General features: G+C 60.1%; 48 protein-coding genes and 3 tRNA genes (2 of these 51 cut by a window edge). 42 read left to right on the top strand and 9 right to left on the bottom strand.

All coding sequences use genetic code 11. From position 1 onward, the window contains the following. Positions 1-1,265, bottom strand: partial view of an AMP-binding protein gene (locus G439_RS0107415; protein WP_022868551.1) — the 5' portion only. It extends 55 nt beyond the left edge of the window; 1,265 of the gene's 1,320 nt are visible here — the first part of the coding sequence; its start codon is at positions 1,263-1,265; the stop codon falls past the left edge of the window. Positions 1,266-1,465: 200 nt separating this feature from the next. Here G439_RS0107415 and G439_RS0107410 point away from each other — a divergent pair, with 200 nt between their 5' ends. Then, positions 1,466-2,908 carry a L,D-transpeptidase gene (locus G439_RS0107410; protein WP_022868550.1) on the top strand — a complete coding sequence of 481 codons (1,443 nt, stop codon included), beginning with the start codon at positions 1,466-1,468 and terminating at the stop codon, positions 2,906-2,908. Positions 2,909-2,988: 80 nt separating this feature from the next. Beyond that, positions 2,989-4,587 carry a L,D-transpeptidase family protein gene (locus G439_RS0107405; protein WP_022868549.1) on the top strand — a complete coding sequence of 533 codons (1,599 nt, stop codon included), beginning with the start codon at positions 2,989-2,991 and terminating at the stop codon, positions 4,585-4,587. A gap of 211 nt (positions 4,588-4,798) precedes the next feature. Here G439_RS0107405 and G439_RS0107400 read toward each other — a convergent pair whose 3' ends face one another. Then, positions 4,799-5,779, bottom strand: coding sequence for a 1,4-dihydroxy-2-naphthoyl-CoA synthase (locus G439_RS0107400; RefSeq protein WP_022868548.1), 981 nt, complete (start codon positions 5,777-5,779; stop codon positions 4,799-4,801). A 277-nt stretch (positions 5,780-6,056) separates the two neighbouring features. Between G439_RS0107400 and G439_RS11525 the strand changes: the two genes are divergently transcribed. The 4 genes from G439_RS11525 (at position 6,057) to G439_RS11515 (ending at position 12,306) form a co-directional block, all read left to right on the top strand. Continuing rightward, complete coding sequence (locus tag G439_RS11525) at positions 6,057-7,607, top strand: beta-galactosidase trimerization domain-containing protein (RefSeq protein WP_022868547.1); 1,551 nt, start codon at positions 6,057-6,059, stop codon at positions 7,605-7,607. Then, on the top strand, positions 7,604-8,659 hold the full coding sequence (locus G439_RS0107390) for an o-succinylbenzoate synthase (protein WP_022868546.1): 1,056 nt from the start codon (positions 7,604-7,606) through the stop codon (positions 8,657-8,659). The genes G439_RS11525 and G439_RS0107390 overlap by 4 nt, the downstream gene beginning before the upstream one ends. Then, positions 8,656-10,491, top strand: a complete 1,836-nt coding sequence (menD, locus tag G439_RS11520; protein WP_131333578.1) for a 2-succinyl-5-enolpyruvyl-6-hydroxy-3-cyclohexene-1-carboxylate synthase — start codon at positions 8,656-8,658, stop codon at positions 10,489-10,491. Before G439_RS0107390 ends, menD begins: the two co-directional genes overlap by 4 nt. Positions 10,492-10,554: 63 nt before the next feature. Continuing rightward, positions 10,555-12,306 (top strand): S1C family serine protease, encoded by a 1,752-nt coding sequence (locus G439_RS11515; RefSeq protein ID WP_243442565.1) that lies wholly within the window; start codon positions 10,555-10,557, stop codon positions 12,304-12,306. Positions 12,307-12,442: 136 nt separating this feature from the next. Here G439_RS11515 and G439_RS0107370 read toward each other — a convergent pair whose 3' ends face one another. Further along, on the bottom strand, positions 12,443-13,696 hold the full coding sequence (locus G439_RS0107370) for an isochorismate synthase (protein ID WP_022868543.1): 1,254 nt from the start codon (positions 13,694-13,696) through the stop codon (positions 12,443-12,445). Positions 13,697-13,753: 57 nt separating this feature from the next. Here G439_RS0107370 and G439_RS0107365 point away from each other — a divergent pair, with 57 nt between their 5' ends. From G439_RS0107365 to G439_RS0107285, 17 genes are all read left to right on the top strand, one after another. Continuing rightward, positions 13,754-14,473 (top strand): class I SAM-dependent methyltransferase, encoded by a 720-nt coding sequence (locus G439_RS0107365; RefSeq protein ID WP_022868542.1) that lies wholly within the window; start codon positions 13,754-13,756, stop codon positions 14,471-14,473. Between the two features lie 248 nt (positions 14,474-14,721). Continuing rightward, entirely contained in the window at positions 14,722-15,978 is a 1,257-nt protein-coding gene (locus G439_RS0107360) for a geranylgeranyl reductase family protein (RefSeq protein WP_022868541.1), read from the top strand. A gap of 37 nt (positions 15,979-16,015) precedes the next feature. Continuing rightward, positions 16,016-16,375 (top strand): NADH-quinone oxidoreductase subunit A, encoded by a 360-nt coding sequence (locus G439_RS0107355; RefSeq protein ID WP_022868540.1) that lies wholly within the window; start codon positions 16,016-16,018, stop codon positions 16,373-16,375. 18 nt (positions 16,376-16,393) lie between these two features. Next, on the top strand, positions 16,394-16,948 hold the full coding sequence (locus G439_RS0107350; protein WP_022868539.1) for an NADH-quinone oxidoreductase subunit B: 555 nt from the start codon (positions 16,394-16,396) through the stop codon (positions 16,946-16,948). Further along, on the top strand, positions 16,945-17,679 hold the full coding sequence (locus tag G439_RS0107345; protein ID WP_022868538.1) for an NADH-quinone oxidoreductase subunit C: 735 nt from the start codon (positions 16,945-16,947) through the stop codon (positions 17,677-17,679). The genes G439_RS0107350 and G439_RS0107345 overlap by 4 nt, the downstream gene beginning before the upstream one ends. Next, entirely contained in the window at positions 17,679-19,028 is a 1,350-nt protein-coding gene (locus tag G439_RS0107340; protein ID WP_022868537.1) for an NADH-quinone oxidoreductase subunit D, read from the top strand. The genes G439_RS0107345 and G439_RS0107340 overlap by 1 nt, the downstream gene beginning before the upstream one ends. Next, a complete protein-coding gene (gene nuoE / locus G439_RS0107335) occupies positions 19,025-19,732 on the top strand; it encodes an NADH-quinone oxidoreductase subunit NuoE (protein ID WP_022868536.1) in 708 nt (235 codons plus the stop codon). Before G439_RS0107340 ends, nuoE begins: the two co-directional genes overlap by 4 nt. After that, a complete protein-coding gene (gene nuoF, locus G439_RS0107330) occupies positions 19,729-21,030 on the top strand; it encodes an NADH-quinone oxidoreductase subunit NuoF (protein ID WP_022868535.1) in 1,302 nt (433 codons plus the stop codon). Before nuoE ends, nuoF begins: the two co-directional genes overlap by 4 nt. Then, positions 21,027-23,594, top strand: coding sequence for an NADH-quinone oxidoreductase subunit G (locus G439_RS0107325; RefSeq protein ID WP_022868534.1), 2,568 nt, complete (start codon positions 21,027-21,029; stop codon positions 23,592-23,594). Before nuoF ends, G439_RS0107325 begins: the two co-directional genes overlap by 4 nt. Continuing rightward, positions 23,591-24,898: an NADH-quinone oxidoreductase subunit NuoH gene (gene nuoH, locus G439_RS0107320; protein ID WP_022868533.1), complete on the top strand. Its 1,308-nt coding sequence runs from the start codon at positions 23,591-23,593 to the stop codon at positions 24,896-24,898. Before G439_RS0107325 ends, nuoH begins: the two co-directional genes overlap by 4 nt. Next, on the top strand, positions 24,891-25,547 hold the full coding sequence (gene nuoI / locus G439_RS0107315; RefSeq protein WP_022868532.1) for an NADH-quinone oxidoreductase subunit NuoI: 657 nt from the start codon (positions 24,891-24,893) through the stop codon (positions 25,545-25,547). The genes nuoH and nuoI overlap by 8 nt, the downstream gene beginning before the upstream one ends. Beyond that, on the top strand, positions 25,544-26,521 hold the full coding sequence (locus G439_RS0107310) for an NADH-quinone oxidoreductase subunit J (RefSeq protein WP_022868531.1): 978 nt from the start codon (positions 25,544-25,546) through the stop codon (positions 26,519-26,521). The genes nuoI and G439_RS0107310 overlap by 4 nt, the downstream gene beginning before the upstream one ends. After that, positions 26,518-26,817 (top strand): NADH-quinone oxidoreductase subunit NuoK, encoded by a 300-nt coding sequence (nuoK, locus tag G439_RS0107305; protein ID WP_022868530.1) that lies wholly within the window; start codon positions 26,518-26,520, stop codon positions 26,815-26,817. Before G439_RS0107310 ends, nuoK begins: the two co-directional genes overlap by 4 nt. 13 nt (positions 26,818-26,830) lie before the next feature. After that, entirely contained in the window at positions 26,831-28,816 is a 1,986-nt protein-coding gene (nuoL, locus tag G439_RS0107300; RefSeq protein ID WP_022868529.1) for an NADH-quinone oxidoreductase subunit L, read from the top strand. A gap of 26 nt (positions 28,817-28,842) precedes the next feature. Beyond that, positions 28,843-30,390 carry an NADH-quinone oxidoreductase subunit M gene (locus tag G439_RS0107295; protein WP_022868528.1) on the top strand — a complete coding sequence of 516 codons (1,548 nt, stop codon included), beginning with the start codon at positions 28,843-28,845 and terminating at the stop codon, positions 30,388-30,390. After that, positions 30,387-31,955 carry an NADH-quinone oxidoreductase subunit NuoN gene (gene nuoN, locus G439_RS0107290; protein ID WP_022868527.1) on the top strand — a complete coding sequence of 523 codons (1,569 nt, stop codon included), beginning with the start codon at positions 30,387-30,389 and terminating at the stop codon, positions 31,953-31,955. The genes G439_RS0107295 and nuoN overlap by 4 nt, the downstream gene beginning before the upstream one ends. Further along, positions 31,952-32,965, top strand: a complete 1,014-nt coding sequence (locus tag G439_RS0107285) for a polyprenyl synthetase family protein (protein WP_022868526.1) — start codon at positions 31,952-31,954, stop codon at positions 32,963-32,965. The genes nuoN and G439_RS0107285 overlap by 4 nt, the downstream gene beginning before the upstream one ends. Before the next feature lie 309 nt (positions 32,966-33,274). On the opposite strand, the gene G439_RS0107280 is transcribed toward G439_RS0107285, so the two are convergent. The 4 genes from G439_RS0107280 to aztB all read right to left on the bottom strand — a co-directional run bounded on the left by G439_RS0107280 (position 33,275) and on the right by aztB (position 37,914). Next, positions 33,275-34,507: a hypothetical protein gene (locus tag G439_RS0107280; protein WP_022868525.1), complete on the bottom strand. Its 1,233-nt coding sequence runs from the start codon at positions 34,505-34,507 to the stop codon at positions 33,275-33,277. A 205-nt stretch (positions 34,508-34,712) separates the two neighbouring features. Beyond that, a complete protein-coding gene (gene aztC / locus G439_RS0107275; RefSeq protein ID WP_022868524.1) occupies positions 34,713-35,699 on the bottom strand; it encodes a zinc ABC transporter substrate-binding protein AztC in 987 nt (328 codons plus the stop codon). Continuing rightward, the gene (locus tag G439_RS0107270; protein WP_022868523.1) at positions 35,696-37,048 is read right to left on the bottom strand and encodes a hypothetical protein; all 1,353 of its coding nucleotides are present in this window, start codon (positions 37,046-37,048) and stop codon (positions 35,696-35,698) included. The genes aztC and G439_RS0107270 overlap by 4 nt, the downstream gene beginning before the upstream one ends. A gap of 20 nt (positions 37,049-37,068) precedes the next feature. Next, complete coding sequence (aztB, locus tag G439_RS0107265; RefSeq protein ID WP_022868522.1) at positions 37,069-37,914, bottom strand: zinc ABC transporter permease AztB; 846 nt, start codon at positions 37,912-37,914, stop codon at positions 37,069-37,071. Between the two features lie 54 nt (positions 37,915-37,968). Here aztB and G439_RS0107260 point away from each other — a divergent pair, with 54 nt between their 5' ends. The 4 genes from G439_RS0107260 to htpX all read left to right on the top strand — a co-directional run bounded on the left by G439_RS0107260 (position 37,969) and on the right by htpX (position 42,888). Next, positions 37,969-38,613, top strand: a complete 645-nt coding sequence (locus tag G439_RS0107260) for a metal ABC transporter ATP-binding protein (protein ID WP_040434849.1) — start codon at positions 37,969-37,971, stop codon at positions 38,611-38,613. A 426-nt stretch (positions 38,614-39,039) separates the two neighbouring features. Then, the gene (locus tag G439_RS0107255; RefSeq protein ID WP_022868520.1) at positions 39,040-40,629 is read left to right on the top strand and encodes an FAD-dependent oxidoreductase; all 1,590 of its coding nucleotides are present in this window, start codon (positions 39,040-39,042) and stop codon (positions 40,627-40,629) included. Positions 40,630-40,821: 192 nt separating this feature from the next. Then, positions 40,822-41,940 (top strand): alanine dehydrogenase, encoded by a 1,119-nt coding sequence (gene ald, locus G439_RS0107250; protein ID WP_022868519.1) that lies wholly within the window; start codon positions 40,822-40,824, stop codon positions 41,938-41,940. Positions 41,941-42,012: 72 nt separating this feature from the next. Then, entirely contained in the window at positions 42,013-42,888 is an 876-nt protein-coding gene (gene htpX / locus G439_RS0107245) for a zinc metalloprotease HtpX (protein WP_022868518.1), read from the top strand. 146 nt (positions 42,889-43,034) lie between these two features. Here htpX and G439_RS0107240 read toward each other — a convergent pair whose 3' ends face one another. Continuing rightward, positions 43,035-43,538, bottom strand: coding sequence for a YajQ family cyclic di-GMP-binding protein (locus G439_RS0107240; RefSeq protein WP_022868517.1), 504 nt, complete (start codon positions 43,536-43,538; stop codon positions 43,035-43,037). 199 nt (positions 43,539-43,737) lie between these two features. Here G439_RS0107240 and G439_RS0107235 point away from each other — a divergent pair. The 7 genes from G439_RS0107235 (at position 43,738) to G439_RS0107210 (ending at position 48,509) form a co-directional block, all read left to right on the top strand. Then, positions 43,738-43,819 (top strand) — tRNA-Tyr (locus tag G439_RS0107235). A 90-nt stretch (positions 43,820-43,909) separates the two neighbouring features. Continuing rightward, positions 43,910-43,982, top strand: a tRNA-Thr gene (locus tag G439_RS0107230). A gap of 29 nt (positions 43,983-44,011) precedes the next feature. Next, positions 44,012-44,085: transfer RNA gene (locus tag G439_RS0107225), tRNA-Met, on the top strand. A 54-nt stretch (positions 44,086-44,139) separates the two neighbouring features. After that, a complete protein-coding gene (gene rpmG, locus G439_RS12400; protein WP_040434847.1) occupies positions 44,140-44,310 on the top strand; it encodes a 50S ribosomal protein L33 in 171 nt (56 codons plus the stop codon). Positions 44,311-44,473: 163 nt separating this feature from the next. Beyond that, on the top strand, positions 44,474-45,229 hold the full coding sequence (locus G439_RS0107220) for a GntR family transcriptional regulator (RefSeq protein WP_022868516.1): 756 nt from the start codon (positions 44,474-44,476) through the stop codon (positions 45,227-45,229). Positions 45,230-45,354: 125 nt separating this feature from the next. Then, positions 45,355-47,085, top strand: a complete 1,731-nt coding sequence (locus G439_RS11505; RefSeq protein ID WP_022868515.1) for an alpha/beta fold hydrolase — start codon at positions 45,355-45,357, stop codon at positions 47,083-47,085. Positions 47,086-47,099: 14 nt separating this feature from the next. Continuing rightward, the gene (locus tag G439_RS0107210) at positions 47,100-48,509 is read left to right on the top strand and encodes a sugar porter family MFS transporter (RefSeq protein WP_022868514.1); all 1,410 of its coding nucleotides are present in this window, start codon (positions 47,100-47,102) and stop codon (positions 48,507-48,509) included. Positions 48,510-48,595: 86 nt separating this feature from the next. Here G439_RS0107210 and G439_RS11500 read toward each other — a convergent pair whose 3' ends face one another. Further along, positions 48,596-49,303, bottom strand: a complete 708-nt coding sequence (locus G439_RS11500) for a FadR/GntR family transcriptional regulator (RefSeq protein WP_341532750.1) — start codon at positions 49,301-49,303, stop codon at positions 48,596-48,598. A 117-nt stretch (positions 49,304-49,420) separates the two neighbouring features. Here G439_RS11500 and G439_RS0107200 point away from each other — a divergent pair, with 117 nt between their 5' ends. The 8 genes from G439_RS0107200 to nagB all read left to right on the top strand — a co-directional run. Further along, positions 49,421-51,001 (top strand): ABC transporter substrate-binding protein, encoded by a 1,581-nt coding sequence (locus G439_RS0107200; RefSeq protein ID WP_026459496.1) that lies wholly within the window; start codon positions 49,421-49,423, stop codon positions 50,999-51,001. Between the two features lie 112 nt (positions 51,002-51,113). Further along, positions 51,114-52,067, top strand: coding sequence for an ABC transporter permease (locus tag G439_RS0107195; RefSeq protein ID WP_022868511.1), 954 nt, complete (start codon positions 51,114-51,116; stop codon positions 52,065-52,067). A 3-nt stretch (positions 52,068-52,070) separates the two neighbouring features. Beyond that, the gene (locus G439_RS0107190; protein ID WP_022868510.1) at positions 52,071-54,119 is read left to right on the top strand and encodes a dipeptide/oligopeptide/nickel ABC transporter permease/ATP-binding protein; all 2,049 of its coding nucleotides are present in this window, start codon (positions 52,071-52,073) and stop codon (positions 54,117-54,119) included. After that, a complete protein-coding gene (locus tag G439_RS0107185) occupies positions 54,116-54,934 on the top strand; it encodes an ABC transporter ATP-binding protein (protein ID WP_022868509.1) in 819 nt (272 codons plus the stop codon). Before G439_RS0107190 ends, G439_RS0107185 begins: the two co-directional genes overlap by 4 nt. Further along, complete coding sequence (locus G439_RS0107180) at positions 54,934-55,848, top strand: dihydrodipicolinate synthase family protein (RefSeq protein WP_022868508.1); 915 nt, start codon at positions 54,934-54,936, stop codon at positions 55,846-55,848. Before G439_RS0107185 ends, G439_RS0107180 begins: the two co-directional genes overlap by 1 nt. Before the next feature lie 58 nt (positions 55,849-55,906). Further along, the gene (locus G439_RS0107175; protein ID WP_022868507.1) at positions 55,907-56,863 is read left to right on the top strand and encodes an ROK family protein; all 957 of its coding nucleotides are present in this window, start codon (positions 55,907-55,909) and stop codon (positions 56,861-56,863) included. A gap of 36 nt (positions 56,864-56,899) precedes the next feature. Next, positions 56,900-57,580, top strand: coding sequence for an N-acetylmannosamine-6-phosphate 2-epimerase (locus tag G439_RS0107170; protein ID WP_022868506.1), 681 nt, complete (start codon positions 56,900-56,902; stop codon positions 57,578-57,580). Between the two features lie 34 nt (positions 57,581-57,614). Then, on the top strand, positions 57,615-57,671 hold the beginning of the coding sequence (gene nagB / locus G439_RS0107165) for a glucosamine-6-phosphate deaminase (RefSeq protein ID WP_022868505.1). 717 nt of this gene lie beyond the right edge of the window; 57 of the gene's 774 nt are visible here — the first part of the coding sequence; its start codon is at positions 57,615-57,617; the stop codon falls past the right edge of the window.

The following is a 57,671-nucleotide window of genomic DNA, read 5'->3' as shown; positions in this document are numbered from 1 at the left end:
GCTGCGCGCTCAACCTTGCCAAGGTCAGTCATAGGCAAGGCGTCAACAACGACAACTCGCCGTGGAGCCTGCACGCGGCCAACAACGCTAGCTGCGGCCTCGCGAACGCGTGTTCCCAAAGCGTCCATTTCGTCGGCGTTGGTCGGAGGCGTGGTGACAACGACGGCAGTGACAACCTGGCCCCACTTCTCGTCCGGCGTCCCAATGACCCAGGCATCGGTTACCTCGCCAGAAGCAACGATGGGGGCGCGAACTTGCTGCGGAGAGATCGATAAACCTCCAGAAACGATGACATCGTCTGCCCGCCCTTCAACAACCAGCTGGCCGGAAGCGCGGATGGAACCGACGTCGCCGGTGAGGAGCCAGCGCCGCCCGTCCTCGTCAAAAGTGGGAGATTCGCCTTCCAAGTAGCGGGTCATGAGTGTCGGCCCAGAGATTGCGATACGTGAGCGGCCATCACGATCCACCGCGCGCACAGTCACACCGGGCAGAGCGAAACCGTCATAGACGCAGCCGCCGCAGGTTTCCGTCATCCCATAGGTGGTCACCACGTTGATACCGCGCTCGCGGGCCGAAGTCAGCAGGTCAGCGTCGATTGCTGATCCGCCAACGAGGACTGCGGACAGCCTCGTCAATGCCGCCACGACCTCGTCGCCAGCATCCAAACAGGCAGCGAGCTGGGTCGGCACCAAAGATGTGTACGAGGGCGTGTCCACGTCCTGGGTTGCGCCGTTGATGGCAGGAAGCATGTCCGCTGGGTTGAAGCCGTTGGAGGTGTCAACGAATTGGGGGTTGGTTCCCGCCACAGCTGCGCGCAACAGCACCATGACGCCCGCAATGTGATGGGTCGGTAGCGCCAAGATCCAGCGGCCAGGACCGTCGAGGGCGGCCTCGCTCGCTCTGGCTGAGGCGATGAGAGCGTCGATCGAGAGGCCGACGAGGCGGGGGACTCCTGCCGAAGAGCCCGACGTGGGGACGATGAGATCGATCCCGTCGAAGAAATGCGGGTCCGCGAGTCTCTCTTGGAGTTCAGGGTATTTGTCGGCGGGGAAAGCCTCCTGGGGCGTGGCCTGGGAATTGCGCAGAGTATTGACGGCCGCTTCATTGGGGTCGCGTAGGACTGTGATGGTGTGGGGCGCCGGATGATCGGGTTCTTCTTGTCGTTCTTCCCACAGCTCCACGATTTTGTGGATGGAGGCGTTGGCCAGGGCGACGGCTCCGATGGAAGTTCCTCCGGGAACAACCAACATTCGGGGCGTGGACATGACCGACCTCCTGGGGTTTCGGGCGCGTCAAACGCCCTCGAACAGCAGTAACAAGGCATAGGGTACGGCGGCTTGGCGTCGAAAGTGACATCGGGGTAAAGATTTTTAACGCCCTGGGCCGGTGGATGTGTCTGATTGCGCACCCCCAGGACACGTGCTTGCCTAGAAAGCACCCGAGGCCCCCAGTAGCATGTCCACTGATGTTGAAAACACTGTCATCCAAGGTGAAATGGGCGATCGGTGCCGCTGTGGCACTGGTCCTGCTCGTCGTCGGTTCTATGGCGGCCTACGCCGTGAACTACAAGGACAAAGCTCTGCCTGGCGTGTCCGTTGCCGGCACATCGGTTCAGGGGATGACGCGTGACCAGGTCGAGGCGCATATCAACGACCGTGTCGCCCAAACCGTAGTCACCGTGTCTTTGAACGAACAGTCGGTTGAAACAACTCTGGCCGAGGGCGGCGTTTCCGTGGATGCGGATGCCACTGCGGATGAGGTTTTCAAAGCAAATAAGTCCTTCGGTTCTCAGATTTCTGCGATCTTTTCTAAGAACTCGGTTGAGCCCGTGCTCCTTCACGACAACGAAGCGCTCGAGGCGTTCACAGACAAGGTCAACGAGGCCGCAGGTTCAGACGTCAAAGATGCTGCAGTGTCTCCGTCTGAAGATGGCGCATCTTTCGTAGCAACGCAGGCTGTGACAGGCTCAGGTGCATCCCGAGAGGCTGTGGCCAAGGTCTTGCAGGGTGCTGCCCAGTCTCTGGCTTCGGCGGCTGTCACCATCGAGGCTGAAGAGATTTCACCTACCGTCACAACCGAGAATGCGAAAGCGGTTGCCGACCGCGCAAATGCTTTGGTTGCTTTAGATGTGGTCATTTCTGACGGCATTGAAGAGTTCACAGCAAGCGCTGCAGATAAAGCATCGTGGGTGTCTATCTCGCAAGCCGATGATGGAACGCTGGCTGACCCCTCATTCGATTCGACAAAGATCACTGAATGGGTGAAAAAGACTGCCGCAGCCAGCAATGTTGAGGCCACTAAGGGCATTAACAACGTCAATTCCGAAGGCAAAGTTTTGTCTGTTGCCAAGGAAGGCGTGTCGGGTTGGAGCGTGAATAACGCGGACAAGGTTGCCGAGGCAGTTGTGGCAGCTTTGACTTCAGGCCAATCCTTCACTGGGGATTTCGACTACGACGAGGTCAAACCCGAGTATGAGGAACGCCGTGTGGCCGAAGGTTCGGAGAACCTGGTTTACCAGGCGGGCGAAGGCGAAAAATGGATCGACCTCAACCTTTCTAGCAACACTGTGACCGCATACGAGGGCGGCAAGGCAGTGGGTGGCCCCTTCTATATGGTCCCGGGAGCGCCCGAGACTCCTACCGTGACGGGCACCTACCACGTCTACCTGAAGTACCAGAAGCAGACGATGCGCGGACTGAACGTAGACGGCTCCAAGTATGTGACGCCGGATGTGCCGTGGGTTTCCTACTTCACCGGCTCCTATGCTTTCCACGGTGCCCCGTGGAGGTCGTCCTTCGGTTGGTCGGGGCCAGGTGGATCTCACGGCTGTGTCAATATGCAGGTGGATGCCGCCAAGTTCATTTATGACTGGTCGGAGATGGGCACAGTCGTCGTTTCTCACTACTAAGAGGGGAATAAGCGGCGCATCTCACGTCAATAGGGCTCCCTCGGGTTCCCGAGGGAGCCCTGTTTATTTAGGATCTAACTATGCCCATTGATGGATCTTTGAAACTGTGGATCGGCGGCGCAGCAGCCGTCGTCACCCTCGGCCTCGTCGGAGGCGGAACGGCCTACGCACTGCACTACGACGACGTGGCCTTGCCTCGCACGAGCGTTGCAGGCGAATCCGTGTCAGGCCTGACGCGCGCCGAGGTTGAAGCCCAGATTGCTCAACGTGCCAAAGACACCCTAGTCACCGTTGATGTGGCCGGGGTTGACACGCAGTTTTCTCTGACCGACTTGGGTGTCAAAGTTGATGAAGTCCAAACGGCTGACGCAGTCTTTGCCGCAAACTCGTCGGTTTTGAAGCGTTTTACTGCGCTGGTTTCGGCCACGCAGACTCCCGTTGTTGTGTCAGTTGATGACGCGACCATCGCTGAGCGGGCCGAGGAATTGGCGCGCCACGCGGGGCCTGCAGTAGTTCAGGCTCAGCCTGTTCTTTCCTCTGATGGAGTGTCTTTCACAGTGTCGCCAGGGGTTCCTGGCAAGGGTATTGATGCTGGCGAATTGAAGAAGATCGCGGTGGATGCTGGCGCACAGTTGGTGGCGTCAACCCATGAGCTTGATGCGCAGGATGTGCAGCCAACTGTCACTGATGAGCAAGCAAAGGCTTTGGCTGCTGAAGCGAACAAATTGGTTGCTTCCGCTGTGACTGTTACGGATGGCATTGATACCTTCGAGGCCGATGCGGCGACGAAAGCCGGCTGGATCGTGTTCCCCAAGCCGGTGATCGATGATCCAGCTGGTCAGGAAAGTAGGCAGTCCTCTGATGCGAATCAGTCCGGTGGTGAGGATCAGTCAGCGGACAAGGCACAGTCTGGGGATGTAGACAAAGCAGGTGCGGGTTCTGCACAGGCCCAGCCTGTTGCTGTCCAGACCGTAGTCTCTGGCAACGCTTCTACAGTGGCGTCGGTCGCGGTTGATCCTCAGAAGGTGAGCGAGTGGGTTGAGGCAACGGCCGAGTCAACGAATGTGCCCGCCAAACCCGGTGTTCGCAATGTCAATGCCGCGGGTGAAGTTTTGGTCGAGTCCATCCCGGGAACCAAAGGCCTGCGGGTGATAAACGCTGAGGAGGTTCGCGATGAGATCGTGGCCGCGGTGTCGGCAGGCAAGCCTTATGAAGGAGACTTCGACTACGAGGATGTCGAACCGGAGTTTGAGGACAAGCCGGTGATGGCTGGGCATGAGGGATATGTCTATCCCATGCACGAGGGTGAGAAGTGGGTGGATATCAATCTGTCAGCTTCAACTCTGACCGCCTACGAGGGTCAGACTGTGGTACATGGACCGGTGGCGATGAATCACGGTGGACCGGGATACGAGACTGTGACTGGCACTTACCACGTGTACTTGAAGTACCAGAAACAGGATATGGGGTGCACCCCGGAGTGGCCATATTGCGCAAAGGATGTGCCGTGGGTTTCCTACTTCACGGGGTCTTACGCGATGCACGGCGCACCCTGGGTGTCTCAGTTTGGTATTGGTTCAGACCGGACATCGCACGGTTGTATCAACTTGCCTGTAGGTGAGGCGAAGTGGATGTACGACTGGAACGAGTTGGGCACCGCCGTCGTCACCCACCACTAACCGCTTCCTCCCTTCCCCTTCCCCTCTCCGTTCTCCGCGAGGGACGCCGAAGCTGCGGCGCGCCCTCGTCTTTGCGCACGAAGTACTACGCCAGACGACGTTTCCTTCCCGGCACACTCCTCTTACGCACCACTTCGTGTCAGGCCCAGATGGAGCCCGTGATGCTAGCCGACCGAACCCCTGGCCTACTCAGTAGGAGTACGGGTACTGCTCAGTAGTAGTACGGGTATGCATCCCACTTGGGTGCGCGGTGTTCCAAGAAAGCATCGCGGCCTTCCTGCGCCTCGGCCGTCATGTAGGCCATGCGAGTGGCCTCACCGGCGAACACCTGCTGACCTGCCATACCGTCATCGGCCAAGTTGAAAGCAAACTTGAGCATCCGGATTGCCTGGGGTGACTTCGTCGCAACCGTCGCCGCCCATTCCAAGGCAGTCTTTTCCAGATCAGCGTGGGGAACTGCCCGATTAACCACGCCCCAGCGCTCGGCAGTTTCTGCGTCGTAACGCTCCGCGAGGAAGAAGATCTCGCGCGCTCGCTTATCCCCAGCCTGCCTGGCCAACAGCGCTGACCCGTAACCGGCATCAAAGGACCCAACGTTGGCGTCAGTTTGCATAAAGACCGCGTGTTCCAGGGAGGCAACGGACAGATCAGCAACAACGTTCAGAGAATGGCCGCCTCCTGCGGCCCAGCCTGGAATAGCAGCAATGACAACCTTGCCCATGGTGCGGATGAGCCGCTGCACTTCGAGGATGTGCAGGCGCCCCGCGCGCGCTGGATCCACTTGTTCGCGGCGTTGCGCGGTTTCGGCTGACTCGTCTGCGCCCTCGACCTCGTACCTGTATCCGTCGTTACCGCGCACACGCTGGTCTCCCCCTGAGCAGAAGGAATAGCCGCCGTCTTTGGGGGAGGGGCCGTTTCCCGTCAGGATAATCGCGGCAACGTTGCTGGTCATGCGCGCGTGGTCGAGGCATCGGTACAGTTCGTCGACCGTGTGAGGCCGGAAGGCGTTGCGGATGTCGGGCCGGTCGAATGCGATGCGGACCACCGGCATGTCGGCTCCTTCTGGGCGTCCGTCGAGGGCGAGGCCGCGGCTGATTCCGCGGTGATAGGTCAGGTCTGTTAAGTCGAAGCCCCCGACTTCACGCCAGCGGGTTGGATCGAAGGTGTCGGATACGAAAGGCAGTGCACTCATGGGAGCTAGCCTACTTTCCCGGTTGCGGTGCAGCCCTCATCCGCGAGGGACGCCCATAAGTTTGGCGAGGGACGCCCAAAACTTCCGCGAGGGACGCCCAAGCGTGCTTTACAGAGCCCATACATTCCCAGGGGGCGATTTGCAGACGAGCCGGGCCGTCCTCGACCCAACTCACAACCCCGGCCTCGGCCCAACTCACAACTCTCCGAGGACTTGAGCACCAAAGCAACACCTTGCCAAGCCCAGCTTTGAAGCGACCCCGACTAGGCTAGAGGCCATGGCGCACACAGCACCGCAGGCTTTCTGGCCTCTGACAATCCACTCATGCCAAGGCAATGACGAGCTAAGGTTCGAAGACGATATTGTCCTCGAACCGACCTCACTCGACCTCGATTCGAGTCTGATCGTCGAGGCGCAGGTCGATCCGGCTGATCCTGCGACAGCTCACAGCCTGGCATGGATTGGCGACCGAACCCGCGGCCAGCGAGGCGGACTGCGTTGGCTCGTCAAGTTCCCTTCGCCCCCCGCCCGACCGGGGCAACGGCTGCTGTGGACTATGGCGCTGATCGCTCGTGGTACCGACGGAGTGCTCATCCCTCAAGTTGCGCAGAATGACGGTGCGGTCATCTTGGGTGGGGCCGAAGCTCATGCCGACTCCGCGAACCTCAGCGCAGCAGCTGGAACAGTCGCAAAGAGCGTTGCCTCAGAATCCGCGAGGACAGCAAGCCGACGGGTCCTAGGGATGATCCCCCCAGATTCGGTGTCCGAGGTCGGCCGAGTCTCGCGCTCTTGGCGAGAAACCGTGGACCTAGTTCGTGCGTTGGCACGGCTGGGCTCGGTTGAAGGCCAGACATACGAGGCCGACGTCGCCATTGTTGTCGACTCCGATTCTGCTCGCCACCAGGAGAGGGCCCAAGCGTGGCACCGGACCTTGTGGGAAGCGGGCTTCGCCACAGATATTGTGGCCCGTGATGCTGGTTTAGACGGCTACAAGCTGGTGATCGTTCCAGCAGTCGCGGTAGACGACCCAGTCTTCGCCCGAAATTTGGCTCGCGCCGTGGAGGCAGGGTCCCAGATACTCGTGGAAGGCCCAACCGGAACGGTCAGCCCGGAAGGAAAAACCGTCAGGGGCGGCTACCTTGGTTCGCTCAAGACGCTATTGGGCGTGCGTGTCGTCGGTTGCACAGCGAGCGCCGATCACCCAGCACGAAGTGCCTGGGCAGATGATGCGTCGGCCGTCCTCGTCAATCGGCTGACTCGAGCAGTGGGAACCCCCGCAGCGCAAACATGGATCGGCCTGACCTCGGACTCTTCGCCACTCCTGCGTGCCCTTGATGCAATCGCGACCCCCATGCCAGACTTGCGCGCCGGAACGTGGGTTGAGGACATCTTGCCCGTTGGCCACGGTATTGACCCGGACGACCCCAACCCCTTGTGGCCAGCGAACATCGACATAGTGGCCACCTACGATGGGCGAGGCGCGGGCGCTGACCTCGCCGGCCGACCTGCAGTTACACGACGCCGATCCGATACAGGAGGTGGCGCAGCGTGGTATGCAGCCTGTGACTTGAACGCTGTTTCGCGTGCTGCCCTCGTGCGGGTGTTAGCCGCCCACGCCCGACTCCAACCCGTCCTCGCCGAGTTGCCCGATGGAGTTGAAGCCCAACGTCGAGGAAACATCCTCTTCCTGCTCAATCACGGCGACAAAGCCCGCGAACTGTCCGGAATTAGCGGCACTGACTTAATGTCTGGAGCAGAGTGCACTGGACACGTCCTGCTGGCTCCCAGGTCGGCGCTCGTCGTCGCCCAGACGAGGACGGTCCAATGACCGCTCAACTCACTCGCATCAACCTCGACTCCCTGCCGACGCACGTGCGCCGAGCCCTCGACGGAATTGAGGCCCTGCTCGTCTATTCAATCCCCATGACCACGCGCTTCCGCCGCGTCACTAGCCGCGACGGACTGTTACTGCGCGGCTCAGCCGGCTGGGGAGAGGCCGCGCCATTTTGGGATTACGAGGCCGCCGAGTCCGCACTGTGGCTGCGCGCCGCCCTCGAAGAAGCACGCGAGGGCGTGCCCGCGCCGATCCGCGACCGTGTGCCCGTCAACGTGACGATCCCCGTGCAAAGCCCTGAAGCTGCTTACGAAAGGGTTGTAGCCTCGGGCGAGTGCGCTACCGCCAAAGTCAAGGTTGCAGACCCCGGATCCAGCCTCGCCCAAGACGTGGAGCGCATTGAAGCAGTGGCCGACGCCCTGTATTCAACCGTCGGCAGTACAGCGAGGCTCCGCGTCGATGCCAACGCCGCGTGGGATAAAGATGAGGCCGTTGCATCGATCAACGAACTCAATGCGGCTGCCGCCCAGGTCGGGGGATTGGAATACGTCGAACAGCCCTGCCCAACGGTTGAAGACCTTGCAGCTGTGCGGCGCCGAGTTGACGTGCCTATTGCCGCCGACGAGTCAATCCGACGCGCGGAAGATCCCATCGCCGTGGCCAGGGCCGAGGCCGCCGATATTGCGGTCATTAAAGTTGCGCCCTTGGCTGGCCCATCGCGAGCATTGCAGATTGCTGCAGACACCGGGTTGGATGTGGTGATCTCTTCAGCGTTGGAAACCAGCGTCGGCCTATCTATTGCCGCTCGCACTGCCGCCGCGCTACCAGGAGAACTGCGGGCCTGCGGATTGGCCACGGCTCAACTCTTGGCTGCCGACGTGGTGACCAGTCCGCTGATCCCCAAGGATGGTCAGATTGGCGTGGACCTGCTTGAACCCGACCTGGCTCTGGTCGACTCAACGCCGTGCGAACTCGATATTGTGGGCCGTTGGATCGGCCGTCTGGATGCGATGAGCATGCACCTATTGGCGCGGGAGGCAAAATGATGAGGCAGGACAGCCTTGGGGCGGGCAACCGGTCGGACGAGGCGGCAGCTGGTGAGAACCCCTCGATTCTGGCGGCTTCGATGATCTTGCAGGCCCTTGCAGCGGCCGGAGTGCGCGACGTTGTGTACTGCCCTGGATCTCGTAGCGCTCCCTTCGCTTACGCGTTGGATGCCCTCTTGGGCCGGGGGATCTTGCGCGCGCATGTGCGTCTTGATGAGCGTTCGGCGGCTTTTCTTGCCGTGGGGCTGTCACGTGGTTCGGCTTTCGTAGAGGCGCGCGCCTGCAGCGAATCTGGGATTCTCGAGGGCGTGCGTGCGGCCTCGCCTGTGGCGGTGGTGACCACCAGTGGTGGAGCTGTAGCCGAATTGCATGCGGGCATTGCTGAGGCCTACCATGCGCGTCTGCCAATCATCACTGTCACGGCCGATCGGCCTTTCGAGATGCGTGGAGTTGGGGCTTCGCAGACCACTGATCAGCCGGGAATGTTTGGGTCACATGTGCGTGGCGTGTGGGATGTTCCTGCTGGCGTCGAGGCCGATCATCGGTTGGCTGCAATCGTTTCGAGGGCTGTGGCTGCGGCCGTGGGAGCGCCGTCTGGGACTGCGGGGCCGGTCCAGATCAATGTGGGTTTGCGTGATCCGCTGACTCCTGCCGAGGGGGCCGCCCGGGTGGCCGATGAGCCTCGAATCCCCCTCATTTGGCGTAGTCAGCCGCAGCCTTGTCCGTGGGAGAGGGCGGTTGATGCCCAGTCTGAGACGGTCATTGTTGCTGGTGATGGCGCTGATCTTGAGGCTCGTGAGTGGGCGCGCCGGGCCCGTATCCCGATCCTTGCAGAGCCGACAAGTGGGCTCACTGGTGTTCCCGAAGCCGTTGCTTTCCAGCAGGCGCTGCTGTCGTCCTCGCAGTTAGTTCCCCAAATTCGCCAGGTGATTGTGACGGGGCGTCCGACTTTGTCTCGTCCAGTTTCGGCGCTTTTGGCTAGGCCGGATATTCGCATTGTCGTGGTCGATGGAGCGCCTGAGTGGGCCGATGTTGCTGGTCGCGCTGATGTGGTGGTGGCTGGCCTTGCTGCGCCTAGCTCGTCGTGGTCAGTGCCGGAGGGAGCGCAGGAATGGTTCGAGAAGTGGCAGCAGGAGGCTTCGCGTGTGTCCGAGGCGCTGGTCGGGTTGCCTGAGTTGGCGGAAGATGATGCTCCTTCGGTTGTGTCGATTGCTCGCATTGTTGCTTCGTACACCGACGGTCCGCTGGTTTTGGGGGCGTCTAACTCGGTGCGTGCTTTTGACCTGGGTGTTGAGGAGTGGGCGCTTCGTCCGGTGGTGTCCAACCGTGGGCTGGCGGGGATCGACGGCACAATTGCGACGGCCGTGGGGGTTGCTGTGGCTACTGGCAGGCCGACAACAGCAGTTATGGGGGATCTGACCTTCTTCCATGATGTGGGTGCGTTGTCGATTCCCGAGGACGAGGCCGCCCCCAACCTTGATGTGGTGGTTGTGGATGATCACGGCGGGGGAATCTTCGCCGGACTTGAACATGGTCAAGAGCAATATCGCGATGTTTTTGAAAGGTGGTTTGCCACACCTCAATCGACGTCGATTGAGGGGCTGGCGCGGGCCTATCACTGCGAATATGTGTCGGTAACGTCGAATGAAGCTTTAAGGGAAGTCTTAACCGCGCGTGCTTCAAGAGTGTTCAGTGGTGGGGATAACGGTGGTCGTGGCATTCGGGTGATTCACGTGGTGACACCTCGCCAACCTGATCTTTTCCGTGCAGTGAGGCAGGTCGCACACCCGCGGCCATCGTCACAGCAGACTCTCAGAAAACCTCCAGCGTGAGCTTATGGAACGGGTACACACTTGTTTCATCAAGCATGAATGTGCGTCCTGAAAGAGGCAGTGATGACTGAAGAGAATCCAATCGGACAAACTGGGCAACCGCAGTGGCCGGCGCCCTCGCCCGACCAGGTGTGGAATCCGCAAGGCGAAGGAAACTCGGCTATGACCGAGCCAGTCGAACCCCATGCGTTCGAACCTCGCGTGACCGAACCCCGCGCGTTTGAGCCTCATGCATCGCAGCATGAACCGCAGCCAGCGCCTTCTGCTGGACAATGCGAACAGTCAACCGGTGGCGCTCACGCTGAACAAGCGCTGGCTCGTTGGAGTCAGCCAAGCGCCTCGTTAGATCAGCCTGCAGGTGTAGCTGAGAGCTCAAAGGTCCAACCGGGCTCCACAGCTGATCAGTCGGCGGCGCAGTTGCAACAGGCTAGCCCCCAGAACCAGGCTGTCAGTTCGCAGCCTCAGCCGACCGCGGCGCAGAGCGAGCCCACCGCCCAATGGCACCAGCCCCTCGGACAGTGGCAGCCCGCCGCGGAGCGCTCGACTCAAACGCCTCCCGCTCCGCCCGCGGGACTATCTGCCCCCGTCGCCGTTGGAACCCGAAAATCCAAGAAGAAGTCGAGCCCCGGCTGGCTCGCCTTAACTTCCGCCATGGTCGTCACCGCCCTCGTTTCTGTTGGTGGATCGTGGGCTGTCTTCAACAACCGAGCCAGCACCGCGGGTTCGGCCTCGTCAACAACAACGACGGTTTCGTCTGCAACCCAAGCTCAAACGGTCCAGCCCGTGGAACAGACGGGTCAAAGCGCAGACTGGCAAGCAGTGTCGGCGGCTGTCTCGCCAGCAGTCGTGACGATTGCCGCGTCCTCGTCATCATCATCGGGTACCGGTTCAGGCGTCATTTATAACGCCGAGGGGCACATCGTCACCAACTACCACGTGATTTCCTCGGCGCTGACCGGCGATGGAGCCGTCCAAGTGACACTGGCTGATGGGCGCATTTACGACGCTCAGGTTATTGGCCATGACCAGACGACCGACCTTGCCGTTATTAAATTAATGGACGCGCCATCGGATCTGACGGTCGCCAACTTTGGGTCCTCTTCCGGTCTGGCTGTTGGCGAAGAAGTTATGGCGATCGGCGCACCGTTAGGTCTATCGAACACGGTGACGACGGGCATTATTTCGGCGCTGGATCGCCCCGTTGAGGTGTCAACGCAAGACAAGTCCGAGCAGACCAACCCGCAGGATCCTTTCGGCCAGCTGCCGGGTTTGCAAAGCCAACAGGCCACGACAACTTCGGATTCGGTGATTACCAATGCGATCCAGGTTGATGCGTCGATTAACCCGGGTAATTCCGGCGGGCCTTTGTTCGACGCAACGGGGGCGGTGATCGGCATTAATTCGTCGATTGCATCGATGTCGTCTTCGTCGGATTCGTCGACTTCTGCTGGATCAATTGGTTTGGGTTTTGCTATTCCCGTTGACCTGGTGCGCTCTGTGGCCGATCAGCTCATTGCCACCGGTTCGGTCGATCATGCGGTTTTGGGTGTTTCTGTTAGGACTGCTGGAGTGCAGGTTAACGGCGCGACCAAGGCCGGTGCTGAAATTGCGGAACTGGTCTCTGGTGGTTCGGCGCAGGAGGCTGGCCTTAAGGTCGGAGACACGATCATTGCGGTGAACGGATCGGCGGTCTCGTCGTCTAAGCAACTCACAGGCTACATTCGTCGCTATGTCGCAGGCGACGAAGTGACGATCACCTTCGTTCGTGAGGGCGAGCAGCAGGAAGTGGCCGCGGTACTGCAATCTCAGAGCTAGAAGTTCCCGAGGGGCGTCCCTCGTGGGAAGGATGGGCGTCCCTCGTGGGAAGGATGGGCGTCCTTCGGGAGAGTTTTGGGCGTCCCTCGGCGAAGTTATGGGCGTCCTTCGCGGGAGGGACGAGGGGGACGCAGGCTTAGAGGCCCAGGGCGTCCAGGAGGGGCTTCATTTTGGCTCGGGTTTCCGCCAACTCGGCTTCAGGATCAGAATCAGGCATGATGCCGCCGCCTGCAAAGAGGCGCAAAGTCCGCCCATCATCCTCAAGCTGGCCGCAGCGCAAAGCCAAGGCGAACTCGCCCTCGCCGCCAGCGTCGATCCACCCAACAGGACCCGAGTAGCGGCCCCTTTCTGTCCGCTCAAGCTCACCTAAAAGACGTAAAGCATCTATCCGAGGAGTCCCACACACCGCAGCAGTGGGATGCACCGCCTCGACCGTATCTAACAACCCAATCCCATTGAGCGAAGCAGAAATATCTGTGGCTAGGTGTGACACGTTCGGCAGATCTAAAACGAAAGGTGTGTCGGCGAAACACAGGTCGGAGACAAGGGGGGCCAGCGCATCGACCACTGAAGACACAGCTAGCTCATGCTCGCTGCGATCCTTGGCTGACTCCATAAGGGAATCCCCTGCACCCGGCGCAGCCGTACCGGCCAAGACCCGTGATTCCAAACGACCAGCGTGGGCAGCGCCCAGCATCTCTGGAGTTGCCCCCACTAATCCGTCGACACAAAATCGCCATGTGTCGGGATAAAGATCCGATAGCCGCGACAGCAAGAAACGCTCGTCAATTCGTGTATCCGCCAAAACTGGCAGGTCGCGAGTCATCACAGCTTTCGACGCTTCTCCCGCACGCAGCCGTTCGCTCATGGTCTGAACCGAGGCCGTCCATTCGTCCTGCGTCATCTTTCCCACATCTGTGCGCAATCCCGTCGGAGCTGCTGCAGGGCGGATATGTCCCCAGATATTGCCTAAGATCGAGAGCGGATCAGGCGCGGGCCCCGTCGAGGAAGCACTCACGGCCCATCGGCCGTCCTCGTCGTCAATGATGAGGATTTCTGGGACGGCCAGCACCGAGGGCGTGGAGGGCGAAAAGCCGAAGGAGGCAAACGCTACAGGTACGGCTGGAGCTGAATCTGGAGCCTCCACTGTCGAGGCCTCTGCGAGCTGGTTGAAAGCCCGTCCTGCATCCCCAATGGCATGATCTCCGCCAAATGTGAGGTGGGCTGCGCGTCCAAAACCGACCATCGAACGTTCTTTGGATAACCAGACGAGGGGGGCGGCAGATTCGGGCAGAAGGCTCAGGAGGGGAACATCAGCAAAAGGCAGGTCCGAAGGTACACGGAAGGCCCTGATGTGCAGGGGCGTAGCAGGATCGGACGCTTCAAGCATGCGTCCATCGTAGTCGCAGGTGCGCACCAATCCGGCTCGGCGTGGGATGATGGCGTTATGACTGATGGAGCCAAGGGCGCTTTGCGCGCAGATCTCAACAAGTCCACGACTGACATTGCTTCGATGTTTGACCACGTCGCGCAGCGTTATGACCTCATGGACACCTTGATGACGGGTGGCATGGATCGCGTGTGGATGACTGCTTTGCGCAAAGCGGTGGCACCCAGGCCAGGTGAACGCATCCTCGATGTGGCTGCTGGCACGGGTATTTCTTCAGCAGCTCTTGCAGCCGGAGGGGCTGAAGTCGTGGCCTGCGATATTTCTGAAGGCATGATCGAGGTCGGGCGCCAGCGTCACCCGGAAATCGAATTCGTCCAGGGCAATGCAATGGACTTGGACTTCGAGGAAGCCTCCTTTGATGCGGTGACAATTTCTTGGGGTCTGCGCAACATTCCTGATCCTGCCAAGGCTTTGCGTGAGATGGTCAGGGTTGTGCGTCCGCGGGGACGTCTGGTGGTGTGCGAGTTTTCCACTCCGCCGAACAAGTATTTCCGTTCGCTGTACACCGCTTATCAGTCGACGGTGATGCCAGTGTTGGCCAAGGTTGCCTCCTCTGACGACGTTGCTTATGACTACCTTGTTGAGTCCATTCGGGATTGGCCCGATCAGGTGGCCGTGGGGCAGATGATTCGCGACAACGGTTGGGCCGAGGTCGAATACCGCAATCTCACGGGTGGTATTGCCGCTTTGCATCGAGCCCGCAAGCCTTTGCCGTGACCAGCGTCATGGTCGCAAATTAGGGAACCTTAATCTTTCGGAATTAGGTCCCTCAATCACGTCTCTCATGCCGTTTTTTCCGCGGTAAATCAACGAGGGCGGGCTCGGTTCCTAGATGGCGGCTAAGTGAGGTTAGGGTTCCTAATTGGACCGCGGTGAAGTGCACACCGCGCCACCATGCACATTTGCGCAGCTTCTGGCTGCGTCTGAACCGGGAGGAAGCCTTGGTCCCCGACCTGGCAGGAGACATGTCCGCTGACGTCGTTGTCGTCGGAGCTGGCCCCGCTGGATCCTCCACCGCATATCACCTGGCCGCCCTTGGAATCGACGTCATTCTCCTGGAAAAGAACGCATTCCCTCGCGACAAGATCTGCGGAGATGGCCTGACGCCGGCAGCAGTTCACGAACTCATCCTCATGGGAGTCAACACCATCGGATGGATGAGAAACAAAGGCCTGACCGTCATTGGTGGTGGACACACCGTCACCATGGGTTGGCCCGATTCGAAGTCCCTGCCCGGATACGGAATGACTCGCGCCCGCATGGACCTCGACCATGCTTTGGCTCAACGGGCTGTTGAGGCCGGCGCTCGCCTTTACGAGGGAGTGACCGTAACCGGCGCTCTGACCGACGCATCGGGTCGAGTCATTGGCGTTGAAGCTAAAACGGGACGCGGCGCATCCGCTAAACAACTGACGATCCACGCCAAACTTGTTGCCGACTGTGGGGGAGTGGCTGCCCGCCTGTCAACCCGCCTCGGAATCGAAAAGAAGACGAACCGGCCGATGGGTGTGGCCGCGCGCGCTTACTTCAAGTCTCCTCGTGGCGACGAAGAATTCATGGAATCGCACCTGGAACTGTGGAGCGGCAAGCCACACGAATCTGACCTTCTTCCCGGATACGGCTGGATCTTCCCCATGGGAGACGGCATCGTCAACGTCGGTCTGGGATCGGTGGCTTCGAATGCTAACGCAACTACCCTGCCGTACAAGCAAGTCTTCGAACAGTGGACAGCTAACCTCCCGCAAGAATGGGGATTTACCCCCGAAAACCAGATCGGCACGCTGCGCTCAGCCGCTTTGCCTATGAGTTTTAACCGCAAACCCCACTACAGCTGCGGCCTGGTCCTAGTTGGGGATGCCGGCGGCATGGTGTCGCCCTATAACGGCGAAGGTATCGCACCGGCCATGAAGGCCGGACGCTACGCCGCCGACTGCATCAGCCAGGCCCTTGTCCGTACCTCGCGCGCCGGATTCGACCGAGCAATGAGCCAGTATCCCGAGATGTTGCGCGATGAATACGGCGGCTACTACCAGCTTGGACGCATCTTTGTGGCTCTCATTGAGAACCCGAAGATTATGCGGATGTGCACCTACTACGGTCTGCCCATCCCGCGTCTGATGAAACTTGTTCACAAGCTCTTGTCCGACGGCTATGAGCGTTCAGGCGGAGACTTCGATGACCGTCTGATCACCATGCTCTCCAAGATGGTGTCTGCCGCATGAACGTCAGCACCCGCACCGATCGATTCTGGGAGGAACGATGACGAATCCCTATTTCCCGCTGCTCATTGCGCTAGCAGCCTCCGCAGTGGTGGCCCTCGCCGGATTGGGGCTCTCCCACCTCTTGGGTCCTTCGAAGAAGTCGAAGGTCAAGTCCCAGAACTACGAGTGCGGCGTTGAGCCCACCAGCACCCACCTGCACGAGGGTCGATTCCCCATCAAGTACTACCTGGTGGCAATGCTATTCATCATCTTCGACATCGAAGTCGTCTTCATGTACCCGTGGGCTGTGGCCTTCAACCAGCTCGGCCTGTTCGGTTTGGTCACCATGTTGACCTTTATCACCCTCATCACCGTTCCCTACGCCTACGTGTGGCGCCGTGGCGGCCTGGATTACTGAGGTTAAGGAGAAGTAGCAATGGGTCTTGAAGAAAAGATTCCCGCAGGTATCGCGCTGACCAGCGTCGAGAAGATCCTCGGCCTCGGACGTAAATATAGCCAGTGGCCCGTCACCATGGGTCTGGCCTGCTGCGCCATCGAAATGATGGCCGCCGGTACCCCGCGCTTCGACATGGCACGCTTTGGCCTTGAGGTGTTCCGTGCTTCGCCGCGTCACTCCGACATGATGATCGTCTCGGGCCGTGTCTCCCACAAGATGGCTCCCGTGGTGCGTCGCGTTTACGACTCGATGCCCGAACCTAAGTGGGTCATCTCGATGGGGGCCTGCGCCTCCTCGGGCGGCATGTTCAACAACTACGCCGTCGTCCAGGGTTGTGACCACATTGTCCCCGTTGACGTCTACCTGCCCGGCTGTCCGCCTCGCCCCGAAGCTCTGATCCACGCCGTCCTCGTGCTGCGTGAACAAATCGGCAAGGAGCCGCTGGGTGCACACCGACGCGAGATCGCCCGCAAGGCTGAGCAGGCTGCGCTGGCTGCAACACCGACCCACCAGATGAAGGGACTCCTCGCATGAGCGACGACCTCCAGACTCCCGAAGATCAGAGATTCAGCGCTGACATTGTCCCGCCGGATCGCGCAAAGCCTGAACCCGAACTCGTCGGCACCCGCTCTGGCCTCTTTGGCACAGGATTTGGCACGGATACGACAGGCTTTGACGGTCTAGTCTCCGAATCCTTCCTGCCCGGAGAAGCCATGCGCCCCTACGGCGGCTGGTTCGACACTGTTGTCGACGTCCTCGAAGAACTCATTGCAGCCGACGGCTTGGCCGTTGCCGACGTCATTGAGAAGGTCGTTGTTGATCGCGGCGAACTGACAATTTTCATTGTTCGCGACCACATTGCCCGCGTCGCCAAGTACCTGCGTGACGACCCGGACCTGCGTTTCGAAATGTGCCTGGGCACTAACGGTGTGCACTACCCGGCCGACAAGGGGCGCGAACTGCATGCCATCTACCCGCTGATGTCCATCACTTATTCGCGCACCCTGCGTCTCGAGGTTGTCTGCCCCGACGCCGATCCGCACATCCCCTCTATCGTGGGGATCTATCCGGCCAACGACTGGCAGGAACGTGAAACCTGGGACCTCATTGGAATTGTCTTCGACGGACACCCGTCACTGACCCGCACCGCGATGCCCGACGACTGGGTTGGACACCCGCAACGCAAGGACTACCCGCTCGGCGGCATCCCCGTCGAGTTCAAGGGCGCCACGACCGCGCCCGCCGACACGCGGAGGTCGTACTGATGAGCACTCAAACCTTCCATGCGCCCATCTCTGGCGCAGGCATTAACATCGATGAAATCCCCGAGGTCATGGCCGCGGGCGGCGACTGGGACGACATTCTCAACGAGGTCAAGAAGATCTCCACTGAGCGCATCGTCGTCAACCTGGGTCCTACCCACCCGGCTACCCACGGTGTGCTTCGTCTGATCGTCGAACTCGAAGGCGAAACTGTTCACGAGGTGCGCGTCGACACCGGCTACCTGCACACCGGCATCGAAAAGACCATGGAGTACCGGACCTGGACCCAGGGCACCACACTGTGCACCCGCATGGACTACGTGGCTCCCTTCTTCCAAGAGGTCGCCTACTGCCTCGGTGTCGAAAAGCTCCTGGGGATCACCGATCTGGTTCCCGAGCGCGCCACTATCATCCGCGTGCTCATGATGGAACTGTGCCGCATTGCTTCTCACCTGGTGGCTATCGGTTCGACCGGTAACGAAATGGGCGCCACCACCTTCATGACGACGGCCTTCCGAGGACGCGAGCACATCCTACGGATCTTCGAACGCGTCACGGGCCTGCGCATGAACCACGCGTACATTCGCCCCGGCGGTGTCGCCCAGGATATCGGCGAAGGCACTACCGACTACATTCGCGAACGCCTGCGCATGACTCGCGACGACATTGGTGAACTTGAGGACCTGGGTAAGCAGAACCCGATCTTCAAGAAGCGCCTGTGCGACGTTGCTGTGATGCCGCTGTCAGCTTTGATGGCACTGGGCCACACGGGGCCCGGCGTACGCGCCGCGGGCTTGCCGCTGGATCTGCGCAAGACGGACCCGTACTGCGGTTACGAAACCTACGAGTTCGACGTTCCTGTACGCGACAAGTCCGACGTTTACAACCGTACGATGGTGCGTTTCGAGGAGTGCTACCAGTCGATGCGTATTGTCGACCAGTGCCTGGATCGTTTGGATGCGTGCGAGGGCGAGCCTGTCATGGTGGCTGACCCGACGATTGCGTGGCCGGCGCAGCTGTCCGTGGCCACCGACGGCCAGGGCAACTCCCTTGAGCACATTTCCAAGATCATGGGCAAGTCCATGGAGTCGCTGATCCACCACTTCAAGCTGGTGACTGAAGGCTTCCATGTTCCCGCTGGCCAGGTCTACCAGACCGTTGAGCATGCGAAGGGCATCTTGGGTGTCCACCTGGTATCTGACGGTGGTACGCGGCCGTTCCGCGCTCACTTCCGCGATCCTTCCTTCGCGAATCTGCAGTCCATGGCGATGATGTCCGAGGGCGGCCAGCTGGCCGACGTCATCGTGGCACTCGCCGCTATCGACCCGGTGCTGGGAGGCGTCGACCGATGAGCTACACACCTGAAGTTGAGGCCCGCCTGCGGGCCGAGTCCGCCGAGATCATCGGCCGCTACCCGACGGGCCACTCCCGTTCGGCCATGTTGCCGATGCTCCACCTGGTTCAGTCCGAGGATGGCTACGTGTCCCCCGACGGCATCGCCCTGATCTCAGACATTCTTGACGTGACCCGCGCCGAAGTCAGCGCCGTGGCTACTTTCTACACCCAGTACAAGCGCCACCCCAATGGCGACTATCTGGTGGGTGTGTGCACCAACGCCTTATGCGCGGTCATGGGCGGCGACGACATTTGGGAGGCCGTGTCCAAGCATGTGGGTGTCGGCTCCGATGAAACCAACGAGTCCGGCAAGATCACTCTGGAACGCATCGAATGTAATGCGGCCTGCGATTATGCGCCGGTTGTCATGGTTAACTGGGAGTTCTTCGACAACCAGACCCCTGAATCTGCGATCGCCCTCGTCGATGATCTGGAGAATGGCCGACCCGCACACCCCACTCGCGGCGCAAACGTAGTGCCGACCTTTAAGGAAGTGGAGCACACACTCGCTGGCTTCCTCGACGGACACGAGCACGAAGGCCCCTCGGCTGGCGAACCGACCCTTTTGGGCAAGCGCATTGCCGACGCGAACGGCTGGACCGAACCCGTCGCGGTTCCCGGCTCCGACAATGAGACGAAGGATGGAGGCGCACAGGCATGACCACCTACGCCGCTGCGGGCAAACTCACCCCGATCGTCACCCGCGGATGGGGAGAAGAACGCTCCTGGACCCTCGAGTCCTACCTGTCGCGCGGAGGCTACGAGGGCCTCAAGAAAGCCAACACTATGGAGGCCGCCGACATCGTCGAGGCCGTGAAGACTTCCGGTCTACGAGGCCGAGGAGGCGCTGGCTTCCCCACGGGCCTCAAGTGGTCTTTCCTTCCGCCAGACGATGGCCTGCCCCGCTACCTCGTGGTCAACGCCGACGAGTCCGAACCGGGCACCTGCAAAGACATCCCTACGATTATGGCTGACCCGCACGTCCTCATTGAGGGTGTGGCGATCACCAGCCGCGCGATCAACTGCAAGCACGCATTTATTTACTTGCGTGGCGAGGTCGTGCATGTCTACCGCCGCCTACTCAGTGCTATTAAAGAAGCCACCGAGGCCGGCGTTCTCGGCGATCTGAAGATCACCGCTCACGCAGGTGCGGGCGCTTACATCTGTGGTGAAGAGTCGGCCCTGCTTGACTCCCTGGAGGGACGTCGCGGACACCCGCGCATTAAGCCTCCGTTCCCGGCGGTTGCGGGTCTGTACGCACGCCCCACGGTGGTCAACAACGTTGAGTCCATCTGCCAGGTTGCCGGCATTTTCCGCAACTCGCCCGAGTGGTTCATGTCAATGGGTACCGAGCGTTCGCGCGGACACGGCATCTTCTCCGTGTCCGGCCACGTCAACAACCCCGGCCAGTTTGAGGCTCCTTTCGGCATCACCATGCGTGAACTCATCGAGATGGCCGGCGGCATCCGCGACGGTCACAAGCTCAAGTTCTGGACGCCGGGCGGTTCTTCAACCCCTCTGTTCACCGAGGACGAAATCGATATTCCTCTCGACTACGAGGCCGTCGTCGGGGCCGGCTCCATGCTGGCCACGCGCGCCCTGCAGGTCTTCGACGAAACAACGTCGGTGGTGCGTGTCATCACCCGTTGGTCGGAGTTCTACCAGCACGAATCCTGCGGTAAGTGCACGCCGTGTCGTGAGGGCACCTACTGGATCAAGCAGATCATGTTCCGTTTGGAGAAGGGCCAAGGCCTTCCCGGAGACGTCGACCTGCTTGACGAGATCGCCGGAAACATTGCTGGCCGCAGCTTCTGCCCCCTGGGTGATGCTGCTGCCACGCCCATCATCTCCGGTATTCACCGCTTCCGTGAAGAGTTCGAGGCGGGGCTGACCACGCCCGCCCGTGAACTTTTCCCCTATGAGGCATCCACCGTTTACGCGCGAGGAGGTGTCCGATGAGCGACGCTGCCCAGTTGGTGGACGTAATCATCGATGACGTCCAGGTCAGTGTTCCCCAGGGAACCCTCGTTATTCGGGCCGCAGAACAGGCTGGAATTCGCATTCCGCGTTTCTGTGACCACCCGCTGCTCGCACCGGTTGCCGCTTGCCGCCAGTGCCTCGTCGAGGTTGGTATGCCCGACCGCAACACCGGCGAGTTGCGCTTCATGCCTAAGCCGCAGCCCTCATGTGCTCAGATTGTCACCCCCGGCATGGTGGTCAAGACTCAGCACACCTCCGAGGTTGCTGAAAAGGCTCAGCGTGGTGTCATGGAGTTCCTCCTGATTAACCACCCGTTGGACTGCCCGATCTGCGACAAGGGCGGCGAATGCCCCCTGCAGAACCAGGCCATGACCGACGGACGTGGAGAGTCGCGCTTTGCCGACGCCAAGCGCACCTACCGTAAGCCGTTGCGCCTGACCAGCCAGATCCTGCTGGACCGCGACCGCTGCATTCTGTGTCAGCGTTGCGTGCGTTTTGGCAAGGAAATTTCTGGCGACGTGTTCATCGATCTGCAGGGCCGCGGCGGCGGTTCGGCTCCCACCGATGACCACTACTTCATGGCTGAGCAGATCGGCGGCTTTGACGCCTCGACCCTGGATTTCCACGATCCCAAGGGCAAGGGACTGGGCGATGCGGGAATCTCCGGTCCTTACGGTGATGCCGGCATTATTGGTTCCGTTAACGAGGGCGAGCTGACTGACGCCGACCGTGACGTGTCTGGCCGCGCTTTTGCCTCTTACTTCTCGGGCAACATCATTCAGATCTGCCCGGTGGGTGCGCTGACCGCGTCCTCGTACCGATTCCGTGCACGCCCCTTCGACCTGGTGTCTACCGCTTCGGTGACCGAACAGGACGCTTCAGGTTCAGCCATCCGCGTTGACATTCGTCGAGGAGAGGTCGTGCGCCGCATGGCCGGCAACGAACCGGAGGTCAACGAAGAGTGGATCACCGACAAGGATCGTTTCGCTTTCGAATGGATCAACGAGCAGCGCCTGCGTACCCCGCTGGTGCGCGAGAACGGCGAATTGGTCCCCACCTCCTGGTCTGACGCGCTTGACCGCGTTCGCCAGGGCTTGGAGTCACGCGTCGGCGAGGCAGGATTCCTGCCTGGTGGTCGCTTGACCTTTGAAGATGCGTGGGCTTGGTCAAAGTTTGCTCGCAGCATCATTCACTCTGATTCAATTGATGCGCGTTCACGTTCGCACTCTGAAGAGGAACGGTCCTTCCTCGCCTCCAAGATTGCAGGCTCTGGCCTGGGCGTGACCTACGCCGACCTTGAGAATGCGAACCGCGTGCTGCTGGTCGCTTTGGAACCCGAGGATGAATGCGGTGCGATCTTCTTGCGTCTGCGCAAGTCCATGCGTAAGGGCCTGCAGAAGATCGCAACGGTTGCTCCTTTCACTTCCAATGGTTCACGCAAGCTCAAGGCTGAGGTTTTGCGTGCGGCCCCGGGTACTGAAGTTGAAGTGCTTTCCTCGATTCACCTAGACGGTGAAAACTCCGAGCTTGCTGCCGACCTCTCGGGCGGCATCATCTTGGTGGGTGAGCGCGCCGCTCGCACGCCCGGCCTGCTGTCTGCCGCTGTCGAGTTGGCCGAACGCACGGGTGCTCGTCTCCAGTGGGTACCGCGTCGATCCGGCGAGCGCGCAGCCGTCGAGGCCGGCCTGCTTCCCGGCCTGCTGCCCTTCGGGCGCATGGGTTCGGATGGTTCTGCCCACGAATCCCTTGGCTGGGGTACCGCTCCGACAGCTCGAGGCTTGGACGCTGCTGGCATGCTTGCCGGCGCCGTTGATGGCACCGTCGGCGCCCTCGTCGTTGGTGGCGTTGACCTGCGCGACTTTGATGATCCCGCAGCTGCCCGCCAAGCCTTTGAAAAAGTTCCCTTCCTCGTCTCCCTGGAAGTGCGCGTCTCCGAGATCACCGAGCTTGCCGACGTGGTTCTGCCTGTCGCACCGCCGCTGGAAAAGAACGGCACGTTCATTAACTGGGAAGGCCGTCTGCGTCCCTTCGGCCAGGCTGTTTCTGCCCGTTCCCTGACCGACCGCGACGTACTGGTTCGCTTGGCCGCTGAGTTCGGCCAAGACCTGGGCATCGAAACCCTAACGGACCTGTACGACGAAGTGAACCCGCTGATGAGTTGGACGGGTCGGCGCGCCGACTTCGCCGCCAACGCCGCTGCCGCGCTGACACCGGTTGCTGCTGGTCAAGCAGTTCTGGCTACGCACAAGCCGATGATTGATGCGGGGCGCCTCCAAGACGGCGCCCCCTGGCTGGCCGGTTCTGCCCGCCGCCCGGTCGCCCTCGCCTCGGCCGCTACCTTGGCCGCCGCAGGTGTAGCCGAGGGCGCGCAGATTGCGCTGACCACGGATCGTGGCTCAATCGTCCTGCCTGCTGCTACGGCGGACCTTCCCGATAATGTCGTGTGGGTTCCCGAATGTTCTGCAGGCTCCCTCGTCCACCAGTCCCTCGGCGCAACCGGCGCCGTCGTGGCACTGCGCTCCACTGAGGAGGTGGCCCGATGAATCTGACGACCCTGGCGGTCCCTGACTACGCGCCCGCAGATTTCTCCGAAGAAACCTGGTGGCTGTCGCTCATCAAGGTGATCTTCGTTGTTGTCTACCTGATCCTCAGCGTCCTCATGGCGCTGTGGGTTGAGCGTCGAGGCCTGGGCCGCATGCAGTCGCGCCCCGGCCCCAACGTGGCTGGCCCCCTGGGCCTGCTGCAGGCTTTTGCCGACGCCCTCAAGATCTTCATGAAAGAAGAGATCTGGACGAACAAGGCCGATAAGTTCCTCTACTTCTTGGCACCCTGTATCGCCGTGTTCTCCGCTTTCTCGATCTACGCGGTCATCCCCTTCGGCCCGAATGTGCCAGTGTTTGGCCACTCCACACCGCTCCAAGTTGCCGACAGCCCCATCGCAGCCCTGTACATTCTGGCTGTGACAGCCGTTGGCCTGTACGGCATCGTTCTGGGCGGTTGGTCCACCAAATCGACCCTGCCGCTGTACGGTTCGGTTCGTTCTTCTGCCCAGGTGATCTCCTACGAACTGTCCATGGGCATGGCCCTGGTGTCCGTGTTCCTTATGTCCGGCACCATGTCGACCTCGCAGATCGTGGCCGCCCAAGGCCAGGTGTGGTGGGCGTTCGCGCTGATCCCCGCGTTTGTCGTCTACTGCATTTCGGCAATCGCTGAAGTCAACCGCCTGCCCTTCGACCTTCCCGAGGGTGAGGGTGAGATCGTCGCCGGACACATGGTTGAGTATTCGTCGATGAAGTTCGGCTGGTACTACCTGTCCGAATACATCAATATGCTCAACGTGTCCGCGGTTGCCGCCACCATGTTCATGGGCGGCTGGCACGCTCCGTGGCCGCTGTCCCACATCGACTTCCTCAACGACGGATGGTGGGGCATCCTGTGGCTGACCATCAAGATCTGGTTCTTCATGTTCCTGATGATCTGGACTCGAGCATCCCTGCTGCGCATCCGCTACGACCAGCTCATGAACTTCGGATGGAAGTGGCTCATGCCCATTGCCCTCGTGTGGCTGGTGGCCGTCGCCATTGTCCGAGGTGTCACCAACTGGGTTGACGTCTCCCTGCCCGTCATGGGCGGCGTCATCGCCGCGATCTTCGTGATCCTCATGATCATCTTGTGGGTGACTGACAAGGGCGAAGAAGAACCTACAAGCCCAGCGGATGAGGAGTACACCGGCTTTGCCGATGGCTTCCCAGTACCGCCACTGCCCGGCCAACAGCCGGTGAAATCCCCGCGCGCCGGTCGTGAACCGATCATGGCCACCGCCATCGAGGAGGGAAACGATGAGTAAGACCAACGAGTCCGAACACATGCGCTACTCGCAAGACCCCAAGGGCCCGATCGGGGAATTCTTCGCCCCCTTCGCTGGCTACGGCGTGACCCTCAAACACTTCTTCATGAAGACGGTCACCGAGCAGTATCCGAGCGAACCCGCGCGCGTCATGCCTCGCTTCCACGGACGCCACCAGCTCAACCGCTACGCGGACGGCCTCGAAAAGTGCATTGGATGCGAATTGTGCGCCTGGGCTTGCCCAGCAGATGCGATTTTTGTTGAAGCCGCTTCCAACACTCCGGAAGAACAGTATTCGCCGGGCGAACGCTACGGCCGTGTCTACCAGGTCAACTACCTGCGCTGCGTCTTCTGTGGAATGTGCATTGAGGCGTGCCCCACGCGCGCCCTGACCATGATCAACGACTTCGAGATCGCCAAGTACACGCGAGCTGACGACATCTACGAGAAGCAGGACATCCTGGCTCCTCTGGCCGACGGCATGCTGGCAGCCCCGCACCCCATGGTTGCTGGACTGAATGACGGCGACTACTACCGCGGCGAGGTTACTGGACCGACCCAAGCCCAGGTTGACTGGGTTAAGGAACACCGTCCCGACGATCCGTCGCTGGCCACCGCTAAACCTGTCACTGAGGAGGTCAGTCGATGAACGGCCTTGGTTCCTGGCCCACCATGGGCTCAGTGGGGGAGATGATCTTCTTCTGCTGTGTCGCAGTCGTCATGGTCTGCGGGGCGCTCGGAGTGCTCTTCTTCAAGAAAGCTGCTTACGCGGCCATCTCAATGGTGGTCGTCATGATCGGCCTTGCCATGCTTTACTTCGCGCTGCAGGCCCCTTTCCTGGGCATCGTTCAGGTGGTCGTCTACACCGGCGCGATCATGATGCTCTTCCTCTTCGTCATTATGATGATCGGCCTGGGAGCGTCCGACGACTATTCCATTCAGCGTCGCGGCAACATTGTTGCAGCCGTCCTGGGTGGTCTCGGTTTTACTCTGCTGATCTTCATTGTCATCAGCCACACCACCATGAATGGCCCCGGAGAAATCGCTGTCGACCCCTACTCGAATGAGCCGATCACCGGACTGGCAGCCACACTGTTCTCCAAGCACTGGCTGGCCATTGAAATTGCTGACGCTCTGCTCATTACTGCAGCCGTTGGCGCCATGTACCTTACTCACACGGATCGCCTGGCCCCCAAGCTCAGTCAGCTCGGCGTCGCCAAGGCCAAGATGCGTGCCTTCGCCGAATCCGGTGGCCGCATCGGCCAGCTGCCTTCGCCTGGCGTGTACGCCAAGTCCAACGCTGCTGACGTGCCGGCAATCTCGGGTGAAACCCTTGAACCCCTCGAAGAATCGGTGCCTCGCGTGATTCGCGTGCGCGGCCTGGAACGCACCCTGGGACAGGTTGACCCCGAGGTCGCTCAGTCCCTCATGCTGGCCCGCGCCGAAGAAACCATCGATTCGCCCTTCTCCCACGAAGCTTCGGCGGCTGTGCCGCTGTCGGGAGCGTGGGGTATGCCCGGACCCGGTGCTCCTACCGGCCTCGATCAGCCCATGGCCCCCTCCTTCGACGTCACAGACGTTGCCGAGGTCGAGGCCGCCTCGAACCAGGAGGAAGAGAAGTGACACTGGCCTGGTACCTGATCCTTGCGGGGATCATCTTCTCAATTGGCGCCACCATCGTCGTGGTGCGCCGCTCCGCGATCATCTCGCTGATGGGTGTCGAGCTCATGCTCAACGCTGCCAACCTCGCCTTCGCGACCTTTGGGCGCGTCCTGGGTGACGTCAGCGGTGAAATCATGGCGTTCTTCGTGATGATCGTCGCCGCAGCCGAGGTCGTGGTCGGCCTCGCCATCATCGTGTCCATCTTCCGTTCTCGTTCCACCACGAACGTGGACGACGTCAACCTGCTGAAGAACTGAGGGAGGAATGAATATGACACCGACCCTCGCACTGCTCGCCACCGAGCATTCGCAGGCAGTAACTCCCGTGGCTGCCACGGGCGCGGCCTCGTACGCGTGGCTGATGATCCTCATCCCGCTGGTCAGCGCCGCAATCCTGCTGCTGGCTGGACGCTCATCCGATAAGTGGGGCCACCTGCTGGCTACCTGCGCTTCCTGGTGCTCTTTCATTGTCGGAGCCGTCATCGTCGCCCAGTTGTTGGGAGTGGATGAGGCTGCCCGCCGTATGACTCAGACGCTGTTCACTTGGATTCCCGCCGGAGACTTCAGCGTTGACTTCGGCCTCATGGTTGATCCACTGTCGATGACCTTCGTGATCCTCGTGACCTTCGTTGGTTCACTCATCCACGTGTACGCCATCGCCTACATGGAGCACGATGCGGATCGCAGGCGCTTCTTCGCCTACCTCAACATCTTCATTGCAGCGATGCTGACCCTGGTGCTCGCCGACTCCTACGCCGTGCTTTTCGTCGGCTGGGAAGGCGTAGGCCTGGCGTCCTACCTGCTCATTGGCTTCTGGAACCACGTTCCTGCCAATGCCGTGGCTGCTAAGAAAGCCTTCGTCATGAATCGTGTCGGCGACATGGGCATGCTGCTGGCAATGATGGTCATGGTTACCAACTTCGGTTCCGTCCGCTTCGTTGACGTCAACGAGGGCGTGGCAGGGATCCCCGTTGCCCAAGCCACCCTGATCGGCATCTTCCTTCTGGTCGCTGCTTGCGGTAAGTCCGCTCAGTTCCCGCTCCAAGCCTGGCTGGGTGACGCCATGGCGGGTCCGACCCCCGTGTCGGCCCTCATCCACGCTGCCACCATGGTCACCGCAGGTGTCTACCTGGTGGTGCGTTCGGGTGCCGTCTACGAGGCAGCTCCTGTTGCGGCCACAGCAGTGGCCATCATTGGCGCTATCACCTTGCTGTTCGGAGCGATCGTTGGTTCAGCCAAGGACGACATGAAGAAGGTACTGGCCGCCTCAACCATGTCGCAGATCGGCTACATGATGCTTGGTGCTGGCCTGGGTCCCATTGGTTGGGCCTTTGCCATCTTCCACCTCTTCACTCACGGCTTCTTCAAAGCCCTCATGTTCCTGGGCGCAGGTTCCGTCATGCACGGCATGGCCGACCAGGTCAATATGCGTCGCTTTGGCGGCTTGCGCACCGCCATGAAAGTCACTTGGATTACCTTCATGATGGGTTGGCTTGCCATCCTCGGTGTGCCCCCGTTCTCGGGCTTTTGGTCCAAGGACAAGATCATCGAGGCCGCGTTCGCCGCTCACACCTTCGCCGACAGTGAAGCATCATGGATCGGCTGGGTCTACGGTCTGATCGCCCTCTTCGGTGCAGGCCTGACCGCTTTCTACATGTCGCGCCTGTTCTTCATGACCTTCCATGGCAAGGCCCGCTGGACCACTGAAGCTGAAGGCGCTGGCGTTCATCCGCACGAATCCGGCCCCCTCATGACCATCCCGATGATCATCCTGGCCGTCGGCGCAGTCCTTATCGGTGGTCTGATGTCCATCGGTGACTTCTTCACCAGCTGGCTGAGCCCGGCTATTGGCGGAGCCGTCCACGAAGAACCAGTGCTGCCCGTCGTCGTTATTCAGGTGGCAACCCTGGTGGTCGTCCTCGTCGGAGCCTTCATCGCTTGGCGCATGTACGGTGCCGCCGAGGTATCCAAGGCCGTGCCCGCCGGCAACGCCCTGACCGAGGCTGCCCGCGCTGACCTGCACCAAGACACCGTCAACGAAACCCTGTTCATGGCTCCTGGCCTGGCACTGACTGCCGCTGCAACCGCAGGCGACCGCCTCGTCATTGACGGGATCGCCAAGGGGGTGGGCGCTGGTTCGGCCCGAATCGGCAAGTTCCTTGGCTCCACCCAAACCGGCTTCGTGCGTAGCTACGCCGGATACATCCTCGGCGGAGTCGTCATCGCCTTGGCCATCGTCCTCGGATTCAGGATCTGAGGGGAGACAACATTATGGAGAATGCAATGGTTACAGCCGAATTTCCGTGGCTGACCCTGCTCGTCGCTATCCCGGTGCTCGGAGCCGTCATCCTGGGAGCCGTCCCCGGTCTGCGTCGCAGTTCCGGCAAGGCTTTCGCCCTGACGGTTGCCGTCATCGAAATGGTTGTCGCCGTGGCCGCAGCCGTGGTCGCTTTCGACTGGTCAAACCCGGCCACCCACCAGATCGTCGAGTCCTACTCGTGGATCCCCCAAATGGGTGTCTCGTGGGCCCTGGGCGTCAACGCCCTGTCCCTGGTGATGATCCTGCTGGCCGTCGTCCTCGTGCCGATCGTCTTCATCGCCGGATGGCATGAAGACAGCGACTCGGCCGACGCTAGGACCTACGGCGCCCTCGTCCTCGTCCTCGAAGCCTTCATGGTGATGATCTTCGCGGCCTTCGACGTCGTCGTCTTCTACATTGCCTTTGAAGCAATGCTCATCCCGCTGTACCTGATGATCGGACGCTTCGGCATCGGCGAAGCCCTTGAGCGCCGCGCCGCAGCCATGAAGTTCCTGCTTTACTCGCTGGCCGGCGGACTGGTTATGCTCGGCGGCCTCGTAGCCCTGTGGGCAGCGGCCCCCACCCACAGCGAAACCTTCTTCCGCTTCGACACTCTCTGGGATGTTGCCCCCGCTATGGGTGCGGCAATCCAAACTGGAGTGTTCGTGTCCTTCATGGTGGCCTTCGCCATCAAAGCCCCGATGGTTCCGGTCCACACCTGGTTGCCCGACACCGCGGCAGTAGCCCGCCCCGGCACCTCAGTGTTGCTGGTCGGCGTGCTCGACAAGATCGGCACCTTCGGCATGATTACGCTGTGCCTGCAGCTCTTCCCCGAAGCCGCTGCCTCCCTGCGTTGGCCGATTATCGTCCTGGCCGTCATCTCCATCCTGTGGGGTGGATTGGCTGCCAACGGGCAAAACGACATCATGCGCCTCGTGTCCTACACCTCCGTGTCGCACTTCGGCTTCATGGTGCTCGGCATCTTCATCGGATCTGAAATCGCTTTGGTCGGTGCCATGTTCTACATGGTCGCCCACGGTGTATCCATCGCCGCCATGTTCATCCTGTCCGGATGGTTGGCGCGGCACGGCGGCACTCAGGACATGAATGCCTACCGTGGCATGCAGCGCGTGACCCCGGTGCTCGCGGGCCTGTGGTTGGTCTCAGGCCTAGCCTCCATCGCCCTGCCCGGCCTGTCCGGATTCGTTCCCGAATACCTCGTCCTCATGGGTACATGGTCGGTTAATCCGCTGATCGCAGCTTGCGCCGTCCTCGGCGTCATCATTGCCGCCCTCTACGTGCTCATGCCTTATCAGCGAGTCTTCACCGGTGCCCCCAAAGCTGCCGCCGATGACATCGCAGACCTGAACGGACGTGAGAAGACGGTCATGGTTCCTCTGGTTGCCGGGATGCTCGTCCTGGGTATTTGGTCGGCGCCGCTGGTTGGTGCCCTGACCCCCATCGCAGCTGACGTCAACCTGGATCCCGCGGCTGGCGCCCAGTCGCAGACCATCGAAGGGAGCACGAAGTGAACCTCCTTCCTGCAGTTGAATTCGTTGAGCCCACGGTTCAATACGCCACGCTGGTGCCCGTCGGTATCATCCTGGCCGGAGCCGTCATCGCTCTGCTCATCGAAACCTTCGCCCCGGCGAAAGCTCGGCGCATGGGGTCGATCATCGTCGCCCTCGTTGCCACCCTCGCCTCAGCAGTGGTTCTGGTGTCGCGCTGGTTCCTCATGGCTGACCAGGCCTCATCCATCGGTGAATACATCGAAGATCACCTGACCATCGCAGCCCAACTGATCCTGGTGATCATCGGTTTCCTGGCCATCCTCGTGGTCGCTGATCGCACCCAGGTCGGTGACGGTGCTTTTGTCGGCCAGCCCGCTGATCGGCCCGGATCCTCGGACGAAGAACTCACCGATTCGAAGAACTACCAGCGTTCCGAAGTTTTCACGCTCATGCTCTTCAGCCTTGTGGGCATGATGCTCTTCCCCGCAGCCGACTCCTACATCGTGCTCTTCGTGGCCCTCGAGGTCATGTCGTTGCCGCTGTACATCATGGCCGCGACCGCACGCTACCGCAGGCAGCTGTCCCAAGAAGCCGGCATCAAGTACTTCATCCTGGGTGCTTTTGCTTCCGGATTCATGCTCATGGGCTCGGCCCTGTTGTACGGCTTCTCCGGATCGCTGATCATTTCGGACATGCACGCCGCAGTCGTGACACAGGGCGGTATGGACATGCTGGCCGTCGCCGGTGTCTTGCTGGTCATGGTGGGCTTGCTATTCAAAGTGGGCGCAGCCCCCTTCCACGCATGGACTCCCGACGTCTACACGGGCGCGCCAACGCCGATCACCGGCTTCATGGCCGCAGCCGTCAAGGTCGCAGCTTTTGGAGCAATGATCCGCTTCTACCAGGTTGTCGCTGCCGCGTTGCAGTGGGATCTGGTGCCCGTCCTCGTTGCCGTCGCCGTCATGACCATGGTGGTCGGTACCTTCGTTGGCGTGGTGCAAAAGGACGTCAAGCGCATGCTGGCCTTCTCGTCGATTGCCCACGCAGGCTTCATCCTCATCGGAGTGTTCTCGCTGGTTCAGGGCTCCACGGGACACGTCCTGCTCTACGTCCTGACCTACGGCCTGGCCACCATCGGAGCCTTCGGAGTGATCTCCCTGGTGCGCCGCAAGGATTCGCGTAACAACATTATGGGCGAGGCCACACACCTCGACCAGTGGGCAGGTTTGGGTAAGACCAGCCCACTGTTGGCCACCTCGATGCTGATCTTCCTGCTGTCCTTTGCGGGTATCCCGCTCACAGCCGGTTTCGTCGGCAAGTTCGTGGTGTTCTCCGATGGCTTCGCTGGCGGAATGGGATGGCTGGTTGCCCTGGCACTGCTGTGCTCGGCTGTCACCGCGTTCTTCTACTTCCGCCTTGTGCGTCAGATGTTCTTCGCTGAGCCAGCCGAAGGTGTTGTCGCAGTCAATTCTGAAGGCTTCGGTATTATCGCCATCGCCATCACCGCTGTGGCCACGGTTGTTCTAGGCGTATTCCCTGGACCCGTGTTGTCTGTTCTCGATCAGGTTGCAATACTTCTTCCGTGAGCGTTTCTGCACCTGATCTTCAAGTTCCCGACCTCGAGTCTCGGATTACCCCGGGGCTCGAGGTCGTCGAGCATCGTCTCCACGAAGCCGTGGCTGGGTCCTCCGACCTCGTCGATGAACTCACCAGCCACCTGGCCCTGGCTGGCGGCAAACGGCTCCGACCGGTCCTAACCCTGGTGTGTGCCCAACTGGGGGACCCGGAGTTAGCTTTGGGGGAAAAGGTCATCACCGGTGCCACCGCCGTTGAGCTCACTCACCTGGCATCGCTTTATCACGACGACGTGATGGACTCTGCGCCCACCAGGCGCGGCTCTCCCGCCGCCCAACACCTGTGGGGCAATAACCGTGCGATCCTGGCTGGAGACGTCCTCTTTGCCCGCGCATCAGTGCTCATTGCCGCGCTGGGACCAAAGATGGTGGCACACCATGCGCGCACTTTCGAACGCCTGTGCATCGGCCAGCTCAATGAAACTTTCGGTCCGGAGAAGGGCGAAGACCGCGTAGACTTCTACATCCAAGTCCTCGCCGACAAGACCGGATCCCTGGTATCCACGGCCGCGTCATTCGGCGCCTATCTGTCCAACGCAGGCGACGAGGTCGCCGCCATTGTGTCCGAGTTCGGCGAACGTATTGGCGTTGCTTTCCAGATCGCTGACGACGTCATCGACCTGGCTTCGGCAGGGGAGACCAGCGGTAAGACCCCCGGAACTGACCTGCGCGAAGGTGTCGACACCTTGCCGGTGCTATTGCTGCGCCGACGCCAAGACGCCGGCACCATTGACGAGGCTGGTACACAGATCCTTGAGCTCCTTGACGGGGACCTGTCATCTGATGAGGCTTTGGCTGATGTGGTGGCGCGCCTGCGCGGCCACGATGTGCTGGAGGAAACTCGCGCCTTGGCCAGTCAGTGGTCCGATGCCGCAATCGCGGTGCTTGAGCCGTTGCCTGAGGGTGAAGCGAAGACCGCGTTAGTTGCTTTCGCGCACCTTATGGTCGACCGCCTGGCCTAACCCGCCCTCCCTTCCGGTTCCCTTCTCTCCCCGCGAGGGACGCACAAAACTTTCGCGAGGGACGCACAAAACTTTCGCGAGGGACGCACAAGTTTGTTGTTGGGCCGGTGGCGGCCCGCCCGCTCACCGATTCGCTTTGCGAATCGGTTCGAAGCCCGACCAGACCCTGCCGCCACCGGCCCAACACCTAGAGCACCCTCCATTGCGCTCAAGGGCACGCCAGCTGTCGCGCTCCAGCAACACCAGAATGAAAAGGTCCCGCCCTCCCCAGGGGAGAGCGGGACCTTTTGTTATGAAACCGCAGTCAGATCACTTCGCGGTAGCCAAACCAACCTCGTTGGGCTCCACGCCGACCTCAGCAGAGGTGATCTTGCCGGTAGACAGCTCCACGCGGTGAACCTTCTTCGCAGCGGGCTCAGTCACCCACGCCACCGAGTCCTCAACGGTTAGAGCCGGGTGAGCCTGCTGCCACGGTTCCGGACCCTCCCAAGCACCGATCACGTCAATGGGCTCACCAATCTTGCGAGCCTCAACATCAACGGGGTAGAGCTTGCCGTCGGTGCCCAGAACCCACGCGTTACCTTCGCCATCGCGACGCACACCGCGCCACGTGTACTGGACGCCCTCGGGCATATCAATGACCTCGAAAGTCTTAGCAACGGTGTCAACGAAACCAATGTGGGACAGGGTCACGCCCTCGGCATCGGGATCGTTCTTGTAATCTGTCACCATGATCGACGAAACCTCGGAAGCGTACTCGTTGCCGATACGGCCGTAGTCGGCATCCGGGCTGGTCAACTTTGTGAACTCCTTGCCGTCCCACACAAGGACGCCGTTCTCGCAACCAATGGTGACAATCTCACCCTTGGCAACACCTTCACCGTGAACACCGGGGCACTCCTCGCTGCGGCCCAGTTCCTTGCCGGAAGCATCCTCAACGAGGGCGCCGGTGCGAGCCTCGGAGGTGCCGATGGTACGGACCACCGAACCGTCTGCCAAACGCACGGCAACGCCGTGGTGAGCAGCCTCGGACTTAATCTCAGTAAGCTCGGGGAGCTTCGAATCGTCCTCGGACAGAGCTTCGGAGTCGAAGATCTGGATGAGACCGGTGCCGTCATCAAAGAGCGCGGTGGTGTCAGCGTGAACTACGACGTGACCGGGGGTGGTGGCCGGGAAAATCAAATCGTTGAGCTCGGCCTCGCCGCTCTTGGCGCCGGTGGACAGCACCTGGAAGCCGCCCTCGGTGGACACCATCAGGTGTTCGCCGTCGCCAGCAGCATTGAGTCGGTTGAAGCCTTCGAGCGGCAGGTCAGCGACCTCTTCAAGAGTGGTCGCATCCAGGATCTTGATGCCGCCGTCGTAGGCGAACACGAAGCGCGCGCCCGCTGCCTGCGACGAGGTTGCCGCCGACTGGTCGGCGGACGAGGGCGCGGCCGAGTCAGTTGAGGTGGACGGGGTGCATGCCGACAGGGCGAGGCCCGCGGTGATGGCCAGGATGCTCGCAGCCGCGGCGCGGCGCGAGGTCATGGAACGCATCTTCATGTGTTTTCCTTTCTATCCTCGCCTGAGTGGGCAAGGGGTCTGCTCCGTGGAGCCGATATATGGGATGGGGTGGTTCTTCGCGGAACTTCGAGCTGGAATCCCGCAGGCTAACTGGCCGCCAGGTCAGTCGGGCACTGCCACACTTGTCGCAACACCCGACCGAATCACTGGGCACAACCTCAATAGGGGCGTGCCCAGCCAGCGGTCAAGAGGCCAAAGAATCTGCGATGAGGTCAGTGTTGACCCGCATCATGTCCAGGTAGGTAGGCGCCTCCCCTGATTCGTCGGTTAAAGATTCGGTGTAGAGCGGCACGACGGCCACATCGATGCCGGCCTGCTGGGCGAGGGCCTGCACAAGTTTGTCGGGCGATGAGGATTCCGCGAAAATTGCGGGCACGCCCGCCTCTGTGATGGCGTCAGCCAAGTCTTTCAGATCTGAGGCGCTGGGAGCCGCCAGGGTGGCGCCGCCGGGGATGACGGCTCCGATGACCTCGAAGTCGTAGCGATTCGCCAGGTACCCGAATACGTGGTGGTTGGTGACCAGAGCACGCTTGTCTTTGGGAATAGCCGCGAATTTCTCAGTCATGTAGGCGTCAATCTCATCGATTTTCGCCAAGTATTCGGCGGTTGACGCTTCCAGAGCTGCCTGATCCACACCGGAGACGGTGGCCGCAATTTCGGCTGACAGGGCTTCGACAACGTCGTGGACGCGCGCGGGATCGGTCCAAAAATGCGGATCTTCACCAAAGGCGTCCTCGCTGGAGTATTCAAGGACCTCAATGTGGTCGCCGGCCTCAAACAGTGGAGTGCCGTGCTTTTGGGCCGCTTTGATGTTGTCGGTCAGGCCCTCTTCAAGCCCGAGCCCATTGGACACCAGCAGGTCAGCTTCCTGCATGGTCAAGGCGTCTTGAGCTGATACCGCAAAGGAGTGCGGATCGGCGTTGGCGGGCATAAGCGTAATAACCTCAACCTGGTCGCCCACAATGTTCTCAGTGACGTCGCCCAGGATGTTCGTCGTCACGACGATGCTGGGCCCGTCCTCGTTCCCACTGGCCGACGAGGCCGAGTCTGCGCCTGCGCTGCATGCGCTCAGCGACAATGCCGCGGCTGCGACGAGGACGCCCAGCGGGCGGATGGTGCGCGAGCCCAGCGACTTATCTATGCGGACAGAAGAGGGATGATGGGTGGTCACAGTCCAACCTCCTGTAAGAATGCGAGGCCTGCGGCGTCAATGGTTCGAGTGGTCGAAGCTGCGTCAGCGGGGTTGATTTCCAGGACCGAGGCTGCGTCTGCGGCCGCAACGTAGAGGCGGTTCTGGGTGACATACAGGCCCATGGCTGCGATCTGCGGGTTGGCAACCGGCTCGGAGGAGGCTTCGAGGGCGTAGGTATCGTCGTTTTCAGCCCACACGTGGACGACTCCCTGGGAGTCGAGGGCAACAACACGGTCGTCGGAATCATCCAAGCAGCTGGTAGCAACCAGGTCCGCGTCTGAATCAATGTGCGTCCACTGTGCGTCGCGCACTGCAAGAACCCAGATGCCACCGGTCGGGTCGAGGCCGGCAACGTCGGGGCGTCCCGCGCGTCCACTCAAATCCAGGGGGCGCGAGGCCGGATCGGAGCCTTCAGGTAGGGGAGCGGGGGTGACGGTCCAGTCGGCCTGCGCGTTCTCGTCGGTGGACGAGATCGTCGCATTAACGATGAGGGCGCCTTCGGCGCATCCAAAGACTGCGCCAGCTCGGGTGCTGATGCCGCCGTGGGCGTCAGTGCAGGTGCCGGTGGGGGCACCGTCAATGATTGTGCCAGTTTGGTCAAGGATTGTCAGGGCACCCTGGTTGATGGTGGCCCAGCCTCCGCCCATGGGAGCAACCCAGGAGTTCGCATCGGCGTCAGCTGAAGCAAGGATCTTCACTTCGCCTTGGCCCAGAGCCTCACGGTCTAGCAGCACGGCGCGATCGCCAACACGGATCACGGTGGAGGACTCGGACGAATCAACGGCAAGGGGTGTTGCTCCGGCCTCGTTAATCTGTGCCGTAGCCTGCGCGATGACGGATGCGTCAATGCCGGCTTCGGTCAGGTCGATGGCGCCGAGGTCGCGGCTGGGCACCGAGTAGTAGTGCTGGTGGTCGCCGTGTTCAACCGTCCATACGCCCGTGTCGACGATATGGAGAGCATCCTGAGTCAACGCAATGACAAATCGGCCATCCGACACGGTGGTCAGCGCGCCTTCAATGGAGCCGATCTGCTCGGCTTCCAAGGTCGCTGCGTCGGTCAGGGTGAGCACGCCCTCGTTGTCGAGTGCAGCCAGAGAAACCTTGGGTTCAGACAGCTCGGTGGCGCCCTCGACCCAACCGTGGGGCCGAGCTTCTTCTTCGGATTGCCCAGCTGAAGCGGCTGCCTCGGACTGAGCGTCCTGAGCGGGAGCGCAAGCGGCTGTGGACAGGATGAGGAGGCCTGCCAGCGCTATCGTCGTGGCCGGGCGCAGAATTGAGTGGCGCGTCGGTTTGAGAGCCTGAAAATTGTTGGGGCACAACGAAGTCATGGTTGCCTTTCGATTGTGTATCAGACAGTTGCAGGTTTGCGGTGATGGCGGAGGCGACGCATTGCTGGCGCAGTGGCTGCGGCAACAAGGAACACAGAGCCAGCAACGGTGGCAATGGTGGCTCCAGCAGCAGTGGATCCGTACCACGAGATATACATGCCGATGATGACGCTGCCCGTGCCGATGACCGCCGCCCACAGCGTTGCTGAGAGAACTGATTTAGCCCAAAGGGATGCGGTTGCTGGGGGAGCAATGAGCAGGGCAACGACCAGCAGAGAGCCGACGGCCCGGTAGGAAGCTACGACAGCCAGCGTCACCATGATGGTTAATGCGAATGTGGCCAGTCGCGGTTTCATGCCGAGTGTTTGAGCAAGGTTTTCGTCGAGCGCGAGGGCTTTGAGGGGGCGGGCCAGGGTGGTGCCCAGAATGATCGTGATCACTAGGGCGGCGACGAGGACGAGCAGTTCGGGGGTGGTGACGGCCAGGATGTCACCGAAAAGAATGGCTGTCAGGTCGGTGGCGAATGACTTTGATCGGGAGACGATGATGACGCCCAGGGAGAGCATGATGACGAATGCGATGCCAATGGTGGTGTCTTGTGACAGGCGGGTGCGTTTGCCGAGCCATCCGATTCCAGCAGCCATGACGAGGGCGGAGACGCCTGCGCCTAAAAGTGGTGACCAGCCGGCCAGGGTTGCCAGGGCAACGCCGGGGAGCATCCCGTGGGAGATGGCTTCGCCGAGGAAGGCCATGCCCCTGACGACGACCCAGGTGCCGGCGATAGCGCAGATCCAGGTGGCGAGTATGCCACCTATTAGCGCGTTCGTAAAGAAGCCGGCCTGGAGAGGGTCGAATATGAAGGACACATTTCGAGCATAACGAAAACCGTTCGCATTACCAATTAATGTATGGTTTCTCCCATGAATGAAACGCACGGCACTGTTGAGGTCCGAGATTTCACCGTAATTCGAGGAGAAGTCAAAGCCCTCGACGGCGTTGACCTCGCGTTTAATGCGGGTGAGGTCACACTGGTGTGCGGAGGTAATGGCTCGGGAAAGTCGACGTTGTTGCTGGCCTTGGCGGGTGTCTTAGACCGTGACGGTGGAGAAATCATCGGCCTGCCCGCCGATGTTGCGCTGGTTCCACAAAGGCCGCCGAGCGCAGATCGACTGCCATTGACGGTGCGGGCCACTGTTGAAATGGGGCGCTGGCCCAAGCGAGGCATCCTGGGCAGGCTCACCGCTGAAGACCGTGCTGCCGTGGACTGGGCCATGGAGTCTGTTGGGGTATCTGATCTGGCTGACCGCCAGCTCTCTGAAACTTCTGGTGGCCAGTGTCAGAGGGTCCTCGTCGCGCAAGCGTTGACTCGCAAAGCTCCGCTGCTCTTGATGGATGAGCCAACTGCGGCCGCCGACATAGAATCGACGGAGATTATTCACAGGGTTGCTCGGGAACAGGCTGAGGCTGGGGCCATTGTCATCATCGCCTCGCACGACCCTGTGGCCCGTGAGTTCGCCGATAGGATCATTACCCTGCACTCCGGCCACGTGGTCCCCACCGTCTGACTCAGTCTCCTTCCTTCCCCTTCCCCTTCCCCGCGAAGGACGCCCAAAACTTCCGCGAGGGACGCCCAAGTTGCTGGTGTTGGACCGGTAGCGGCCCGCCCGCTCATCGATTCGCTTTGCGAATCGGTTCGAAGCCTGACCATGCCCTGCCCCCACCGGCCCAGCACCTCGCCCGTTGCAGAACCCGCCCGCTCATCGATTTGCTGGGTCAATCGCCTTAAAACTCAACTGGGCCGTCCCGACACACACTATGGCTGTCATGGGCTGCCGCATCCTCGAGCTGCCCGCCTCGCCCTCGACAAAACGAATGAGGCTGACCTTGCTTCAGGTCGGTAGACTGTGGAACGCGCGCAACTACTTGCGCCCTCGACCATCGAGGAACGCTCGCCGGCACCGAACCGGCACCACAAATTGAGGAGAACCAGGTTGGCCCCCGTCAACGTCGCAGTCATCGGCGCCGGACCCGCCGGCATCTACGCTTCGGACATTCTGTCCAAGTCCGGACTCGATGTGACCATCGACCTGTATGAACGCCTCCCCGCCCCCTACGGGCTCGTGCGCTACGGCGTCGCCCCCGACCACCCGCGCATCAAACAGATCATCGTTGCCCTCTACCGAATCCTCCAACGAGGCGACATCCGATTGCTCGGAAACGTCGAAGTTGGCCGCGACATCACCATCGACGACCTGCGCGACCACTACGATGCCATCGTCATCGCCACCGGCGCCGACCGAGACGCCCCCCTCAACATTCCGGGCATCGACTTGCCCGAATCCTACGGAGCTGCCGACTTTGTCTCCTGGTACGACGGTAACCCCGACTATCCGCGCACCTGGCCACTTAACGCCCAAGAGGTGGCAGTGATCGGAGTCGGAAACGTCGCCCTCGACGTTTCGCGCGTCCTGGCCAAACACGTCGAAGACATGATGGTCACCGAAATCCCCGCCAACGTTGCCGAAGGCCTAGCCGCCAACCGCGTCACCGACGTCCACGTTTTTGGCCGCCGAGGCCCCGCCCAGGTCAAGTTCACCCCCCTTGAGCTGCGAGAACTTGGGCATGTGCCGGACGTGGACATCATCGTGTCCGAAGAAGACTTTGACTTCGACGAAGGCTCCGAAGAAGCCCTGCGTGCATCCAACCAGCAGCGCCAGGTTGTCAAAACGCTGACGAATTACGCGATGCGGGACGCCGAAGACCACAAGGCGTCACGCCGCATCCACATCCACCTGTTCCAGTCGCCTGTCGAAATCGTGGCCGACGAGGACGGGCACGTCAAAGCTCTGCGCACAGAACGTACCGAATTAACTGGCGACGGTTCCGTACGCGGCACGGGCGTGATGACGACATGGCCGGTGCAGGCCGTTTACCGGGCAGTTGGCTACTATTCCTCGCCGATCCCGGGCCTGCCTTTCGACCCTGTGCGCGGGGTTGTCCCCAACGTTGAGGGCCGCGTTGTGCCTGAAGCTGGCGTGGATGAGTCCCAGGCGCTCCCGGGCGTGTACGCCACCGGCTGGATTAAACGCGGGCCGGTTGGGCTCATTGGTTCGACAAAGTCCGATGCGCAGCAAACCATCGCTCACCTGGTCGAGGACGCGCAGGCTGGGCGCCTGCATGCAGCCACCGACCAGGTTGGCCACGAGGCCATGGTTGCTTTGCTGGACGAACGCGGAGTCGAATACACCACCTGGGAAGGTTGGGAGCTGCTCGACGAGTACGAGAAGGCTTTGGGCGAGGCTTTCGGCGAGGTCGAGGTCACCGGCGGCGAGAAGCGAGCCCGCGAGCGCGTCAAAGTGGTGTCGCGCCGAGCAATGACCGACATTTCGCGCGGCAACATCGCAGCAGGTGTGGGCGAGGGTGCGGGCGCGCTCGGAGATGAGGGCAAAGTCGAGGCCGGCGCCGGTGCCGACACTAGGTCTGCGCATAGCCGAGACCTCATTGGCGACATGGGCGAGATGGGAGTGCCCAGTGCCCCGGAACGTTTCGATGACTTCACAGGGCCTGGCCGAAGGGCATGACATCACGGGCCGGCCTCGGTCCTAGACACACGCCCGCACCCGTGAGACAACGGGCGCGACCCGCAGACCCGCTCTAACTGGGAGCGTGAATAGCCGACGCGAACCCGCCGATCACGCTACGGTGAACGCAAGTTACTGACAGAAACACCGACCAAGCCTAAACGCCGACGAAGCCGAGGAATGGAGTTGCCCATGCGCGTTGGAATCCCCACAGAGGTTAAGGACAATGAATTCCGAGTCGGCATGACGCCCGCAGGCGTGCACGCCCTCGTGGGTGCTGGCCACGAGGTCACTGTTCAGACAGGCGCGGGACTGGGTGCGGGCATCCCTAATGACGCGTATGCGGATGCGGGCGCGCACTTGTGCGACGACGCGGCCGAGGTTTGGGCCGGTGCACAGATGGTCGTCAAAGTCAAGGAACCCATTCCCAGCGAATACGGTTTTCTGCGTGAGGACCTGCTGCTTTTCACCTACTTGCATTTGGCTGCTGACCGCGAGCTGACGGAGGCTCTGCTAGCTGCGGGAACGACGTCAATTGCCTACGAAACTGTGGCTTCTGACTCGGGCGCGCTTCCTCTTCTTGCGCCGATGTCTGAGATCGCTGGTCGCCTATCGACGCAGGTGGGTGCTGATTGTTTGCTCAAGCCTCACGGCGGGTCGGGGGTTCTGCTTGGTGGAGCTGCCGGTGTACGCCGCGCAAATGTGCTCGTCTTGGGTGGCGGCGTGGCGGGCCTGAATGCAGCGCGCGTCGCCGCAGGAATGGGCGCGGACGTGACGATCATGGATATCAATCCGCAGCGTCTGCGCCAGCTCGACGAGGGTTTTGGTGCGACGATCAAGACTCGTTTTTCTACCGAACTTGATATCGCTCAGGCATGCGAGGACGCGGACCTGGTGATCGGTGCGGTTCTGGTGCCTGGGGCGAGGACGCCGCGCCTCGTGACTCATGAGATGGTCAGGACAATGAGGCCTGGCTCGGTGCTGGTTGATATTGCGATCGATCAGGGCGGGTGTTTTGAGGATTCGAAGGTGACGACTCATTCTGAGCCGACGTACGAGGTCGACGGGAAGGTCTTTTATTGCGTGGGCAATATGCCTGGCGCTGTGCCGCACACCTCGACCTATGCGTTGACGAATGCAACCTTGCCTTACGCGTTGGCCCTGGCGAACGAGGGCTGGCAGCCGGCGTGTTCGTCTCGCCGAGACTTGGGCCGTGGTCTGTCGACTCATGCGGGGCATTTGTACACAGCGGGTGTTGGTGAGGCTTTGGAGATTCCTGTCGCTGACTTGTCTGAGTTGCTGGGCTCGTGAGGTTTTCAGGGGATTTGTGGAGGCAGTGGTTGCTATCAGGAAGCATCCAGTGTTTGTCCATAGAATCGCCTCATGACGCATCGCAATTACCACAACGGCTTAAAGACGGCCGTGTTGCTCGGCGGAATGTGGGTGCTTTTGCTGGCCATCGGCGCTTTGATTGCTGGCGGGACCGGTAGGTCTTATTGGATCTGGATTTTCGCTGGGATTGGCCTGATTCAAACCGCCTATTCCTATTGGAATTCAACGAAGATTGCGTTGCGTTCGATGAACGCCTACCAGGTGACTGAGCAGGAACGGCCTGATCTGTATGCGATGGTTCGTGAGTTAGCGGAACGCGCGAACCAGCCGATGCCAACTATCTGGATTTCTCCGACTCAGACGCCTAATGCTTTCGCCACCGGCCGCAATCCGCAAAACGCCGCCGTGTGCTTTACGGAAGGCATTCTGGCGATCCTGGGAGAGCGGGAACTTCGGGCCGTCCTCGGCCATGAACTGATGCACGTTTATAACCGTGACATTTTGACCTCGTCGATTGCGGCCGCCATGGCCGGCGTCATCACGTCGGTGGCCCAGTTCCTGATGTTCTTTGGTGGCGGGTCGCGCAGGGAAAATGGTGGGGTCGGGATTTTTGCGACGATCGCTATTTCGCTGCTGGCGCCGATTGTGACGACGCTCATCCAGTTCTCTTTGTCGCGCACTCGCGAATTCGATGCTGACGAGGACGGCGCCACGTTGACCCAGGATCCGCTCGCGTTGGCGTCCGCGTTGCGCAAACTGGAGAAGACGACGGATCATGTGCCTTTGCAGCAGACTCCTGAGACGGAGAATGTTGCGGCGTTGATGATTGCGAACCCGTTTAGGGGCAAGGGGATGCGAAAGCTCTTCTCAACTCACCCGCCTATGGAGGAGCGCATCGCCCGCCTCGAGCAGATGGCAGGCTACTGACGGGGGCTTTTTCGCTGCACTCGGCCCACTTGCCGCCCGTGGCCCCGCGGCCTCGCCGAGAGCAGACCTTATGGTCGTTTTCGGACCGAAAATCATTGATTTTTGACCATAAAGTCTGCTCTCGGCGAGGGGAGAGAAACGCCGGGTCAGCGGTAGTTGACGAACTGTAGGGCCACGTCCAGTTTGTCGCCCTCGGGGCCCTTGAGTAGGGCGATGACGGCCTGCAGATCGTCGCGGCTCTTGGAAGACACGCGCAGCTCGTCGCCTTGGATCTGAGCTTTGACGCCCTTGGGGCCTTCGTCGCGAATGAGCTTGGCGATCTTCTTGGCAACGTCTTGGGCGATGCCTTCACGCAGCGGCGTCACCAGGCGGTACACCTTGCCGAAGGCCTTTGGTTCGCGGTCCTTGTAGTCCAGGCACTTGAGGGAGAGGCCTCGGCGAATCAGCTTGGACTGGAGCACGTCGAGGATCGCCATGACGCGCGATTCAGAATTGGCTTCCATCTCGATGGCATCGCCGGACAGTTTGATTGAGGCGCCCACGCCCTTGAAGTCGTAGCGCGAGCCAATCTCTTTGGAGGTCTGGTTGACGGCGTTGTCGACCTCTTGGCGGTCGAGCTTGGAAACGATGTCGAATGAGGAGTCAGCCATGGCTTTCCTTTCGGTACTGGTGGTGCCTCGAGGGCCTTGCTCCCGTTGCGGCACCCGTGCAAGCGGTGGTGTCGCCATTGTTGCAGACGAGGTCGAAGCCGGGGCTGTGAATGTGGTCTTGGCCTCTAAGGCGGCAGCCGAATTGGCATTGAGGGCTTCGGCTCTGTTATTCTTCCACGGCACCGTGAAAGCGGCGCATGGCGGGATTCCCGAGTGGCCAAAGGGATCTGACTGTAAATCAGACGCGGAATGCTTCGGGGGTTCGAATCCCTCTCCCGCCACGCTCAACCTTGGTTGAGAAATGCTGTGAGTCTCTTCTCAGCTGTGCAAATTGCTTCGGCATTGCTCACTGGGTTAGGCTTTCCGGCGTTGCCCCGATAGCTCAGTAGGCAGAGCGTCTCCATGGTAAGGAGAAGGTCAAGGGTTCGATTCCCTTTCGGGGCTCCGGTGGCGGCTCAGGCCGCAATCGCTGCGGCGGGGTAGCTCAGCTGGTCAGAGCGCACGACTCATAATCGTGAGGTCGCGGGTTCGAGCCCCGCCCCCGCTACCGAAACGACAGGTCGAGAGTCGACTACTCAAACAGCAAAAGAGGGAAAACACCGTGGCTAGCAAGTCTGCAGACGTTCGCCCCAAGATCACTCTGGCCTGCTCGGAGTGCAAGGAGCGCAACTACATCACCAAGAAGAACCGTCGTAACACGCCGGATCGTCTTGAGCTCGCGAAGTTCTGCCCGCGTTGTCGCAAGTCCACTGCGCACCGCGAGACCCGCTGATTCAGCACTTCGCTCGAATTCCCCGAGGAGCCTAGCTCCCCGGGGTTTTTCATGTTGTATGAACTCTGTTGCAGGTTCTGTGTCGTGTTGAAGGGGAGTATTTTGTCTGCCGCGATGGTTTTGTGATGCTAGTTCTTCAGGGCCAATGCATAATGTCTGTCATATGAAGGCGAAGTATTCAGAGGTTTACGAGGCGCTTGTGCGCAGGATCTCTCAGATGAATCCGGGTGATCGTTTGGAGAGCGAGGCGCAGCTGGCTTCTTCTTTTAATGTGGCGCCGATGACGGTCCGGCGAGCGTTGATGTTGCTTAAGGATGAAGGGCTGACGGTGGCTCGGCCGGGCAGCGGTACTTTTGTCGTTGATCCGAAGGCTAGTGCGAGGAAGGTTGCGTCTGATTCCTCATCAGCCCTGGATACTGGGATGAGGGTTGGGGGACTGCGAGTCAGTCCCGATCTCCATTCGCGACTTGTGTCGGTGACGGTGACGGCTGCTGAATCGCAGGAGGCGCAGTTTTTTAATCTGGGTCCAGAAGTCTTTGTTTTGCGTGTCATTAGAACTTATTGGGATCGTGGTATTGACGGATCTGGAGATGGGGATCGAGGCGAGGTGAGGCCCATCGGTATTGAGGTGCTGCGTGGGGATGCTTCTCGGTTCAAGAGTTTTGATAGTCGGTTGTTGTGTGAGGGACCAGATGTTCTTCTGTCCGAGTCGTATCGACTAGACGGGGATGGTGGGGGTTTGGTTTTTGAAGGCAGTGTGCAGACTGTGCTCCCTGATGATGAATTGTGCGAGGTTCTGGGGGTTGGGCAGAAGGATCCCTGTTTGAGGATATTGACGATTGCTCGCGATGCTCGTTCGAATATCGTTGCTGAGGTGGAGTTGTTCTTGGACGGTTGTCGGGTCCGTTTGGAGTTCTGAGAGCTGGCGTAGTAGTCCTCTGTCCGAGGGGCGGAGCGGTTCCGGTATTGACATGCGACGGATAACAACCTAGCGTGATCTATATCGCCCTAGGGTGATTTTCTAACGTGGAGCAAGGACGCGAAATGACTCGACATGACATTGCTTTTTCCGTCAGCGGTAATGAGGGACTTGGCACAATCGTTGCCTTGCATGGGGTGACCGATAATGGCGCATCTCTTTCAGATATCGCCCGATACTGGAATCCTCGGTGGCAGGTGTATCTTGCCGATACGCTTGGACATGGGCTGTCTAGGCATCTCACCGAAGAAGAGCTAATCGACCCCTTCGACTCATGTGTGCGCGCCAGTGTGAAACTTGTCGTGGAAGCAGCCCGAACTGCGACGAAAGGCAGGGTCGTCCTCATCGGACATTCCTTGGGTGGTGCGATTGCGACGAGAATCGCTTGCGAGTATCCCGATTTGATCTCAAGTCTGATTCTCGAAGATCCTGCCTTGCTGACCGAGGAGCAGGTGGAACTGTACCGGACCGAAGCTCAATCGCTGGTTGATAAACAGGAGCTGGTAACTTCCCACGTCGGTGAAGCCATGGTTGAGCTCATGCGCATCTATCCCGCGTGGCCCGCATCTGAGTACGGCGCTTGGGCGCAAGGTAAGACCCAGGTGGATCGGGCATTTGTCGCTACGGGCATCGTTGGTCAACCAGGGCGGGAAATCCTTGCGAGCCTGCGCGTCCCCACCCTGTTGGTTACAGGTGATGGGCAGGATGTACTCTTCGGAGCTGAAGGTCTGCGCGAGGTGAAGAACCTGAACAATCCCAACATTGAAGTTGCGATGATCGCAGGTGCTAGCCACGTTGTGCGTCGGGATCGTCCTGAGGAATTCTACAGCCTGGCCGATGCATTTCTGCATCGTCGGATCGCTGACGAAGCTGAGGCTCCCCATCCGTGGATCGCACCGGAGCTATTGCCCGTTATCGACGCGACGCCTCCGCAAGACACTCATGATGTGCAGGCTCTACGAGCCAAGGGCGAGGAACTCTTAGCCGGTGTCGCTGCGCCTGCTGATGTATTTGTTGAAGAAGTCCGAGTTGGATCGGATAAACAACCTATCGATCTGCGAGTCCTTCGACGCAATATGGATCGGAAAGAAAAGGCTCTTGTCCTGTCTATTCACGGCGGCGGATATGTCGCGGGACGTGCTCGATATGATGATGAACGTAACGCTGAGCTTATCGACATCTTCTCAGAAGCCGTGGTCGGGTCCCCCGAATACCGTTTGGCCCCTGAATTCCCATTCCCAGCCGGAGCGGAGGACTGCTATGCGTCCTTGCTCTATCTGGCCGACCGATTCAACGGACTACCGGTGTACATTTACGGTGATTCGGCAGGGGCTGGGCTTGCCCGGCAGGTCGCAGAGCTGAATATTGAGCGGGGATCGAAAGTGCCGATCAGCGCGTTGATACTACTGGAGCCCTGCCTCGAACCTCAGATGTCGACCCAGTCATTTGATGTTCATGCCGATGGCCCGATATGGACTCGAAGCGCGTCCGAGGGAGCCTGGGGACACTATCTCAATCGGGCAACCACGCGTCTGCCCTATGTCCCGTCACGCAATGTTGCGATGAAGATGCCACCTTCGTTGATCATTGTTAATCCGGTTGATCCCCTGCGTGATGAGGGGATTCGTCTGGCTACGGAGCTGGTCGATGCAGGGGTTACGACTGAGATGCACATGCTCGCGGGCACGATTCACGGTGCTCTTTCCGTTCCAGGAACGACAACATGGAGTCGAGTTAAACAGATTATCCAAGACTTCATCGAGGTATCAGAGACCTCGTTAACTCCATCCATCTGAAAAGGATATGAACAATGAGTGCGAACAATAGATTGCTTCAGGTCGCAGGATCTGCGGCTTTGGGCGGCTTTCTCTTCGGCTTCGATGTCGCTGTCATCAATGGTGCCATCGGATCTGTGTCAGGGTCGGCTACAGGATTTAGTCTCGACGCGTGGGCAACCGGTTTGGTTGTTTCGATCGTCAGTCTGGGTGCCGCAGTGGGTGCTGCTGCTGCGGGAGCGGTAGCGAATCGTCTGGGGCGGGTCAAAGTGATGATTCTGGCGGCGTTCCTCTTTGCGATCTCCGCTTTAATGAGTGGTCTGTCCTTCAGCCTCGCAGCGATCGTATTTTGGCGTCTAATTGGAGGCCTGGGAGTGGGTATTTCTGCGGTTATCGCTCCGGCGTATATCGCGGAGATTACTCCGGCTGACAAGCGAGGTAGATTTGGGACTCTCCAGCAGCTTGCCATTGCCTTCGGCATCTTCGGTGCGTTCATTACCAATTTCCTCCTGGTTAAGGTGACGGGTTCTGCCGATGCTGTCGCTTGGTTCGGCCTGCATACATGGCGGTGGATGTTTATCTCTGAACTTCTGCCAGCTGTCCTCTACGGTGCATTCGTTGTCTTCTTGCCAGAGTCCCCGCGTTATCTGGTAGCCATCGGGCATGAGGATGAGGCCGAAAAGATCTTGATCTCCGTAGTTGAGGAGACCGATGCTGGTGGGCGCGTTGCGCAGATCCGTGCCTCGTTGACCGGGGATCGTCCTCGACTGAGCGATCTTGTTGACCGCAAATACGGTCTGCGTCCAGTGGTATGGGTAGCTCTGGCTTTTGCTTTCCTCATTCAAATGGCTGGCATTAACAACGTGCTGCTGTATGCGACAGATTTGTGGACCACCGTCGGCTTCGTGGGTGATCTGTCGGTATTTATCCCGGTTCTAACATCGATCATTGGCATCGTCATGACTCTTCTGGGAATGATGGTGATTGACCGGGTGGGACGCCGCCCGCTGCTCTTGTGGGGCGCTATTGGCATGTTCGTGGCGATGGTGGTCTCAGCGGTTACTTTTGCTCAGGGGACGCTGTCGCCTGAGGGGGTGCTAAATCTGTCAGGAGTGTGGGCCGTGATTTCTCTGATCAGCGTCCACATGGTGTATATCGTCTTCTGTGGCACCTGGGGAGTTGTCTTGTGGGTGTTCCTTGGCGAGGTATTCCCCAATCAAATTCGCACCGCAGGATTGGGACTTGCCACGGCCGGTAACTGGATTGGGGGCACCCTGGTAACGTTGCTGTTCCCTGTGCTTAAAGAGTACTTCGGCTTGTCGGGAACTTACTTCGTCTATGCGGTGGTCGGCGCGATGCTGATCTTCCTTGTCGTCCGTTACATCCCTGAAACGAAGGGTGTCGAACTCGAAGAGATGTCGTATAGCACTACCGGCAGACAGTAGGACTGCTTGGGCGATTTCTGGGCTGCTGACGACGTGGGTTGTCCAGGTTGGAGGAGGGAGGGGATTCTTCAGTTCCCTCCCTCCTGTCATTCGTTGTCAATAAGAGCGTTGAGCGGGTTGTAGTGGCAGTCGACGGCTGCCTTGTATGCGTCGATGTTGCCAGCTTCGCAGGCTCGGAGAATATCAGCGTGTGCGAGGGCGGCTGACATCATCTGCTCGTTGTCTGCGGCTTTGAGCTTGGGGGAGACCGTTTGGTGAATCATCCACATGGCTGAGGTGAGCTGCTGCATGAGCGAGTTGGACAGGTAGTCAAGCAATCCGGAGTGGAAGGCAATGTCTTCGTCGTAGTAGGTCTGCCCTGCGGCGGCCTTAGTTTTCATCGCTTCGACGGCGTCCCATAGTGGAGCGTTCGTCGTCCCCTTCATGGCGTTGACCAGTTCTTCGGCAATGCCCAGGTCGAGGGCGCGGCGGATGGCGACCACATCTGAGAGGGATTTCAGTCCGTTGATCTGTTCGAGGGCGGAGCGAAGAACCAGGGTTTCAACCAGAGGCTGCATGGTCATCTGCCCCACGAAAGAGCCGCGCCCCTGGCGGACGGTGATGATGTCAAGGGCTTCGAGTTTGCGTAGAGCTTCGCGCACGGATGATCGAGAAACGCCCAGGTCAGAGCAGAGTATCGCTTCGGTGGGTAGGGGATCGCCGGGCTTAAGTCCATGGGTGAGCATGTACCGCTTAATGGCGTCCATGGTGGTCGATGAACGGTTGGAAGAATCTTTGCCGTTATCACTTTGCAATGAAGTTTTTTTTAGTGCAGATGTCGAAACTGCTTGCAAAAATTTGTCAGACAACATATGTTCACCCTACTGGATGTGAAAAAACTCGTTCAGTCACTCAATGATGAGGAGTCCATTATGCGTCTACCCAAGCACATGACGGCGGCTGCCGCGCTCATGACCTCAGCAGCCTTGCTGCTGGCAGGCTGCGGCGGTTCGAACACTGCTGAAACCACTGAATCAGCGAGCGGCTCCGGTGCCGCCGAATCCTCCGCCCCCACCGGCGAGATCAATCTCGGCGTTGCCTACGAGACCACCGACTACGGTTCGATCACTACTTCTGCCCTGGCAATGGGCACCAACTGGCACGTCCTTGAAGGCCTCTACCAGTTCGATATGGCGGATTACTCCGTCTACCCGGCTCTTGCTGCAGGCGAACCTGAGCAGGTTTCCGACCTGGTTTACGAAATTACCCTGCGTGATGGAGCCAAGTTCTCCGACGGTACCGATGTAACCGCTGATGACGTTGTTGCTTCCTATGGGCGCACCACAGACGACGCTTCCATTTATAAGATGTTCTTCGACTTCGTGAAGTCTGTGACCGCGAAGGACACTAAGACTGTCACCGTTGAACTCAACTTCCCCTTCGCCAGCCTCAAAGAGCGCTTCGCGAACGTTAAGATCGTCCCAGCCTCTATGGATGCTGACGCCCTCAAGGCTCAGCCCATCGGCACCGGCCCCTTCAAATACGAGTCCATCACCCCCACCGAGGTGACCGCCGTTCCGAACGAGCACTACAACGGTGATCAGCCTGCCAAGGTTGAGCGTATGCGCTGGCACGTCCTTAAGGATGATTCAGCCCGCCTGGCTGCCGCCCTCGACGGAACCACCGACATCATGGAAGCCGTGCCTGCCACAACCATGAGTGAACTCGAAGCCGTCGGCTGGACCGTCGAAGCTGTCCCCGGCTACGGCAACCCCTTCCTCATGTTCAACACCGCCAAGGAGCCCTTCAATAACAACAAGGTGCGCCAGGCATTCCACACTGCCATCGACACGCAGAAGCTCATTGACACTGCGATGGAGGGGCAGGCTATCGAGGCGACCTCATTCCTGCCCGAGTCGAACCCCTCGTACAACAAGGCAGCTACCCAGTTCGCCTACGACAAAGACAAGGCAAAAGCCCTCCTCGACGAGGCCGGAGTCTCTGGCTTGGCCATCAACCTGGTGACTACCGATCATCCGTGGGTTGCCAACCTGGTTCCCCAGATCAAGTCCGATCTCGAAGCCATCGGCATCACTGTCAATCACACCGCAATGGCGTCTTCCGACCTGTACGGCAACGTGACCGACGTGGACAACCCGACCTACGACGTTGTCCTGGCCCCCGGCGACCCCTCGGTCTTCGGCACAGACCCCGGCATCATCTTGTCGTGGTGGAACGGTGACAACGTGTGGACTCAAAAGCGCACCATGTGGAAGACCACCGATCCGGAAAACTTCGATAAGTTCCAGAAACTTGTTTCCGAAGCAGTCCAGATCGAGGGCGATGAAGCCAAAGCGAAGTGGGCCGAAGCTCAGGACTTGCTCGCTGAGCAAGCAGTTGTCTACCCGCTCTTCCACCGCAACATGATCACTGCTTACAACGGTGACAAGCTCGACGGCGTGAAGCCGATCGCCGCAACTGGCCTCGAACTGGTGGGCGTCGGCCTCAAGTGAACCGACTGCCGTTACGTTGACCGTTGACGGCACGCCACGAAGCAGGGGCGGGTCAATCCGGCCCGCCCCTGCTTCGTGTCTGCGTAGTCGGACAGTCAGGAGTAAATGCCCCATGAATAATCTTCTGAGACTCGTCGGGCGGCGTCTGCTTGCCCTGCCCATCATGATCGTGGGCGTCTCGTTCCTCGTCTTCTTCATTATGTCGCTGTCACCGATCGACCCCGCATATTCGGCGCTGGGCGAGACAGCCAGCCCTCAGGCACTAGAGGCTTACCGCCAAGAGCAGGGCCTCAACGACCCATTCTTTGTCAGGTACGGCTCGTACCTGTGGGGGATTCTCCAAGGTGACCTGGGCATTTATGGTGTTGGCACCTCTAATAAAGTGATCGACCTGGTCGCCAAGGCCCTTCCCGTCACTCTCCAGCTGACCTTCCTGGGGCTCCTCATCGCTGTCGTTATCGCTTTCCCCCTGGGAGTTCTGGCAGCTATCTATCGTGACCGCTGGCCAGATCAGGTCATCCGAGTCTTCTCCGTTGTCTCGATTGGCACTCCTTCCTTCTGGCTGGCTGCCCTGCTTGTCATGACTTTCGTTGGACGCCTGCCCGTTTCGGGAGCCCTCCCAGCATTGAGCCAAGATCCAGCAGGCTGGTTCCTCCGTATGATCCTGCCCGCCACAGCACTGGCAGTCCCAGTAATCGGCCAGATGACACGCGTTGTGCGTACATCGATGGTTGAAGAACTCGACCGTGACTATGTCCGTACCGCGCTCGGCGCAGGCATCCCCAAGCCGATCGTCGTGGCCCGCAACGTGCTGCGTAACGCGCTCATTACACCGATCACGGTGCTTGGCCTGCGAATCGGTTACCTCATGGGAGGCGCCGTTGTCATCGAGATCATCTTCTCCATCGACGGCATGGGCAAGCTAGTCCTTCTCAAGGGAATCCAGGAGAACTGGGTGACCTTGGTACAGGGCGGCGCCTTGGTCGTCGCTATCGCATTCATCGTCGTCAACATCGTCGTCGACATGCTCTACCTGCTCATCAACCCGCGGATTAGGTCGGTCTGACAGATGAACCACAAGAAAAAACTCGAACGGGTGACCCAACCCGGAGCTCGTTTTAGCCGTATTTCCTCCATGTCGGTGGGGTCGCGCGTCGCCCTCGTCCTCCTTGCCCTGGTTGCTCTGATCTGCGTTCTATCGCCATTCTTGGCTCCGCACGGGCCCGATGAGATCTTCACAAAGTGGGACTCACCTAGCGCCTCGCACCCCTTTGGCACTGACCACATTGGTCGCGACGTGATGAGCCGCGTCCTCTACGGCGGGCGTTTCTCCCTGCTGATCGGCCTTTTTGCCACTCTGATTGCTCTATTTGTCGGCGCCATCATTGGCTCGGTCGCTGCAGTGGTGCGCAAGTCCTTGTCCGAAGTGATCATGCGCATCATGGACATTGTGATGGCAGTGCCCGGCATTGCTATGGCTGCCGTGTCCGTGCTGGTCTTTGGCCGCGCACTGCAAGAAAAGGGCAACACCCTGGCCCTGGTCTTCGTTATCGTTTGTTCGATTGCTTTCGTGTATACGCCTCAGCTGTCGCGCATCGTGCGCGCAAATGTGATGAGTGCATACGGCGAAGACTATGTGCGTGCCGTCATTGTGTCGGGTGCACGGGCGCCGTGGATCCTCGTTACTCACGTCATGCGTAACACTGCGGCACCTGTCTTAGTCTTTGCCACGGTGCTTGTGGCCGACGCCATTATTTTGGAAGCCTCTTTGACCTTCATTGGTTCTGGCCTCCAGTCCACGGCCGTGCCTACGTGGGGCAACGTGTTGTCGGATGCGTCGTCGAACCTTTCGGTCATGCTGGGCAAGTGGTGGACGGCTTTCTTCCCCGGCATGTTTATCATGCTGACGGTGTTGTGCTTGAACATCTTGTCTGAGGGCATAACCGACGCCATGGTCGCAGCCCCCAAGGGTGTGTCCGTCGCTCAGGTTTCGGCCAATGCGACGCGCGAGGCCGATCGCCTCCTGCTCGACCCGCGTCAGGCCTACCGTGAGCAGGCCGCTCCGCTTCAGGCAAGCCTGAATGCGTTGAATGAGGTCGAGAGCAAGCGCACGGATCGTTTCGTATCGCAGTCCACGGAAGCGCCGCTGCTGGAAGTCAAAGACTTCTCGATCCGGTTCGAACGCCACGGCGAGGTCGATGTTGTCGACCATGTGTCCTTTAGCGTTCGTCGCGGCGAAACCATGGGTCTGGTGGGCGAGTCCGGCTGTGGCAAGTCGATTACAGCCCTGTCGATCATGGGCTTGATTGATCCGAAGGCTGAGTTGTCGGGCCAGATCCTCTACCAGGGTCAGGACCTGCTGACGATGAAGCCCGACGAACGTCAAAAGCTTCTCGGTCACGAGATGGCAATGATCTACCAGGATGCTTTGTCTTCGCTCAACCCGGCGATGCTCATCAAGGATCAGATGGGTCAGCTCACCAAGCGCGGTGGTACTCGCAGCGCTGAAGAGCTTTTGGAGCTGGTCGGCCTGGACCCGAAGCGCACCTTGGAGTCGTACCCGCATGAGTTATCGGGCGGCCAACGTCAGCGTGTTTTGATCGCTATGGCTTTGACTCGCGACCCGAAGCTTGTGATCGCTGATGAACCGACGACCGCTTTGGATGTGACGGTTCAAAAGCAGGTGATCGCGCTGCTGAACGATCTGCGTGAAAAGCTTGGCTTCGCAATGATCTTCGTGTCCCATGACGTCGCCCTCGTTGCTGAGGTTGCCCATTCGATCACCGTCATGTACGCCGGTCAGGTCGTGGAGCAGGGGCCGACGGCTGAGCTGCTCACTCACCCGACGCACGAGTACACGCGTGGCCTGCTGGGTGCGGTTTTGTCGATCGAAGCGGGTTCGGGTCGTTTGCACCAGGTGCCGGGAACTGTTCCGTCGCCGCGTGACTTCCCGGTGGGCGATCGTTTCGCTCCCAGGTCGTCGCATCCCGACTATGGCCTGGACATTCGTCCGGTTTTGACCGAGGTCGGTCCCGAACACGTGTATGCGGCTCTTCCGCCCAATCCCAATCAGGGCGTTGGAGGTTCCGATCAGCTCGAAAGTGAGGATGTGCGATGACTGGCGCGGAACACCCAATTATTGAACTCAAGGACGTTCACGTCACTTTCAATTCCAGGACGGGTTCGCTGTTTAAGCCAAATAAGGTTCACGCCGTGCGCGGCGTCAATCTGAGCATTGTGCGCGGCCAAACCTTGGGCATTGTTGGCGAGTCTGGTTGTGGCAAGTCCACGACCGCCAACGTCATGTGCGGCTTGCAAGCGGCGACCTCTGGCCACGTGTATTTCAATGGCGAAGAGGTCACGAAGAGGACTGCTGAGGCGCGTCGGCGTATTGGCCGAGTTGTGTCTGTGGTCTTCCAGGACCCGGCAACCGCGCTCAACCCCAGGATGACGGTGGAAGATCAGCTTGCTGATCCCTTGCGCGTCCACAAGATTGGGGACGAGGCGTCGCGACGTGATCGCGTTGGCGAACTCATTTCGATGGTGGGTTTGCCGTCCTCGGCCCTGGACGCTCTGCCTGGCCAGCTCTCTGGCGGTCAGCGTCAGCGTGTGGCTATCGCCCGTGCGCTCGCCCTCAATCCGGATGCGATTATCGCTGACGAACCGACGTCCGCTTTGGACGTGTCGGTGCGCGCACAGATCCTCAACCTGTTGACCGATCTCAAGCGTGAACTGAACTTAGCGATGGTCTTCATTTCGCACGACATCCAGACGGTCCGTTACGTGTCGGATCGCATTGCCGTGATGAATAAGGGTGTCGTCGTTGAAGAAGGCCCTGCGGCTGAGCTTTTGGCGAACCCGAAGGATCCGTACACGCGCACCCTGTTGGGAGCTGCGCCTTCCCTGCTTCACCCCACCCTCGAAGGAGAATGATGAACACCCCAATTCGCGGAATTGTTCCGCCTCTTGCAGTGCCGCTCAAGGATGGGCGTGTTGATCACGCGTCCTTGGAACGTCATATCAACCGCATGATTGATGCCGGTATCCATGGCCTTTTCGTTTTGGGCTCGACCGGTGAAGTGGTGTTCTCGACTCCGGCGCGTCGCGCTGAGATTCTTGAAGCCACCCAGCAGATCGTCAATGGACGTATCCCTATTTTGGCGGGCGTCATTGACACTGAGACGGATCGTGTCATTGAGAATATCCGTCAGGCAGAGTCCTTCGGTGTGGACGCCGTTGTGGCAACCGCGCCTTTCTACGCGCTGCAGGGATTGCCTGAGATTGAGCGTCATTTCCGGTTGCTGCGTGAGGCGACAGATATTCCGATTTGGGCGTACGACATTCCGGTGTGCGTTCACGTGAAGTTGCCGATTGATATGCAGATCCGACTTGGACAGGACGGCGTTTTGTCCGGTGTGAAGGATTCGTCGGGAGACGATGTGTCTTTCCGTTGGCTTGCTCGCATGAATGACGAGGCTGGCCACCCGCTGCAGCTGTTGACCGGTCACGAGGTTGTTGTTGACGGCGCGTACATGTCGGGTGCCGATGGTGCTGTTCCCGGTTTGGGCAATGTGGATCCTGCTGGTTATGTTCGCCAGTGGGATGCGTATCAGTGTGGCGATTGGGAGGCGGTTCGCGCCGAACAGGACCGTTTGGCTGAGCTCATGCGCATTGTTCAGGTTCAGGGGATTGCTGGTTTCGGCGCCGGTGTTGGGGCTTTCAAGACTGCGTTGCAGCTTTTGGGAGTTTTCGAGACCAACGAGATGCCCAGGCCTGTTGAGCCTCTGATCGACGGCAATATCGAGTGGGTGGCGTCGGTGTTGCGCCGCACGGGCATGATTGACTGAGTGACGTCTGGGGCGCCCACTTCGACGCGTTCAACTGGTAGTGAGAGGAAGAATTTTGGTGAACAGCTCTGTTCATTCAGGTGATGAGTCACGGGTTCTCGCCCTCGATATTGGGGGAACGAAGGTCGGGTGGGCGCTCATGGACGGGCTCGCAGCATCCACGCGGGACGGCGAGTTCGGCAGGATTGCGACACTTGCCGACGAGGGCGGGCCAGCAGTCGCCGCGCGAATCGGTTCTCTGGTGGCTGATCTAGCTGACAGGTTCGGTCCTTTTACGGGCGTGGCTGTGGCGAGTGCTGGCGTAGTTGATCCTGCTTCGGGTGCGATCGTGTCGGCAACGAATACGATGCCCGGTTGGGGTGGTACGCCTTTGGGCGCCATCATCCGCGATGCGGCAAACACGCAGGTGCGAGTACTCAATGACGTTCACGCTCATGGTCTAGGTGAGGCTTTGGTTGGCGTGGGGCGTGGCGCAGACTCGGTGCTGTCGGTGGCTGTGGGCACCGGCATCGGTGGTGCCTTTGTTGAAGGTGGCCGAGTCTTAACTGGTAGCCACCATGTTGGCGGCCACGTTGGCCATATTCACCATCCTGCGGGGCGAGATGTGCCCTGCTCGTGTGGTCGCTTTGGACATATTGAAGGTTTTTGTTCAGGTTCAGGTATCGCCGCGTGGTATGACATGCGGCGCACCGCTCATGATCCCAACGTCGAGGATGCGCGAGGCTTACAGGAGTTGGCTGAGGATGGCCACCCGTTAGCTCAGGCATGTTTTGTGGAGTCTGCGCATGCGTTGGGTGAGTGTCTGGGTTCTTTGGCCAATTGCATTGATCCGTCGATGATTATTCTGTCTGGTTCGATGACGCGTTCGGGTCAGATGTGGTGGGATGGTGTGCGCCAGGGGTATGCGGCTAGCGCGATGACGCCGGTGGCGGATACACCCATTGTCGTTGGGGAGCTTGGTGACGATGCTCCGCTGATTGGTGCGACTTTGAACTTGATGAATACGATGAATTGAGGAGCGCGCCGAGGTGCGCTGGAATGGAGAATCACGGTGACGGATCAAGTCATTGAACAGATGCGTGGACAGTTGATTGTTTCTTGCCAGGCTTATCCGGGGGAGCCTATGCGTCACCCGGAGACGATGGCGCAGGTGGCCAGGGCTGCTGAACTGGGTGGTGCTGGTGGAATTCGCTGTCAGGGCCTTGCCGATATTTCTGCCATTAAAGGCCGCGTGAAGGTGCCGGTTATTGGCTTGTGGAAAGAGGGCGATGAGGGCATTTACATCACCCCGAGTTTGCGTCATGCGCGCGCCTGCGCGATGGCAGGCGCTGACGTGGTGGCTATTGATGCGACCTCGCGGCCTCGTCGCGATGGTTTGACCTACGCCCAGACGGTTTCCGCCCTGCACGATGAGGGCATTTTGGTGATGGCAGACTGCGGTTCGATCGACGATGTGCGTTCTGCCGCTGAGGCTGGTTCGGATATTTTGTCGACGACGTTGGCGGGATACACGGATGACCGCGAGATGACTGACGGGCCAGATATGGAGTTCTTGTCCCAGGTCCTCGAGGAGTTCCCCGAGGTTCCGGTGATCTGCGAGGGTCGAGTCCATACGCCCGAGCAGGCGGCTGCGGTGATGCAGGCCGGCGCCTTTGCTGTTGTGGTCGGCACTGGTATTACTCATCCGACGCGTATTACGACGTGGTTTACGAAAGCTATTGAGGGTCGCTGAAAAGCGGCTTCTTGAAGAAGGGAAACGAATTTTCATGAGAATTGCGATTGTTGACGACGAGCGCCAGATTGCGAACTTGGCCGCCGACCGC

The organism is Schaalia vaccimaxillae DSM 15804 (assembly GCF_000420425.1).
Taxonomy (GTDB): domain Bacteria; phylum Actinomycetota; class Actinomycetes; order Actinomycetales; family Actinomycetaceae; genus Pauljensenia; species Pauljensenia vaccimaxillae.
The sequence above is the reverse complement of the archived record's forward strand: the minus strand, read 5'-3'. Positions and strand labels throughout refer to the sequence as shown.

What these genes read in the sequence shown, in the direction of transcription:
- G439_RS0107410 (WP_022868550.1), top strand. Translation starts at nt 1,466, where the DNA reads ATGTTGAAAACACTGTCATCCAAGGTGAAATGGGCGATCGGTGCCGCT.
- G439_RS0107405 (WP_022868549.1), top strand. Translation starts at nt 2,989, where the DNA reads ATGCCCATTGATGGATCTTTGAAACTGTGGATCGGCGGCGCAGCAGCC.
- G439_RS0107400 (WP_022868548.1), bottom strand. Translation starts at nt 5,779, where the DNA reads ATGAGTGCACTGCCTTTCGTATCCGACACCTTCGATCCAACCCGCTGG.
- G439_RS11525 (WP_022868547.1), top strand. Translation starts at nt 6,057, where the DNA reads ATGGCGCACACAGCACCGCAGGCTTTCTGGCCTCTGACAATCCACTCA.
- G439_RS0107390 (WP_022868546.1), top strand. Translation starts at nt 7,604, where the DNA reads ATGACCGCTCAACTCACTCGCATCAACCTCGACTCCCTGCCGACGCAC.
- menD (WP_131333578.1), top strand. Translation starts at nt 8,656, where the DNA reads ATGATGAGGCAGGACAGCCTTGGGGCGGGCAACCGGTCGGACGAGGCG.
- G439_RS11515 (WP_243442565.1), top strand. Translation starts at nt 10,555, where the DNA reads ATGACTGAAGAGAATCCAATCGGACAAACTGGGCAACCGCAGTGGCCG.
- G439_RS0107370 (WP_022868543.1), bottom strand. Translation starts at nt 13,696, where the DNA reads ATGCTTGAAGCGTCCGATCCTGCTACGCCCCTGCACATCAGGGCCTTC.
- G439_RS0107365 (WP_022868542.1), top strand. Translation starts at nt 13,754, where the DNA reads ATGACTGATGGAGCCAAGGGCGCTTTGCGCGCAGATCTCAACAAGTCC.
- G439_RS0107360 (WP_022868541.1), top strand. Translation starts at nt 14,722, where the DNA reads ATGTCCGCTGACGTCGTTGTCGTCGGAGCTGGCCCCGCTGGATCCTCC.
- G439_RS0107355 (WP_022868540.1), top strand. Translation starts at nt 16,016, where the DNA reads ATGACGAATCCCTATTTCCCGCTGCTCATTGCGCTAGCAGCCTCCGCA.
- G439_RS0107350 (WP_022868539.1), top strand. Translation starts at nt 16,394, where the DNA reads ATGGGTCTTGAAGAAAAGATTCCCGCAGGTATCGCGCTGACCAGCGTC.
- G439_RS0107345 (WP_022868538.1), top strand. Translation starts at nt 16,945, where the DNA reads ATGAGCGACGACCTCCAGACTCCCGAAGATCAGAGATTCAGCGCTGAC.
- G439_RS0107340 (WP_022868537.1), top strand. Translation starts at nt 17,679, where the DNA reads ATGAGCACTCAAACCTTCCATGCGCCCATCTCTGGCGCAGGCATTAAC.
- nuoE (WP_022868536.1), top strand. Translation starts at nt 19,025, where the DNA reads ATGAGCTACACACCTGAAGTTGAGGCCCGCCTGCGGGCCGAGTCCGCC.
- nuoF (WP_022868535.1), top strand. Translation starts at nt 19,729, where the DNA reads ATGACCACCTACGCCGCTGCGGGCAAACTCACCCCGATCGTCACCCGC.
- G439_RS0107325 (WP_022868534.1), top strand. Translation starts at nt 21,027, where the DNA reads ATGAGCGACGCTGCCCAGTTGGTGGACGTAATCATCGATGACGTCCAG.
- nuoH (WP_022868533.1), top strand. Translation starts at nt 23,591, where the DNA reads ATGAATCTGACGACCCTGGCGGTCCCTGACTACGCGCCCGCAGATTTC.
- nuoI (WP_022868532.1), top strand. Translation starts at nt 24,891, where the DNA reads ATGAGTAAGACCAACGAGTCCGAACACATGCGCTACTCGCAAGACCCC.
- G439_RS0107310 (WP_022868531.1), top strand. Translation starts at nt 25,544, where the DNA reads ATGAACGGCCTTGGTTCCTGGCCCACCATGGGCTCAGTGGGGGAGATG.
- nuoL (WP_022868529.1), top strand. Translation starts at nt 26,831, where the DNA reads ATGACACCGACCCTCGCACTGCTCGCCACCGAGCATTCGCAGGCAGTA.
- G439_RS0107295 (WP_022868528.1), top strand. Translation starts at nt 28,843, where the DNA reads ATGGTTACAGCCGAATTTCCGTGGCTGACCCTGCTCGTCGCTATCCCG.
- G439_RS0107280 (WP_022868525.1), bottom strand. Translation starts at nt 34,507, where the DNA reads ATGAAGATGCGTTCCATGACCTCGCGCCGCGCCGCGGCTGCGAGCATC.
- G439_RS0107270 (WP_022868523.1), bottom strand. Translation starts at nt 37,048, where the DNA reads ATGACTTCGTTGTGCCCCAACAATTTTCAGGCTCTCAAACCGACGCGC.
- G439_RS0107260 (WP_040434849.1), top strand. Translation starts at nt 37,969, where the DNA reads ATGAATGAAACGCACGGCACTGTTGAGGTCCGAGATTTCACCGTAATT.
- ald (WP_022868519.1), top strand. Translation starts at nt 40,822, where the DNA reads ATGCGCGTTGGAATCCCCACAGAGGTTAAGGACAATGAATTCCGAGTC.
- htpX (WP_022868518.1), top strand. Translation starts at nt 42,013, where the DNA reads ATGACGCATCGCAATTACCACAACGGCTTAAAGACGGCCGTGTTGCTC.
- G439_RS0107240 (WP_022868517.1), bottom strand. Translation starts at nt 43,538, where the DNA reads ATGGCTGACTCCTCATTCGACATCGTTTCCAAGCTCGACCGCCAAGAG.
- G439_RS0107220 (WP_022868516.1), top strand. Translation starts at nt 44,474, where the DNA reads ATGAAGGCGAAGTATTCAGAGGTTTACGAGGCGCTTGTGCGCAGGATC.
- G439_RS11505 (WP_022868515.1), top strand. Translation starts at nt 45,355, where the DNA reads ATGACTCGACATGACATTGCTTTTTCCGTCAGCGGTAATGAGGGACTT.
- G439_RS0107210 (WP_022868514.1), top strand. Translation starts at nt 47,100, where the DNA reads ATGAGTGCGAACAATAGATTGCTTCAGGTCGCAGGATCTGCGGCTTTG.
- G439_RS0107200 (WP_026459496.1), top strand. Translation starts at nt 49,421, where the DNA reads ATGCGTCTACCCAAGCACATGACGGCGGCTGCCGCGCTCATGACCTCA.
- G439_RS0107195 (WP_022868511.1), top strand. Translation starts at nt 51,114, where the DNA reads ATGAATAATCTTCTGAGACTCGTCGGGCGGCGTCTGCTTGCCCTGCCC.
- G439_RS0107190 (WP_022868510.1), top strand. Translation starts at nt 52,071, where the DNA reads ATGAACCACAAGAAAAAACTCGAACGGGTGACCCAACCCGGAGCTCGT.
- G439_RS0107185 (WP_022868509.1), top strand. Translation starts at nt 54,116, where the DNA reads ATGACTGGCGCGGAACACCCAATTATTGAACTCAAGGACGTTCACGTC.
- G439_RS0107180 (WP_022868508.1), top strand. Translation starts at nt 54,934, where the DNA reads ATGAACACCCCAATTCGCGGAATTGTTCCGCCTCTTGCAGTGCCGCTC.